Below are 56,224 nucleotides of genomic sequence, written 5' to 3'. Positions count from 1 at the left end.
TCTTGCCGCCAAGGGCCGCAGCTTTGGTCACCAGGGCGGTACGCTTAACACCATGGTCACCCGCTCCAAGGACATCCGCCAGATGGTTGTCTACGGCTATGCCCGGCTGGTGGGCTATAGCGAAGACTACCAGCTGCAACCCGATATCCTGCATAGTTTTGAGAATGTCGGCAACAGGCGCTTCACCCTGAGGCTGCGCCCGGGTCACCGCTGGTCCAGTGGCGATCCCTTTACCTCTGCCGATTTTGAATATTGGTGGAAGGATATCGCCAATAATCCGCTGCTCAGCCCCGCTGGCCCACCTGATTTTCTCTATGTAGATGGAAGCCTACCCCGGGTGAGCTTCCCGGATGAGACCACGGTGATCTATGAATGGGACCAGCCCAATCCGCAGTTCTTGCAAAACCTGGCCCAGGCACGCCCGCCCTTTATCTATCGCCCCTCGGCCTATCTGAAGCAGTTTCACGCCGACTACACCGATGCCAACAGCCTGGCCGCTGAAGTCGACTATGCCCGCGTCAAAAGCTGGGCAGCGCTGCACAACAAATATGACAACATGTACAAATACGATAATCACGAGCTGCCCACCCTGCAGCCCTGGATCAATGCCACCGCCGGCAAGCGGATCCGCCATCAGTTTGTGCGTAACCCCTACTACCATAGAGTGGACAGTAAGGGCGTGCAGCTGCCCTATATCGACACTGTCGAAATGGAAATCGTTGCAGGTGGGCTGGTGGCGGCAAAATCCAACGCGGGCCAGGCCGACCTGCAGGCGCGCGGGCTGGGCTTTCGGGACATCCCGATCCTGCGCAAGGGCGAAAAAGACGGCGGCAATTACCAGACCTATCTTTGGGGCACCGGCGCGGCTTCGCAGATTGCGATCTACCCCAACCTGAATATCAAGGACCCGGTCTGGCGCAGGGTGCTGCGCGATGTGCGGGTGCGCCGGGCGCTGTCGCTTTCGATCAACCGCGCGGCCATCAACAGGGCGCTCTATTTCAAACTGGCCAAGCCTGGCGCCATGACCGTGCTGGAACAAAGCCCGTTTTTTGACCCGGTGCTGCGTGAATCCTGGGCCTCATTCGACCCGGAACTGGCCAACCAGTTGCTGGATGAAGCCGGGCTTACGGAAAAAGACGGCTATGGCATCCGTATCCTCCCCGATGGCCGCCGGATGGAACTGGTGGTGGAAACCGCCGGCGAGCGGCAAGAGGTTGAAAATGCGCTGCAAATCATCACGGATGACTGGAACGATGTAGGCGTCAAACTGGTGATGCGTCCGCTGGATCGGGATATTTTGCGCAACCGGGTGTTTTCCGGCACCACCATGGCTTCGGTCTGGTACGGCTGGGACAACGGCCTGCCACAAAACCATACCTCTCCGGCCTATCTGGCGCCGACAGATCAGGTGTTTCTCGCCTGGCCCAAATGGGGTCAATATTACCAAACCAACGGGACCTCTGGTGAAGCGCCTGACATGGCCCCCCCCCAGCGTTTGCTGTCACTGTTGCACGACTGGGAAACCGCCGAGGATGACACCGACCGCGCAACCGCCTGGCGCCAGATGCTCAAGATCCATGCCGAACAGGTCTACGGCATCGGCATTATCTCGGCGGCACCGCAGCCGGTGGTCGTGTCAAACCGGTTACGAAATGTGCCAAAACGCGCCATCTGGGCCTGGGAACCCGGTGCCCATTTTGGCATCTACCGCCCTGATGAGTTCTTCTTTCAGGATGGTGAGAGCTGATGCCAATTCTGCGCTACGCCCTCTATCGCTTCGGCACCATGCTGCTGACGCTCTGGGTGGTTTCCATTCTGGTGTTTGCCATCATCAACCTGCCGCCGGGGGACTATCTGTCCAACCAGATTGCTGAACTGCGCGCCAGCGGCCAATCAGCCGGTGTGGCCAAGGCCGAATTTCTGCGCGGCGAATATGCCTTGGATAAACCTCTCTGGCAGCAATATTTCATCTGGGTTGGCTTTTTGCCGGGGCCACATGGGTTTTCCGGCTTGCTGCAGGGCAATTTTGGCTGGTCCTTTGAGTTTGACAGTCCCGTGGCCGAAATTGTCGGCGACAGTCTCTGGCTGACCGTATTGGTCAATCTGGCTGCCGTTGTCTTTGTCTACGTCGTGGCCCTGCCCCTGGGCGTGCTAGCGGCAGCACGGGCGCGCAGTTGGGTGGACTACACCTCGGCCTTTGTTGGCTATCTCGGCTTGGCCACACCCAACTTTCTGCTGGCGCTAATCCTGTTTTACTATGGCCACCGTTGGTTTGATCTGCCTATTGGCGGGCTTATGGACCCCACCTTTGAAGGTCTGCCGATGAGTTGGGAGAAGGTCAAATCCATCCTCATCCACCTGATTGTGCCAACCTTCGTGATTGGCACCTCTGGGGCATCGGCAATGATGCAGCGACTGCGGGCCAATATGCTGGACGAGCTGGGCAAACCCTATGTGGAAACGGCCGTGGCCAAGGGCATGTCACCAACCAGGATGCTGGCAAAATACCCGCTGCGGGTGGCCTTCAATCCCTTTGTTGCCGATATTGGCAACCTGCTGCCGGCAATGATTTCCGGCTCGGTGCTGGTTTCGGTTGTTCTGGGGCTGCAAACCATCGGCCCCACCCTGCTGACTGCACTCAAGACGCAGGACATGTTCCTGTCCGGATTTGTCCTGATGTTTGTGGCACTGCTGACCCTGATAGGAACGATGATTTCCGATGTCCTGCTGGTACTCTTGGATCCCCGCATTCGATATGAGGGGCGCAAAGCATGACCCAATTACCTGATGGACGCTTTGTAGACGACGCCCCCTATGATCCCGACGCCGCCCTGCAAGAGTTGGAGCGCAAGGATCTGGACGCCCCCAATTGGGTGCTGATCTGGCGCAAGTTCAAGACCCACCGGCTTGGCCTTATTTCCGGTGCCTTCTTGTTGATCTGCTATCTGCTGCTGCCGGTGATTGGCTTTATCGCGCCCTATGTCCCGAACCAGCGCCTAAGCGAGCATCTCTACGCACCACCGCAATCCATCAATCTGTTTCATGAGGGCGAATTCATTGGCCCCTTCATCTACCCGATGACATCCAAAGCCGATCTGGAGACATTTCAATGGGTGTTCAAACCGGATCTCGACACTCCGCGCAAATTGGATTTTTTCTGCGAGGGTAAGACCTATCACATTGCCGGGCTGATCGCCTCTGACACCCATCTGTTCTGCGCCCCCAAGGGGGCAACGGTGTTCCTCTGGGGTTCTGATCGCCTGGGCCGCGACATCTTCAGCCGCATCCTCTATGGCGCGCAACTGTCGCTGACGGTTGGCCTGATCGGGATTTCGGTCTCCTTTGTTCTGGGGATCTTCTTTGGGTCTGTGGCGGGGTATTTCGGCGGCAGGATCGACTGGGGGATCAACCGGGTAATCGAAGTCCTGCGCTCGCTGCCAGAGCTGCCTCTCTGGCTGGCGCTTTCGGCGGCGGTGCCGTCGAACTGGTCGCCAGTGGCGGTGTTCTTCATCATCTCCATAATCCTAGGGATCCTGGATTGGCCGGGGCTGGCGCGCTCGGTTCGGGCCAAGTTCCTATCCCTTCGCGAAGAAGAATATGTGCGGGCCGCCGAAATGATGGGGGCCTCTTCTGGGCGGGTCATCCGCAAGCACCTGATCCCTAATTTCATGTCGCATCTCATTGCTTCGGCGACCCTGTCGATCCCGGCGATGATCTTGGGTGAAACCGCGCTGTCCTTCCTCGGGCTGGGGCTGCGCGCCCCCGCAGTCAGCTGGGGGGTGATGCTCAATGACGCGCAGAACCTCGCCTCAATCGAGATCTACCCCTGGACTGCAATCCCGATGCTGCCGATTATCATCGTGGTGCTGGCCTTCAACTTCTTTGGCGATGGGCTGCGCGACAGTCTCGACCCGTATCAGCAGTGAGCCTATCGCACCTCCCGCCCCTGCTCCCCGCACCGGGCAGCTATCACGTCACCGGAACGGGACGCTACACCAGCGCCTTCGCAGTGAGCGAACTCGCCAATGCCTGCTTTGCTGCGGTAGGCCAGCAACTGGCAGAGTTGATGCAGGCTGGCGGGCTCAGCCACGATCAGCAGTCCGTCACGGTGAACCAGCGCCTTGCGTCGCTCTGGTTTGGCTATAGTTTTGCCGCCCAGGGCTGGGACCTGCCAAGCCTATGGGATCCCATTGCCGGGAACTATCCCTGTGGCAATGGCTGGATCCGCCTGCACACCAACCTGCCACACCACCGCGCCGCCGCCCTCAAAGTGCTCGACTGTGCCGCAGACCCCACTGCGGTCGCGGCGGCTGTTGCGGCCTGGGACGGCGAGACCCTGGAGCAAGAAGTAATCAAACAGCAGGGTGTCGCTGCCTATATGCGAAGCCGGGCCCAGTGGTTGGCCCATCCGCAGGGTCGCAGTGTTGCCCGGGAGCCTCTGGTTCACTGGGACGCGCCACGCCGCGTCACCCTGCGCCCGCGCCCCAAGGCCTCTGCCTCACGCCCTCTGGCAGGGCTGCGGGTGTTGGATCTGACACGGGTATTGGCCGGACCAATTGCCACTCGTACCCTGGCGGGTTTTGGTGCCGAGGTGTTGCGGATAGACCCTCCTGGCTGGGATGAACCCGGTGTCATACCCGACATTTCTCTGGGCAAGACAATGACCTGCCTTGATCTGCGAGACCAAACGGATAGGCACAGATTCGAAGAGCTACTGGCACAGGCCGATGTTCTTGTGCATGGCTACCGTCCCGGCGCGCTGGATAGCTTGGGCTATACAGGGACAACCCGCACAGCGCTGGCCCCAAACTGCATCGAGGTGTCCCTCAATGCCTATGGCTGGAGTGGCCCCTGGGCGCAGCGGCGCGGCTTTGACAGCCTAGTACAGATGAGTGCCGGGGTCGCAAAGGCAGGAGCGCAGTGGGCCGAAACGGACAGACCAACTCCACTGCCCGTCCAGGCGCTGGATCACGCCACCGGCTACATGATGGCGGCGGCCGTGCTGCGGGCGCTAAAATCTGCAGTGCTGGAAAATCGCGCCGCCAGCGCGCGTTTATCCCTGGCGCGAATGGCAGAGCAGCTGGCTCAAACGCCGCATCACCTCGACAGTCCAGCGCTTCATGCGGCAGAGGCAGACGACTATGCGCGCGAGATCGAAAACAGCACCTGGGGGCCCGCGCGGCGCTTGAAACCAGCCCTGCAGGTCGGTGGGACCCAGATGCATTGGGATCGCCCGGCCCAGGCCTGCGGCAGCGCCCCGGCCCGCTGGTCAACAGCCTAAAGCAGACCTCTCCTTAGATCCACCAGCCTTGCAGGCAGCGCCCGCCGGGCCTCTGGCCCGGCGCCCGGCCCAACGCCAAAACGAGGCGCGTCAGCGGATCGGATTGGGGGCGGGAGCCCCCTTGTTTCATCTCTCATATCAGGGCGACAGTGTTTCGCGTTTAATCGCGCCGCATCTCCCATCACCGAACGCAGGCCCCATCAACGCGCCTCCTGCGCTGTCTTGCGGTCCCGACCGGCCCTAGCGGTCGTCGCCAGCGCCATTGACATCCATGATGTCTTCATCAATTGCCGCCTGCACCCCACCTGCAATGGCTTCCCGCTTGTGCTGCGGGATGTCGTCCGCCTGATCCTCGGCCAGCCGTACCGTGACTTCGCGATGGGCAAATTTGATGCCTTCGCGGGCAAAGAGCTCGCGGATATCCTGGTAGACCCGCTTGCGTATCAACCACTGATCTCCCGGTTTGGTCATGAATTTGACCCGGATGATCATCGCGGAATCCTGCATTTCGATGACCCCCTGCGATTTCAGCGGCTGCATGAAGCTGTCGCCGATCACCGGATCGCTCAGCAAGTCGTTGCCCAGCTTCTTGATCATCTTGCGCACCTTGTCGACATCGGTGTCATAGGTCACCCGCAGCGGCAGTTTCATCATCACCCAATCGCGCGAATAGTTGCTCAGCACCTTGATTTCACCAAAGGGAATGGTGTGCAGCGCGCCCAGGTGATGGCGCAACTGGAACGAACGCACTGAGATTTTTTCCACCGTGCCTTTGACCTCGCCGATGTCGATATATTCCCCTTTGCGGAAGGCATCATCCATCAAAAAGAAGGCCCCCGAAAAGATATCACGCACCAGCGTCTGCGACCCAAAGCCAACCGCCAGACCAACCACACCAGCACCTGCAAACAGCGGGCTGACATTGATCCCAAGTTCCATCAGCACGATCAGCACAACCGCGACCACAACCACGGCCAAGATGACCCCACGAAACAGCGGCAACAGGGTCGCCAGACGGCTCGCCCCGCCATGGCCACCTTCGTCGCCCAGTTCGGCCTCTTGCACATCGCCGGTTTCTTCCTGGATCTTGCTATCGATCCAAATCCGCGCCGCGTGATAGACAATATAGCCCAGAAAGAAGATCACGATCACATCAAAGGCGCTTTCCGCCGCGCTTGTCTTCATCCATTTGGCTTCTGGGTTCCAGACCAGGACAAGCGCATAAGCCCCGACCAAAAAGGACAGGATCCCGGCGACTCGGCGGGCCAGATCTTCAATACTGGCAATCGGGTGGCGCTGCCCCTCGGACATCGCCTGGATTTCACCCTCTGAAATCTCCGCCTCTGCGTTCTCGGCCGCAACTTCTGGGTCGTGGGCCAGCTTCGCTTGACTGCGCCGCCCATAGGCCTCGATCCCGTAGTTGATAACGCCATAGACCACCAGAATGGAGGTCAGCACCATATAGGTCCCAGCCATCAACGGCATCGACATTTCGCGCTCTAGCACCAGATCGAATGCCAGGTTGAGCCAGCCAAAAATGACATAGATGACAAGAGCAGGTGCCCAGAGTATCGACAGCACGCGCAGCAACCAGGAGCAGTCCTCCTTGGGGCGACCCGCCCGGATCCCATTACTGATGGCGCGGGCGTTGACGGCAATCAGGACCAGGCTGCCCAGGGTGCCAACCAGGGCCAGGATGCCAGAGACTAGCGCATAAACATTATAGTTCAGGCCAAAATCGCCAACCCAGGTGGCAAAGACCAGCGAAAAGACATCATAGGTCGCCAGCAACGACGCCGAAATGTAAAGTCGCTTTGCATCGCGATCCGAGAAAACCGGCATTCGGTATTGGCTCAGATAGGGCGACAGGACCATGCGCCACAGGTCCGATACCGTGCGTGAAACGAAGAAGGCGGTATAGATCGCGGTCACGGTGAATTCGATCGAACTGTCGCCCGAGGCACCAAAGATCAGATAAGAAACCGCAAGGGCAAAAACCATTGCAAAGAGCGTGCCGCCAACCCCCATCAGGAATCGGAAGACCAGGAAGGGCATCTTTTCGTAGTAGCCTTCCGGTTGCGCCTTGATCCGAGCCTGGACATAGCGTTTGGCTATCCGCTTGCCGTAGATTTCCACCGACAGCCAGCGCCCGATCATCAAGAACAGCAGGCTCCAGCCCAGGACCTCTACATAGGTCATGATGCGGCCATCCGGGCTGGTCTGGCGCAGGATATAGTTCATCTCAAATATCGAATAGGGCAACGCCTCTAGCCGACTGCGCAACTCCTGCCGGAAGGATTGCAGCTCCGACTGCGCCTTCATCAAGGATGAGGCGCCCTCCATCGACGGTCTGCTCGCCCCGGTGCTGGGCGGTGTCTCGCCTGTTCCGGTCAGCCTGCCACTGCCATCGACGATGATCACCCCAAGGCCGCTTTCTGTTGCCAGTTCAACCGCGCGCGCCACCGGATCGGCTGGATCGCTCGCCGCCGCTGCGCCACCTTCTATTGCCGTGGCTGGCTGCTGTGCGTGCACGCCCTGCGCCCCCAAACTCGCTGCAGACCAAAGCAGCAGAAATAAACAAATAGCACGCAAAAGACGGTTAATCATGGCAGGCAAACTCCAAATACAAGGCCATCAGGCTAGCCTCTCCGCCGCGCCGTCGCAATCGGACAGATCTATTTCTCAACCAGAGGCACCAACGGTTGCAGGCAAGACACTCTGCCCTTTTGCGTCATGTACTGCCCCGCACTCTGTCCACAGCCGGGCCTGCCCCTAGGGCCGCTGTGAACTGCCGATTTGTCTTCTGCGGGCCATATCGCTGCAAAATCACACGGGAAACAGGGTAATGCCCTTGATCTTAGCACCTTCCTATTGCACCACCCCTAGGGAGTACACCTGCAGGCTGGCCCATGATTTCCACCAACGACAGCTCCTCTGAGCTAGATCATCTTCAACGCGGCCCCCGGGTTATGCTATATAGCCATGACACCTTTGGCCTGGGTCATCTGCGGCGCTCGCGCGCCCTGGCCGGGGCGATTACTGCGGCGGATCCTACCGCCTCGGCCTTGATCCTGACCGGGTCACCGGTGGCAGGGCGGTTTGCCTTTCCCAGCCGGGTCGACCATATGCGCCTTCCTGGGGTAATCAAACGATCCGACGGCAGCTATGCGTCGCGCACCATGGGGATGAGCATCGAGGAAACCACCGCCCTGCGCAGTGGGCTGATCCGTTCCATGGCCCAGCAATACGACCCCGATGTGCTGATCGTCGATAAAGAGCCCACGGGCTTTCGCGGTGAATTGCTGCCCGCGCTGGAGCTATTGTCGCAGAAGGGGCACAGCAAGCTGGTACTGGGGCTGCGTGATGTGCTGGACGAGCCAGAGGTGCTGGCCGAGGAATGGGCCCGCAAAGAGGCCATCGCCGCAACGGAGCAGTTTTACGACGAGATCTGGATCTATGGGCTGGCCTCGATCTATGACCCAACCAAGGGCTTGGCGCTCAGCCCTCTGGTGCGCGATCGGATGCATTGGACTGGCTATCTGCGCCGGGATCTTGGCCCGCTGGATACCCCGCCAGAACAGCCCTATGTGCTGATCACCCCCGGCGGTGGCGGCGATGGGGCAATGATGGTGGATCTGGTGCTGTCAGCCTATGAACAGGACCCCGACCTGGCGCCCCGTGCGGTGCTGGTCTACGGGCCGTTCCTGTCAGGCGAAACCCGAGAAGCATTTGAAACCCGTGTCGAGGCGCTGCAGGGTCGGGTGACCACGGTGGGGTTTGAATCCCGTATAGAAACCCTGTTTTCCGGCGCGCAGGGCGTGGTCTGCATGGGCGGCTACAACACCTTTTGCGAGGTGCTGTCCTTTGACAAGCCCGCCGTCATCGTGCCCCGCACCACACCGCGCCTGGAACAATGGATCCGCGCCAGCCGTGCCGAAGAACTGGGCCTGGTATCCATGCTGGATGAGCGCCGCGATGGCTGGACCCCTGCTGCCATGACCAAGGCCATTCGCGCACTGGCGACACAGAAGCAACCGTCACAGGCCTTTTCCAGCGGGTTGTTGGATGGGTTGGACTGCGTCACCAAGCGGGTCTCTGCCCTGTTGCAGGATCTGCCGCGAAAGGTTGCAGAATGACCGTAGCAAATCCCCCCCTTGCCGTGCTGGTTAAAGGCTGGCCGCGCCTCTCCGAGACCTTTATCGCCCAGGAACTGGTCGCGCTGGAAGAGGCAGGTCTGACCTTTGAAATCTGGTCCCTGCGCCACCCAACCGATGTAAAGCGCCACCCCCTGCATGACCGTTTGCAGGCGCGGGTACGCTATCTGCCCGAATATCTCTATCAGGAACCGACCCGCGTCTGGCAGGCCCGCACCGCTGCCCAGGCGCTGCCCGGCTACGCCGAGGCCTATCGCATCTGGCGGGCCGACCTGCGCCGCGATCCCAGCCGCAATCGCATCCGCCGCTTTGGCCAGGCCTGCGTCTTGGCCGCCGAAGCCCCCGCCGAGGTACTCGGGTTCTACGCGCATTTTCTGCACACCCCGGCCTCGGTGGCGCGCTATACCGCCATCATGTGCGGGCTGCCCTGGAGCTTCTCTGCCCATGCCAAGGACATCTGGACCTCCCCTGATTGGGAGATTTCGGAAAAGCTGTCCAGCCAGCATCACGGTGCCACCTTTGGCGCCACCTGCACCGCTTTTGGCGCCCGTCACTTGCAGCAGATGTCGGATGATCCGGCCCGGATTGATTTGATCTATCACGGGCTTGATCTGACCCGGTTCCCCAAACCACCGCAACGTCAGTGGCGGCAGGCGCAGGATCCGCTCAAACTGATGTCAGTGGGCCGCCTGGTCGAAAAAAAGGGCTTTGACCGCCTGATCGCTGCACTCGCGCTCCTCCCGGCAGAGCTGGACTGGCACTGGGTTCATATCGGTGGTGGCGATCTTGGCAATCAGTTGCAGGATATGGCCAGACAGGCCGGGATCGCGCAGCGTATTACCTGGCGCGGCGCCTGCGATCAGCCCGAAGTCATCGCCGAAATGCGCGCCAGTGATCTCTTTGTCCTGCCAAGCCGGGTCGCCGCCGATGGCGACCGCGACGGTTTGCCCAATGTACTGATGGAGGCGGCCTCGCAACTGCTGCCGATCCTATCGACGCCTGTTTCGGCCATTCCCGAATTCATCGTAAGCGGCACCCATGGGCTGCTCAGCAAGGATGACCCAGAGGCCCTGTCTGCCGCGATCCAGTCTTTGGCACAAGAACCGCAACAGGCCGCCACCATGGCCGAGGCAGCACTCCAGCGCCTGCGCCGCGACTTTGGCATGGATCCCGGCATTGCCCAGCTGGTGGCCCGCCTGGATGCCATGCTGCAGGGCTCATGACCGGCGCGGCGACAGCCACGCGGATTGCCTTTTATGCGCCGATGAAATCGCCGCGCCATCCGGTCCCTTCGGGTGATCGCGAAATGGCGCGCAATCTGATGGCCATCATCGCCGCCGTACCGCAGGCGGTTGTTGAGATTGATCTGGCCACCGAATTAAAGATCTTTGACAAACACGGCGATGCCGCGCTGCAGGCCAGGCTGCGCGCCAAGGCGACACAGGAAGTCTCCCGGCTGATCCAAGAGATGCCGCGCCTGGATCTCTGGGTGACCTACCATAACTATTACAAGGCCCCCGATCTGATTGGCCCGCAGGTCGCCCGTGCCCGTGGCATTCCCTATGTGCAGATCGAAAGCACCCGCGCCCTGCGGCGTCTCAAGGGCCCCTGGGCCGGCTTTGCCCAATCTGCCCATGACGCAGCCGATGCCGCCGACCTGATTTTCTATCTCACCGCCAATGATTTGATTACCCTGGAGCGCGAGCGCTATCACGATCAACAGCTGGAACTTCTGCCGCCCTTTTTGCCGATGGATCAACTGCCCGCCGCCAGCAGCCTGTCAGGGCCGATGCTCAGCGTCGGTATGATGCGCCCCGGCGATAAGCTCGCCTCTTACCAGATCATCGCGGACAGTCTGCGGGGCCTGGATGGCGACTGGCGGCTACAGATCGTCGGCGATGGTCCCGCCCGCGCCGATGTCGCGGCCCTGATGGCCCCCTTCGGCCACCGCGTCACCTTCCTCGGAGAGCTGTCTCGGGCGGATCTGGCGCAGGTCTACGCCGAGGCCAGCCTGTTTTTCTGGCCCGGCGTCAACGAGGCCTTTGGCATGGTCTACCTGGAAGCCCAGAGCCATGGTCTGCCAGTGGTGGCCCAGGATCGCCCCGGCATGCGCGATATTCTAGCCCCCGGAGTCTATCCCGACGTGGCCCAGGGGGCTGGGGCGCTGCGCCACCGATTGCAGACCCTGCTGCACAGTCAACAGCTACGCCTGGATCTTGGCACCCAAGCGCGCAAGATGATTGCCAAAACCCATCTGGCCCCCGCCGCCAGCCGCCGCTTTGGCGCAGCAACCGCCCGCCTTTTGAAGGAGCCGAGATGATCCGCCTTGCCCTTTTGCGCCATGGCCATACCGCCTGGAACCGCGCCGGACAGATCCAGGGCCGCAGCGATATTGCGCTGGACGATGCCGCCAGGGCCGAGCTGTCCAGCTTTGCCCTGCCCCCGCCTTGGGATCAGGCCGATCTCTGGTCCAGCCCGCTGTCGCGGGCGGTGGAAACCGCACAATTGATAACCGGGCAGATGCCGCAGACCTCCCCGGCCCTGACAGAAATGTTCTGGGGCGACTGGGAAGGCAAGAAAGGGCTGGAACTGAAGGCCGACCCGGACAGCGGCTTTCGTGATATCGAGCACTGGGGCTGGGACTATCGCCCCCCCGGTGGCGAAACCCCGGCAGAGGTCTGGAACCGACTGCAACCCTGGCTGGCCGGGCTGCAACGCGACACCGTCGCGGTCTGCCATATTGGTATCATGCGGATGATCCTGGCCCATGCCCATCACTGGGATTTCGACAGCCCAGCCCCCTTTCGAATAAAACGCAACCGGCTGTTTGTGGTTGAAATCGACGGCGCGCGCCTCACCCCTTGGGCAACGCCGGTGCGCCTGCTGAAGAGGCCCGCACCATGAAGGTGATGATTGTGGTCACCCACCTGCTGGGCACCGGCCATCTGGCGCGGGCGCTGACCCTAGGGCGGGCCTTTCAGGCCGCTGGTGATCAGGTGAAGATCGTCTCGGGCGGCTGCGCTGCGCCGCAGCTCGACACCTGCGAAATCCCCCTGCTGCAACTGCCGCCACTGCGCTCTGACGGGGTAAATTTCACCCGGTTGCTGACGCCGGAGAACGCCCTGGCCGATGACGACTATCACCTGATGCGCCAGGTGGCGCTCTGTGATGCGCTGCGCGCGATGCAACCTGATCTGCTGATCACCGAACTCTATCCCTTTGGCCGCCGCGCCCTGCGGGCTGAGTTCCGCGCCCTGCTCGCGGCAGCGCAACAGCTGCCCAAACGACCAAAGATCCTTGCCTCTATCCGCGACATCCTGGCACCGCCGTCAAAGCCGGAAAAGGCCATCAAGGCGGATGCGGTGATCGCAGAATTCTACGATGCCGTTCTGGTGCATTCCGATCCCCAGGCCACCCCGCTTGCGCTTAGCTGGCCGGTCTCGGGCATGCTGGCCGCCAAACTGCGCTACACCGGCTTTGTCGCCCCTGCGGCAGCTGGGCCACATCCAGAGGCAGCGGGGAGCGGCGAGGTTCTGGTCAGCGCAGGTGGAGGCAGTGTCGGAGACGAGATCTACCACTGTGCCCTGGCTGCTGCCCGGCTGATGCCGGACCAGCCCTGGCGCCTGCTGGTGGGTGGCAGTGACGCCGCCGAGCGAATCAAGGCCCTGTCCAGTTTGGGCTCACCCGCCCGGATCGAAGCCGCCCGCCCTGATTTTCGCCAGATGCTTTCACATGTGGCCGCCTCGGTCAGCATGTGCGGCTACAACACCGCGCTGGATCTGTTGCAGGCCAATACCCCTGCCGTAGTGATCCCCTTTGATGCAGGGCGCGAGGTCGAACAGGGGCTGCGCGCCCAGAGCCTGGAACCGCTGCCGGGCTTTGCCAGCCTGCGCACCGCCGATCTGACACCAGACCGCCTGGTTGCTGCGGTGCAAGCCGTGCAACAGGCGCCCCGCCGCGCGGCGGCTCAGTTTCAGTTTGACGGGGCGGCGCGCAGCGTCGAAATTGCCCATGACATAGTCCAGGATCAGACCCAGGATCATGCAGGAGCAAAGCCATGAGCCCGACACAGACCCCTGGTGCCACCCCTGACGGGACCCCGGATTGGACCCTAGACTGGGCCCCGCTCGACCAAGAGCTGCGCCACTGGCAGGCCGCCGGTCTGAAACTTCCGCTGTGGTGGCGCGACGATGATGCGATCGAACCAACGCCCCAGCTCGACCAGCTAAGCGCGCTGGCACAAAAGCTGACCCTGCCGGTGCATCTGGCCGTGATCCCGCGCGACGCCCAGCCCGCGCTTGCGGCCTATGTCGAGGCGCATCCCGAAGTGATCCCCCTGGTGCATGGCTGGGCCCATATCAGCCGGGCTGCCCCTGGAGACAAGAAGTGCGAATTCCCGCCGCAGCATCCGCTTGCGGGGTCTCTTGCCGAGATGGCCGAGGGGCTGGCGCGGCTAGAGGCGCTGTTTGGCCCCCGATTGCAGCCCATCTTTGTGCCCCCCTGGAACCGCATCGCGCCGGAGCTGCTGCCCTTGATGGCAGACCTCGGTTTCGCCGCAGTGTCGCGTTTCACCCCGCGCGCGCAGGCCTGGGCCGCCGCCGGGTTGGCACAGATCAACACCCACCTTGATCCGATCGACTGGAAGGGCAGCCGGTCTCTGGTTGCACCAGAACGCCTGATCAACCAGGTCAGCGACCAGTTGCGCGCCCGGCGATTGGATCAGGCGGACAACCGCGAACCCTATGGCATCCTCACCCACCATCTGGTGCATGACGCGGCCGTCTGGGATTTCACCGAGGCGCTGATCACGCGCCTGATGCAGGGGCCGGGGCAGATCTGGACCTTTGACAAAAAGGAAGATGAGAGATGAGCCGATTGGATTCCATGCTGCGCCGCTTTACCGCCCAGCGCGACGGGCTGAACTGGGCCGCCAGTGCAATTTCCGAGGTCGACGGTGATGTGCTGGACATGGGGCTTGGCAATGGCCGCACCTATGACCACCTGCGCGAGACCCTACCAGACCGCCGGGTCTGGGTCATCGACCGGGTGCTGCAATGCCATCCGTCCTGTGTGCCGCCCGAGGCGGATTTTCTGCAGGGCGAGGCGGTGCCGATGCTGGAGCGCCTCAAGGCTGAGGGCCACAAGATCGTGCTGGCCCATTATGATTTTGGCTTTGGCGTCAAGGAACAGGACGTGGCCGAGGCCGCAGCCATGTCACCAGTGATTGCCAGCGTCATGGCCAGGGGCGGCATTGTGGTCTCGGGACAGCCTCTGGTGGGATTTGAAGAGCTCAAAGGTCCAGAGGGCATTCCCGAAGGCCGCTACCTGTTTTACCGCGCCTGACACTGCGGCGGCCCCTACCAGAACATATTGCAGGGGGCCGCAGTTGCATGTGCCACGGGCACAAAGGTACTGGCTAGGCCACGCGCTGCCCACGCGCCCAGACGCCCCGCAGCGCCGGGGTGCCATCAATCAACTTGAAACGGATCATATCGGCGCGTTTGCCGATCTCCAGCCGCCCACGATCCGACAGCTCAACCGCGTCTGCCGGGGCCAGGGTCACAGTTGACAGACCGCGCGCCATATCGCCCCAGATTTGGCCCAGTTTCACGGCAGACATCAGCAGTGCCCCCGGAACATAGTCCGAGGAGATGATATCCAGCAGCTCCAGCTCTGCCAGCTCCTGCGCGGCGACATTGCCCGAATGAGATCCGCCGCGGATCAGATTGGGTGCCCCCATCATCACCTTGATGCCATGGGCATGGCAGGCGCGTGCGGCCTCTACCGTGGTTGGAAATTCAGCCAGATGAATGCCGTGCGCGGCTGAAGTTGCAACTTGGCTCGCCGTGGTGTCGTCGTGGCTGGCCAGCACTGCGCCAAAGCGGCGCGCGGCCTTGACGGCCTCCACCTCATGCAGGTCGCCGTATTGGTCCCGCAGGGCCTTCAGGTGGGTAACATGGGCCTGAAACCCAGCATCATCCAGCCCGTGTTTGCCTTTGACATAGGCCTCCAGTTTGGAGATGTCGCGAAACTGTCGCTGCCCCGGCGTATGATCCATAAGTGAGACCAGACCAACGCGATCCGCCTCATCAAACTCTGCCAGTTCTTCGACCAATGTATCCGAACAGACCTCGGCGCGCAGATGCAGGAAATGCGAAATCTTCAGGGCATCAGCTGACCGCAGGTCCAACAGCTCGGTTGCCAATCCACGCGCATAAGAGCCATAGCGGCTTTCTTTACGGCTGACCGAGCCCACCCGCATGGCATCAAACACGGTGGTGATCCCGGTGCCGACCAGCTCTGCGTCATGGGCCATGATGGCGGCGGCATGCGGCCAGTCCACCGAGGGGCGGGGCTGAATGTGGCGCTCCAGATTGTCGGTATGCAATTCAACCAAGCCTGGGCTCAGATAGTCGCCATCGCAGTCAATCGCGCCTGTCAGTACCGATGCGCCCGCACTGATATCGGCAATCTCTCCGCCATGGATTTTAACCTGTCCTCGCAGTGTTTCACTGGGCAGGACAAGGGTGGCATTGGCAAGGATCAGTTCATCTGTCATCTGAGCTTCACAACTTTCGGACTATAGGAACGGCCACGTATAGGAGGCCAATGTGACATTCACGCGATATGCGATTTACTACACCCCCCCGGCGGGGGCCGATTGGGCTGAGTTTGCAACCCAGTGGCTGGGTTGGGACATGGGTGCTAGCACCTCCATCCCACAGCCCCAGATTGCCGATCTGGATCTGGCCAGCATTACGCAGGTGCCGCGCAAGTACGGGCTGCACGCGACGCTGAAGCCACCGATGCGTCTGGCCAAGGGGCGCAGCCTTGCGGATCTGCAACGGGCCTGCACCAGCCTGGCGGCCCGGCAGGCCCCGGTGGTGCTTGAGGGGCTGCATCTGGCGCGGCTGGGACGGTTTCTGGCCCTGCGCGTCAGCGGCGATGAGACCGCGCTTGGCCAATTTGCGGCCGCCTGCGTGCAGGGTCTTGATGCCTTTCGTGCGCCCAGCTCCGAGGCCGAACAGGCCAAGCGCCGCGCGACAGGGCTCACCCCGGCGCAGGATGCAAACCTCGTGACCTGGGGCTATCCTTTTGTACTGGATCAGTTCCGCTTCCACGTTACGCTCACCGGCAAACTGCCCAAGGCGGATCTGCCCGCTGTCGAGGCCACGCTTGAGGCCCATCTGATCCCCTTGCTGCCCAGACCTCTGGTAATCCGGGATTTTGCCTTGGTGGGCGAAGACAGCGCCGGACGATTTCATTTGCTGCATCGCTATCCCCTCACCGGCAGCGGGGCATCAGCGGAGTAAATCGCTGCCTTGGCCTGGGCGACGGCCAGCCCCAGATCGCCACTGTTGTCAATCTCGTGCAGCCGCAGCAGCCCCGCAGGCAGCGGCTGGCCTGCGCGGGCCAGGCGACGTTGAACCTCGGCGCTGTCTTCGCGCCCGCGCTTGGTCAACCGCTCGGCCAGAATCTCCGGGCGGGCGGTCACCGAGAGCACGATGAGATCACCAAAAACCTCTTGCGCCGTTGCCAAGACGGCGCGCGACAGGTTCACCAAAACGCCATGACCCTGGGCGCGCAGATCTTCGATTGCCAGCGGAATGCCATAGTGCAATCCATGGGCGTGCCAGTGCAGGGCAAAATGCCCGGCTTTCACCAGTTCGCAAAACGCATCTTCGCTAACCGCATCATAGTCTTCGCCGCCGGCCTCTGGCGCGCGGGTCACCACCCGGCGCATAAGGCACAGCCTAGGGTCGCGTGCCGCCAGCGCCTCCATGAGACTGTCCTTGCCCACCCCCGAGGCGCCGACCACTGCAATCACCGGTCCCACTGATGCGCCGACCTTCATGCCGCCACCTGCGGCGAAAAGACCGAAACATCAACAAAGCGGTCGCAGACCTGATCGCGGGTGGCCTCGTCATGGAAAATGCCGATGATCGCTGCACCGCGCGCCTTGGCACCTTCCACCAGGCGCAGCACCGTGGCGCGGTTCTTGGCATCCAGACTGGCGGTGGGCTCGTCCAGCAGCAGTGCCGGGTAGTCATAGGCAAAGCCGCGCGCGATATTCACCCGCTGCTGTTCGCCGCCGGAAAAGGTCGTCGGGCTCAACGACCAGAGCCGCTCGGGGATGTTCAGCTCTGCCAGTAGGCTGGCCGCCTTGTCCCGCGCTACCGCCTGCGAGGTGCCAACAGCCAGCAGTGGCTCTGCCACCACATCCAGTGCCGCCACACGCGGCACCACCCGCAGGAACTGGCTGACATAGCCCAGGGTCTCGCGGCGCAGGGCGATGATCTGACGCGGCGCGGCCTGGGCCACATCCAGATCCCCCACCATGACCCGACCTGCTGCCGCAAGATAGTTGCCATAGATTAACCGCATCAGGGTGGATTTCCCGGCCCCCGAGGCCCCGACCAAACCGACACATTCGCCCGGAGCCACTGTCAGGTTGACCCGCTCCATCACCGGGATTACCGCACCACCCTGATTGTGCAGGGTGAAACTCTTGCTCACGTTTTCAAGTTCAATCATTGTCTTTGTCCTTCAAACCTGCAGCACGCTGGAAACCAGCAGCTGGGTATAGGCGTGTTGCGGGTCATCCAGCACCTGATCGGTCAAACCGCTTTCGACCACATAGCCGTCCTTCATCACCATGAGACGATCCGCCAGCAGGCGCACAACAGCCAGGTCATGGGTGACAATAATGGCACTGAGGCCCATTTCACGCACCAGACTGCGCAGCAGATCCAGCAGGCGGGCCTGTACCGAAACATCCAACCCCCCGGTGGGTTCATCCATGAACACCAGTCGCGGCCCCGTCACCAGATTGCGGGCGATTTGCAGGCGCTGCTGCATCCCGCCGGAAAAATCCGAGGGGCGATCATCAATGCGGCTGTCGCTTATCTCCACCCGGCCCAGCCAATCGGCAGCCTGATCGCGGATCTCGCCATAGTGACGCCCCCCCACGGCCATCAGCCGCTCGCCGATATTGCCGCCAGCCGAGACCGACATGCGCAGGCCATCACGGGCATGCTGATGCACAAAGGCCCAGTCGGTACGCCCCAGCATCCGGCGCGCCGGTTCTGACATGGTGCAGGTATCTACCGGCCCATCGGCGCGGGTATCAAACACCACTTCGCCGCAATCCGGCGCATGATGGCCTGCCATGGCGTTCAGCAGTGTCGACTTGCCAGATCCGCTCTCACCGACGATGCCCATGACCTCTCCGGGGTAGAGATCAAAACTAACATTCTTGCAGCCAATTCGGTGCCCATACATTTTTGTCAGGGCCTTCACCTGCATCAGCGGTGTCATATCCTGTTCTCCAGTTGAGGCACTCATCACGCGGCCTCCTCACCCAATCGGCCCACATGGCCCTCGGCACGTCGGCTGCGGCAATAATCGGTGTCTGAACAGACAAACATCCGGCTGCCCGCATCATCCAGAATTACCTCATCCAGATAGCTGTCCTCGGCGGCACATAGGTCGCAGGGATAATCAGCCTTTGTGGCCTCAAACGGGTAGTCCTCAAAATCGAGGCTCACCACACGTGTATAGGGCGGCAGCGCATAAATGCGCTGTTCGCGACCGGCGCCAAACAGCTGGATCGCTGCCATCTCAAGCTTGGGGTTGTCGAATTTGGGGATCGGCGAAGGGTCCATCACATAGCGCTCCTCCACCTTCACCGGATAGGCATAGGCGGTGGCAATATCGCCGTGCTGACTGATATCTTCATAGAGCTTCACATGCATCAAACCGTATTCCTCAAGACTGTGCATCTTGCGTGTTTCCGTCTCGCGCGGTTCCAGAAAGCGCAGCGGCTCAGGGATTGGCACTTGATACACAAGAATCTGATCCTCGCTCAATTCGGCCTCGGGGATCCGGTGGCGGGTCTGAATGACGCTGGCCTTTGTCGTTTCCTCGGTGGTGGCAACCCCGGCGGTGCGCTCAAAGAATTTTCGAATTGAAACGGCGTTGGTGGTGTCATCCGCGCCCTGGTCGATCACTTTCAGGCTGTCCTCCGGAACCAGCGTTGCTGCCGTCACCTGCACGCCCCCCGTGCCCCAACCATAGGGCATCGGCATCTCGCGGCTGGCAAAGGGTACCTGATAGCCCGGCACGGCCAGACCTTTGAGGATGGCGCGACGGATCATCCGCTTGGTTTGTTCGTCCAGATAGGCAAAGTTGTAATCAGACATTCCGGGCATCCTTTTTCCCTATGGGCCTGTGGTGTTTGCACGTCATTCCGCTGCCTCCTGCGTGGCCATCTGTTCGGCCAATTCCTGCGCTTCGCGGCGCAGTTTGCGCACCAGTTCCAGTTCAGACTGGAAGTCGACGTAATGCGGCAATTTGATGTGTTCCAAGAAACCCGTCGCCTGAATATTGTCGCAATGGCTCAGGACAAATTCTTCATCCTGGGCGGCAGCACCTAGGTTGTCCTCGCCCAGTTCTTCCCAGCGCAGGGCCCGGTCGACCAGCGCCATGGCGATGCTCTTGCGTTCTGACTGACCAAAGACCAGACCATAGCCACGGGTGAACTGTGGCGGCACGGTTTTGGACCCTTTGAACTGGTTCACCGTTTCACATTCGGTCAGTTCCACCTCGCCAATCTCAATGGCAAAGCCCAGCTCCGGGATTTCCATTTCGACCGGCACTTTACCGATGCGCAATTCCCCCACAAAGGCGTGGTTGCGCGCATAGCCACGTTGGGTCGAATAGGCCATGCCAAGGATAAACCCTTCATCCCCACGCGCCAGAGACTGCAGCCGCACCGCGCGCCCGGCAGGAAAGCTCATCGGCTCGCGGGTCAGATCGCCCGGTGTAGCATCCGAAGCGGGCTCGCGCTCGATGATGTCCTCGCCCTGCAGGAACTCGGTGATATGCGGTGTTGCCTCCATGCGCGGCTCTGCGATCGGAGCCTGCGGCACCTCGCCATCCGCCGCCAGTTTGAAATCGAGCAACCGATGGGTGTAGTCAAAGGTTGGCCCCAACACCTGCCCGCCTGGCGCATCTTTGAAGGTGGCTGAGATACGGCGATCACAGGTCATCGCGCCAGTATCCACCGCCGCGCTATAGCCAAAGCGTGGCAGCGTGGTGCGATAGGCGCGGATCAAGAAGATAGCTTCGATCAGATCACCACGCGACTGCTTGATCGCCAGGGCCGCCAGATCAGGATCATAAAGAGAACCCTCGGCCATCACCCGGTTCACCGCTAGGCTCATCTGTTCACGGATCTGCGCCAGGCTCAGCTCGGCGACGTTGGTATCCCCCCGGCGCTCTTCGGCCAGCCAGGCATGGGCATTGTCGATGGCGCGTTCACCACCCTTTACAGCGACATACATCGGGTCACTCCTTTGGCAAAATCGTGGTGGACCGGGGAAGCGCCGTCAGTTGCCCACCACAGGTAAAGAAGAAATCTACCCCCAGCGGGAACTGCTTTGCATTGGCCTGGCAGGCCGCGACATCCGGCAGGCGCAGTTCTGCCCGCTCCTTTATGCCCGGCCCGGTCAGGGTTGCAGTGGCAGGTATCAGCTGCGCCATCTCGACAATTAGGGTGGCAGATCTGTCCGGGTATTCCGAGGTGCCGACGCGGTATTGCCCAACGGGCATCAAGGCCGCCCAGCTGCCAAGGGCAAAATCTGCCTGATCCGCCGCAACAATCGGCGCGCCGGTATGAAAGGCCAGCCAGGCGCGCAGTTCAGGACTGTCCACATCCGGGGCCAGATAGACGCCGGTTTCTGGGTCGCACAGCGTCAGCAGCAGGCCCCCCGCCGCAGGGGAAATCCCCGCGGGGGGGCTGCCGCCGGCAATATCCTGCAGGGTTCCGGGCCGCGCCAAGGCCGTCATCGCCGCGCGAAATGCCTGCGCAGCCTGCTGCGCGGGGGCGGAAAATCCGCCGCCATATGCGGTGGTCTCGGTCAGTTGGGGCATCAGTCCTCTCCTCGCACCATGGTGAAAAATTCAACCTTGGTGGCCGCTGCTTTGGCCGCGCGGGCCTGACGCTGCGCCGCCAGGCGGTTTTGCAACGGTTGCAGCACCGCCTGGCGCAGATCAGTCGCCACATCTGTTTGCATAAGGGCATCTACCTTGGCGGCGATCTCTGCCTTGGGTTTTGATCGTCCCTGAACATAGGCATGACCAACAGTGCCGTTGGCCAGGGTCAGTGCACAGCGGGTCACTGTCATCTCGCCCAGATTAAACGGCGCGCCCGCGCCCCCCATGCGGCCGCGCACCATGACTCCACCTGCTTCGGGGGGGCGCAGCCAATCAAACGCCGGATCGTGATCAAAGCCGCGCCACAGGCTGGCAAGCTCGGCCTCATCGGCCTGGGCCAGCAGGCTCATCCAAGCCTTGCGCGCGGTTGCGGAAATATCTGTTTTCATCAGTGAAAGCCTCTTGGCCGGGTTGTCTACATGAACTATACAACTAGACAAATACTAGCGAGTCCAACCACCCCAGCGCAATCGAAACCTTGTGAAAGTTTAGTGACATGTCCGATGCCCCTTCAGCAGTCAGCCGCACGCCTGTGTGGAAATCCATTTCAATCTCGCTGACGGATGACATCGCCCAGGGGCGCTATGGCACAGCGGACAAATTGCCCTCGGAGGCGCAGTTGGCGGCGCGCTTTGGGGTCAATCGCCATACGGTGCGCCGGGCCTTGGCCGCCATGGCAGAGCAAGGCCTGGTGCATGCGCGACGCGGTGCCGGCGTCTTTGTCGCCGCCGCCCCTACCGATTACCCAATTCGCAAACGTGTACGGTTTCACCAGAACATCCAACAGGGCGGGCAGACCCCGGCCAAGCAGATCCTGATGCTGGAAACCCGCATTGCCTCGTTGATCGAGGCCGAAGCCCTGGCGCTGGAGCCCGGCTCATCTGTGCATGTCTATGACGGGATATCCCTGGCCAACAACCATCCAATCGCCCTGTTTCAAAGTGTTTTTCCCGCCAAAAACTTGCCCGGCATGCTGACCGCGCTGGAGCAAAGACAATCGGTAACAGAGGCCCTGAAGGACTGTGGGGTTGCCGATTATACCCGCGCAGAAACCCGTATCACCGCCAAGCTGGCCACCGCGACCCAGGCGCTGCATCTGCGCATTTCGGAAGGCGCGCCAATCCTGCGCACCACCGGGGTCAACATCGACCCCAGGGGCCAACCGGTAGAATTTGGCCGCACCTGGTTTGCCGGCGATCGGGTGACCCTGACGGTGGATGGACGCTGAAGGCCCTGCCGCCAAGAAAACAGGCCCCCACCACTGGGCGGGGGCCTGTCGCAGGTCAGCTTATTTGATTTCGCATGTTTTGACGCCCAAAACCGGGCCCAATTTTTGCGCGACGTACTATAGGCGCCGGTCAGGCCCTACTGTTTGGCATTAAAGACGAACAGGGTTTCGCCATTGATCTTGTAGGCATTGATCAATTCCTTGGCCCGATCCGAGGTCAGCCAGCCTTCTAGCTGCATCGCCAGATCATTCTTGGCATGCGGGTGCTTTTCCGGGTTCACTGGCAGATAGGCATATTGGTTGAACAAAACCGGGTCACCGGAAAACAGCAGCTCCAGATCGCCCTTGTTGCCAAAGTTCAGCCAGCTTGCCCGGTCCGCCATGATATAGGCCCCCATGCCAGAGGCCGTGTTCAGTGCCGCGCCCATGCCCGCACCAACGGCGCGATACCAGGCGTCAAATTCCGCCGGGTCCAGATCCGCTGCCTGCCACAGGCTCAGCTCTTTCTTGTGGGTGCCACTGTCATCGCCGCGGCTGACAAAGGGGGCAGCAGCAGTTGCAACCCGCTGCAGCGCCGAGGCCGCATCCGACGCGCCGCGCAGGTCTGCGGCATCGGTCTTTGGGCCGATAAAGACAAAATCATTATACATGATTTCGCGGCGATGGGTGCCATTGCCACCCGCCAGGAATTTTTCTTCGGCCTTTTGCGAATGCACCAGAATGGCGTCAACATCGCCGGCCTCGCCCAGACGGATCGCCTGACCGGTGCCCACCACCAAAAGCTGCACATCAAGATCCAGATCGCTCTTGATTTCGGGCAGCAAGATCTCTGCCAGTCCCGAATTGTGGAAGGAAGTGGTCACCGCCAGTTTCATCTCTTCGGCCATGGCTGTGCCAGTCAGCAACAGGCTGGTAAATGTTCCGAAAATTATCTGCTTCATTCTACAATGTCTCCTCTTAGAAATGCACTTGCTTGCGGGGTTTTCGGCCCGGCAAAAAATGCCTTGGCCGGGCCGAATTCATGGATGCGCCCATGCAGGACAAACAGCACCTCATCGGCCAATCGCTGCGCCTGCCCCATGTTATGGGTCGACATGATCAGCCGGGTGCCTGCAGCGGCGACCTCTTGCAGGATATCTTCGATTTCGCGGGTCGCGCGCCCATCCAAAGAGGCGCAGGGCTCATCCAGAAATAGCACATCCGGTTCGCGGATCAGGGCACGGGCCAGCGCCAGTTTCTGCCGCTCCCCCCCGGACAGAAGCATCGCCTGCCGATCCAGCGCATCACCCAGATTGATCCGTTCGGCCCACTGGGCTGCACGCATCCGTGCCTCTTTGCGCGGGACGCCAATCAACTGCAAAGGATAGGCAATGTTTTCCACCACCGGGCGCCGCATCATGATCGGCGTCTGAAACACGAAGGCCTGTCGCTGCTGCGCCTGTTCCATCGGGCAGGCCCAGTCCAGGCTGCCTCCGCCCATCCGCGCGATCCCGTGCAGCATCTTCAACAGGGTGGTTTTGCCCGCCCCATTGGGCCCCACCACAATGCTGGTGCCCTGACCCGCAAGCGTCAGATCAATTGGGCCGACCAGCACCTTGCCCCGACGCCGGACTAGGGCCTGTTTGGCAACCAGAGGAAACATCTGTTGCGTCATCACCAACGCCCCTCGCTCTCGGTATGGCCCAACCAGTGGATTGCCAGGTTGACCGCAACCGCCATGGCGATCAGCACAAAGCCAAGCCCCAATGCCATGGCAAATTCGCCCTTGCCGGTTTCCAGGGCAATCGCCGTGGTCAGAACCCGAGTGGCATGGTCGATATTGCCGCCAACCACCATGATGGCGCCGACTTCTCCGATGGCGCGGCCAAATCCTGCCAGCGCCGCCGTCAGCAGCGCTCGGCGACCATCCCACAGCAGGGCCTTGATGCGTTGCACCTGGCTGGCATTCATCGAGATTAGCAAATCGTGGTAATCGCTCCAGAGTTCGCGCAGCGATTGATGCGCGATAGAGGCGACCAATGGCACAATGATCACCACCTGTGCGATGATCATCGCCGTGGGGGTAAACAACAGCCCCAAGACCCCAAGAGGCCCCGCCCTCGACAGCAGAACATAGACGAGCAGACCCACCACAACCGGCGGCAGCCCCATCAGCGCATTCAGTACGGCAATGGTGACACGGCGCAGACGAAACCGCCGCACCGCGAGCAGAGCCGCCAGCGGCAGCGCAATCATCGAGGCAATCGCCAGCGCCGTCAGCGTAACCCTGAGAGAGCGCAAAGTGATCTCGACCAGATCTCGGTCCAGGGTCACCAATAGCCAAAAGGCCTGGGCTATGCCGTCCCACAGATCAGCCATTGCGCGTGTCTTCTCCTCAGTGCGCGCGAAATCACCCGTGGCGCCGCGTTCTTATGGTGTTCAAAATCATAGCTTTGGCACCAGAAACAGTGTAAAAATCATCACAAATGAAAAAGGGTCAATTTGTCTACCCCACCAAGAGCCAAGCCTGACGACTGGGCCATATCCGGCACCTTTTCCTAGCTGGTTTTTGCCCCCTCTCGCAGCCAAAACGGACGCGATATCCAAAAAATGCGACCCGCCCGCCGCCTTGCCTGTTTCCTTTCGCCGCCACAATGCGCTCATGGGCCCCAAATGCGCCGGGTTCCGCGCGCTAAATCATCGCAGCACGGCAGCTATTGTACCGGCTTCTCTTGCGTGCGGGAATCGAACGTGAAACAAGCCTCTGCCATAGTTTCAATGCGAAACACCACTTTGAGGATTAGCCATGTTTGATCTGCAAACTATGCGCGATCAGCTCGCCGCTCATTACGATCTGGCACCCAATCCTGCCCTGGCGCAGGAAATGTCAGACACCTATGCCACCATGCAGCGCGTGGTCACACCAATGGATTGGGCCGTTCACGCCCCCTATGTGGCCGCCATCAACGCCCTGAAGAAAGAACGCAACGCCGTCATTCTTGCCCATAACTACATGACCCCCGAAATCTATCACGGTGTGGCGGATGTGGTGGGTGACAGCCTGCAACTGGCGATCGAAGCCACCCGCGTCGAGGCCGATGTCATCGTGCAATGCGGCGTGCATTTCATGGCCGAGACCTCAAAGATCCTCAGCCCGGACAAGATCGTGCTGATCCCCGACCTGGAGGCAGGCTGTTCACTGGCGGAATCGATCACCGCCGAGGGCATCGCCGAAATGCGTCGACGCTACCCTGGGGCCCCCGTGGTCACCTATGTGAACACCACCGCCGAGGTCAAAGCCGCCTCAGATATCTGCTGTACCTCTTCCAATGCGGCGCAGATCGTCAGCGCGATGGAAAGCGACACGGTGATCATGACCCCCGATCAGTATCTGGCGCAGAACGTGGCCAAGGATGTGCCGCATAAAAATGTCGTCTGGTGGGAAGGGTCCTGCATCGTGCACGAGCAATACAGCGCCAAGGACCTGCGAGAGTTCCGCGAATGGAACCCAGGCACCCGGCTGATTGCCCATCCTGAATGCCCGCCAGATGTGGTCGCCGAGGCGGATTTTTCCGGCTCCACCAGCGGCATTATCAAATATGTCACCGATGAAAAGCCCGAAAAAGCACTGCTGATCACCGAATGTTCGATGGCCTCGAATATCGCGGACAGCCTGCCCGAGGTGGATTTTGTCGGCCCCTGCAATATGTGCCCCTATATGAAGATGATCTCGCTTGAGAAAATCCTGTGGTCGCTGCACACCATGTCAGAGCCGGTCGAAGTTGATCCCTCCGTGGCTGAAGGCGCCCGCCAAGCGGTGCAAAAGATGATCGATCTATCGCAAAAGCTGGGTATCTGACCCCAGGACCCCGCGCAGCGACACTGACCGGAGAGTACAGCATGGCCCGCGCCCTATGAGCAGCCCCCCCAGCAGCCCCTTGACGACGGACCGCATCGTGATCGTCGGGGCAGGCCTTGCCGCGCTCTATGCCGCGTTGGAACTTGCACCGCGCCCCGTGCTGATGATCTCACCCGAGCCTTTGGGCCTGGGGGCTAGCTCTGCCTGGGCGCAGGGCGGTGTGGCGGCGGCCATGGCCAAGACCGACAGTGCCGCAGCCCATGCGCAGGACACCGAAGCCGCCGGTGCGGGCACCGTCGATCCCGAGGTTGCAGCCATGGTCACCCGCATGGCACGAGATCACATTCTGGACCTGACGGCCCTTGGCGCGCCCTTTGATCGCGATCCGCAAGGCCACTATGTCATGAGCCGCGAAGCCGCCCATTCCGCCGCCCGTGTAGTCCGGGTTAAGGGCGATCAGGCGGGCCATCAGATCATGGAAACCCTGATCCAGACGGTACGCGCCACCCCGTCGATCCAGATCATTGAAAACACCGAGGCCCTGCGGCTGCAAACCGAAGGCGACACCGTCACCGGCCTGTGGATCCGCCGGGCTGATCGCCCTTCGGCGCCGGTGCAGATCAGCTGCCCCGGTGTGCTTCTGGCGGGGGGCGGTTCTGGCGGGCTATTTGCCCATACCACCAATCCACCGCGCATCCGCGGCCAGGTGATTGGCCTGGCCGCCCGCGCAGGTGCCATGATTGCCGATGCGGAATTTGTCCAGTTTCACCCCACAGCGGTGGATTGCGGCGAGGATCCCGCGCCGCTGGCAACCGAAGCCCTGCGCGGTGAGGGAGCCATCCTGATCAATGCGCAGGGCCACCGCTTCATGCAGGATCTGCACCCGCAAGCAGAACTGGCCCCGCGCGATGTGGTGGCCCGTGGCATCTTTGCCGAAACCCAGGCCGGACGCCGACCAATGCTGGACACCCGTACAGCCCTGGGGGCTGAGGTGCTCAGCCGCTTTCCTGCCCTAGCCGAAACCTGCGCCCGTGCAGGCATCGACCCGGTGAAAGATCCCATTCCGGTGGCCGTCGCCGCGCATTACCACATGGGCGGCATCCAGACCGACCTGCAGGGCCGCGCCAGTCTGGAGCGTCTTTGGGTCAGCGGCGAAGCGGCCTCTACCGGGCTGCACGGGGCCAATCGCCTGGCCTCCAACGGGCTGCTTGAAGCGTTGGTCTATGCGCGCCGGGCCGCTGCCGACATTGCCGCCAGTATCGCCCCGCCGCCAGCCGCCGATACGGTGCCACTGTTGCATCCCGCATTCCCGCCCGCGACAGGCGAGGCCGGTATGGATCTTGCCGCGCTGCAATGCCTGCGCCAGACCATGACGGCCCATGTGGGCATGCGCCGCGACGCCGCCGGGCTGACCACCGCACTGCGGATTCTGGCGCAGCTCGAGGTCGATCAGGCAGAGGATGAGGCCTTTCTCAATATGTGCGCCACCGCGACGCTGGTCGCCACCAGCGCCCTGCAACGGCGCGAAAGCCGGGGCGGCCATTTCCGCAGCGATTATCCCAATGCCGACCCCGCCTTTGCCCGGCGCAGCCGTATCACACTGGATGCGGCCCATGCGATCCGCGACCAGGTGCTCTCGACCTCTTGAAAGGACAGCCCATGCTCCGCCAATCTCCCCTGCCCGATCTGCTGATAGAGCCGCTGGTGCGCGCCGCCCTGCTGGAAGATCTGGGACAAAACGGCGATATCACCACCCGCGCGGTGATCCCGCCTGCCACCCGGTACAAGGCGCGACTAAACGCCCGCCAGCCGGGCGTGGTCTCGGGCATGCAGATCGCCCGCCTCGCCTTTCAACTGGTGGATCCTACACTGCAGATTGTCACGCGGATTGAGGATGGCAGCCCCTGCGCGCCGGGCGACCTGCTGATGACCATCGAAGGTGCCGCCGCATCCATCCTGTCGGGGGAACGGGTCGCGCTGAACTTTGCTGGCCGTCTGTCGGGCATTGCCAGCCTCACCGCCAGCTTCGTCGCCGAAACCAAGGGCACCCAGACCCGCATCACCTGCACCCGCAAGACCACACCGGGGCTGCGAATGGTGGAAAAGCAGGCCGTGGTGCATGGCGGTGGCGCCAACCACCGCTTTGGCCTGTCGGATGCCATCCTGATCAAGGACAACCACATCGCTGCTGCCGGTGGCATCACGGCAGTCCTGAACGCCGCCAAAGCCAGCGTCAGCCACATGATGAAGGTGGAAATCGAGGTCGACACGCTGGCGCAGCTGGAAGAGGTTCTGCAGACTGGTGGCGCAGATGTGGTGCTGTTGGACAACATGACCACCGAAGATCTGCGCCGCGCCGTTGCCCTGACCCGAGGCACACTGGTGAGCGAAGCCTCAGGCAATATGACCCTGGGCCGCATTGCCGAGGTCGCCGCGACGGGGGTTGATTACATATCATCCGGCGCGCTGACCCATTCGGCGCAGACGCTAGATCTGGGGCTCGACTTTTAACGACGCGCCCATCCCCGGAATGCAGGTGAAAAGGGCGGGGCCGAGGCAGAGTGCTTTGCCCCCGCCCCCGGCCCCGCCGTGGATCATAAAAAGCCGCGCGGGATGGTTTCTTGCCATTCCTTGACCAGAACCTCTGTGCCCTCGGCCCCTTCGCGGGCGGTCACCCGTCGCCATAGGTGAAAGTTTTCGGTGTCGCAGGTCATCTTGTTTTCGGTATCAATCGAGACCTGCCAGCCCTCGCGCTCGAAGGTAAAATTCCAATCACTGGCAAAGACGGCCGAGGCCGGATCATCGGGGTGGATCGCATAGTGCATTGTCACATGGCTGCCCACCACCATGCCATGATAGGGATCGCGGGCCTTGCCATAGTCATCAAAGGTATCCAGCATCAAGGTGCCATCTGCACGGGTTGTGCGCTCTGATGTGCCGCTGGCGGCCCGCAGCACCTCGCTTTGCAGGGTGGGATAGGCGCGGGGCGCGCCAGGGTTTTGCGGCGCGATTTCTGCAGCGACTTGGCGCTGCGGCAGGGTGAGGGCGCAGCCCTCCAGATGTAACGTGATCTCTGCCGCCTGTGGTGCGGGCCAGACAATCGGCCAGTAGGATGTCGACAGGGCCAGCCGCAGCTGATGCCCGGTGCGCAGGTGATGGGCGCATTCGTTCAGCTCGATCTCGGCACTGTAGCGCTGCCCCGGCACCAGCATCTGTGGCGCGGAATGGCTGTCACGATGGGTCAGGTTCAGGGGGCGAAAGCTGATCCGCTGGGACACTCCTTCGGGGGAAACATCACACAAGCGCGCCACCAGCTGCGCCACCGGCCGGTCAACGCTGAACTCCACCCGCAACCGTGGCCGCCCAAGGATTTCCAAAGGTGCCGCGAGCGGCGCTGTGTCAAAGCAGGCCGACAGTGCATCATCACTTGATTGATCCCCCGGCAGTTCGTTGTCAAACCGCATCCCGGCGCAGAAATAGCCACTCTCCTGCCCGAGGGTCGCCGGATTGCTGATCCGCTGTTCCCCGCTGGCCGGTTCAGCCTGCAACCCCTGTGGGCCAAGGTGCATCACCCGATCCGTCATATTGGGCGAGGGCCACCGCGCCTCGGCCACCCAGCGGCCCTGGCGCGGCTTGTTCTGCTGGCTCGGGTTGAAATGTTCCTGCATGTAGACTCGATAGTCCGGCAGGGCAGCTGCGCCGCTGTCCTGACCGCGCAGGTACTGATCAAACCAGGTCAGCACCTCGCCATGGAAATCCGCCGGGGCGATCTTGGCGATATGGGCATAGCGGTGTTCCCAGGGGCCAACCAGCGCCTTGGTCGGTGCAGTCAGGTTGGCGGCCAGCGCCGAGGGCGTGTTGACATAGGCATCCGCCCAGCCGGTGATCGCCAGAACCGGCGCAGTGATCGCCGCCCAATCCTCGCAGACCGATCCGTGCTGCCACTGGCTGTCGCGAGTCTGATGGCGCAGCCAGTCTGCAGCCATAAAGGGCATATCCCGCATCCGCGCGATCCAGTCTGCACGCCAATTCGCACGGTTCAGCGGGTCAGCCGGACGCGATTGATAGGCAAACATCTGGGCACCCCAGTTGGCATTATCGCTCAGCAGGCAGCCCCCCATATAGTGGATATCATCCGCATACCGATCTGCGGTCGAAGCTACCGAGACCACCGCCTTCAGCGCCTCTGGCCGCCGATAAGCCAGCTGCAAGCCGTTGAAGCCACCCCAGGAAATGCCGATCATGCCAATATTGCCATCGCACCAGTCCTGGGCCGCGATCCAGGCCAGGATCGCCTCTCCGTCGCTCAGCTCTTGTTCCGAATATTCATCGTCAAAACTGCCTTCGCTATCGCCGGACCCGGCAATATCAACGCGGATACAGGCATAGCCTTCGCTGGCAAAGACCGTATGTGTCGTCTCATCACGCGGCGCGGTGCCGTCGCGCCTGCGGTAGGGCAGATATTCCAGAATGGCCGGCACGGGCTCGACGGCCTGCGGCAACCAGAGCCGCGCCGCCAAGCGGCGCCCGTCAGGCAGAGGGATCCAGGCGGTCTCGGTCACGTCATAGGCACAGGGCATTGGGGTCTCGCTTTCTTCTCAAATATTGCAGCGCAGTTTGCTCAGCCTGACCTCTGGCAGCCGCAGATGCCACACCAAACACGACATCCGCTGGATCTCTGCCCGAGCCCCGCGCACCGCAAGGCCACAGGCGGGCCTATCCGATCACGCCTTTGTCTTGGGCAGTACCGGCGCCGATTTATCCAGCGCCAGTTCAGCATCAGAAAACCGCCAGGGGCCGCGCACACCGGGAATTCCCTCGGGCGAGATCTGCATCTCGCGGTGCTTGATCTGCGCATCATCAAAGGCCTGGCCAATGGTATTGATCGGGCCTGCGGGTACGGTTGCCGCCTCCAGCGCTGCCAACAGATCCACCTGCCGCCAGCTGGCGACCACGCCTTCCAGCAGGCTGGTCAGCGCCTCGCGGTTGGCCACCCGCTGCTGATTACAGGTAAAGCGCACATCATCCTTGATCCCCGGCAGGCCCAGCACATCGCAAAGCCGGTGAAATTGGCCATCATTGCCCACCGCCAGGATCACATGCCCATCCTGTACCGCCATGACCTGATAGGGGGCGATATTGGGATGACTGTTGCCGCGCCGGGTTGGGCTCTCACCCGTCGCCAGATAGTTCATCGCCTGATTGCCCAGGATTGCAGTGGCGCAGTCCAGCAACGACATATCAACATGCTGCCCACGGCCGGTTGTGTGGCGCTGTTCCACGGCGGCGAGAATGCCAATGGTGCCATAAAGCCCGGTCACCACATCGGTAATCGCCATACCAACCTTTTGTGGTTCGCGGTCAGGTTCACCGGTGATCGACATCAGACCCGACATGCCCTGCAACAGGAAATCATAGCCCGCGCGTTTGGCATAGGGGCCATCCTGGCCAAAGCCCGTGACGGAACAATAGATCAGCCGCGGGTTGACCTTGGCCAGGCTGGCATAGTCGAGCCCGTATTTCGCCAGCCCCCCCACCTTGAAGTTTTCCACCAGGATGTCGGCATCGCGTACCAGTTCCAGCACGGTGGCGCGGCCTTCCTCGGTGCGGAAATCGGCAATCACGCAGCTCTTGCCGCGATTGGCCGAGTAATAATAGGCCGCCGATTTGTCGGTGCCGCGTTCAATGAAGGGAGGCCCCCAATGACGGGTATCATCGCCGTCAGGGCTTTCGACCTTGGTTACCTCGGCACCAAGGTCCGCCAGTGACTGGCCTATCCAGGGGCCTGCCAAGATACGTGCCAGTTCAACAACTTTGAGGCCAGAAAGCGGGGTCATGGGCATCTCTCCTATTGCACGGGCCGGGTGACCCGCGCGCGTGATCCTGCCTGCTGTTTAGCCCAGAGAGTCGGGGGGCTGCAACGATTTGATCAAATACGGGCTGCACCCCTTTGCCACCTCACTTGCCTTTGATCCGCACGGTGAAGCTGGTGCGCGCGCCGACAGGCGGTGGCGGAAAGGGGGCCGCGCGGCGAACCTGATCCAGGGCAATCCGGTCCAGCTTGTCCGAGCCGGAACTGCGCGCCAGGCTCAGGCCTGCCAATCCGCCACCTGCCCCGATGCGAAACCGCACCATTGCAACACCGCGTACAGTGGCACGCCGCTTGGCCCGCTGGATCCGGCGCATGACCAGACCTGGGTAATTGCTGGCTGCCGCATTGCCCTGAACCTGCGCCGTACCGTCCGTTTTGGCGGCCTGACCTCCAGCGGGGCGGCTGTTGGATGTTTCCGCCCCCTGTTTGGCGCTGGCTGTGCTATTGCCGCGCGGCTGCTGGGCCTCTGGGGCGGCTGTTGCGCCAGACGTTGTGGCGGGATCGCGGGGGGGGACCTGTGGGGCTATGCGCTGCTGTGGCGCCTGTTCTGCTAGACGTTGCGGTGGGCGCAGCGAGTCTGTCACCGCCGGGCTTTGCGGCTCTGACAGCTGCGGCTGTTGCCTTGACAGCCTGGTCGGCCGGGGCGTGACCGTCGGGGTGGCGACCTCATCAGCCGCTGCATCGGGCGTCACGGCAACCAGAGGCACCCCGCCCCGGACCGGCTTGATTGGCAGGGCCGCAGCCGCCTTGACGGATGTCGCAGGCGATGTTGCGGCGACTGTAGAGGGGACCGCTTGCTGCGGCACCGAAGCCGCAACCGGAGGGATCGTCGCGGTATGATCCGGGGCTGGGACCGGAGTTTCGATCCCGGCGGCCAAATTGACAAAACTATTGCCCTGCGCCGCAAGCGCCGCCCGCCCGCCCGCCCGCTGCACGGTCGCGCCAGTATCGTGCAGGGCAAAGGCCGCATGCAGGCCAAAGGCCAGAACCAGGGCCACCAACGCCGCCAGGAAAGAGCGCGGTACCGCATGCCCCAAGGGAGGCACCATCTGCGCCACCCTGCTCACAACGCCCGCTCTGAGATCAGCACCACCCGCTGGGCTCCCGCGGCGCGCAGGGTGTTGCCGACCTGCACCAGTTCCCTGGCTGGCAGCGCCTGATCCGGCACAATTCTGACCACCGCGCGGGCCTCGGGCGACAAACCAGCGACATAGCCACCAGCATCCGCGATGGGTGCGCCCCGCAGCGTGAGCCGCCCATCCGCATGCACCACCAGCGTATCCGGGGGCTCACGCCCCTCCAGATCGGCAGTTTTTATCAGCGTCAGATCCCTGTCCAGCGGCGGCGCCAGAGTGCCTGCAATCATAAAGAAGATCAGCATCAGAAAGACGATGTTGATCAGGGCAATTGTTGGCTCTTTTGGCATCGGGATGCGCGGTTTCAACTGCATCAGCCCAGCACCACGGTCTGCAGGTTTTTCACCTGGCGCAGCGCCGCCAACAGATCGACCAACTGCTGCGCCGTGGCAGCCGCATCCGGGCTGATCAACACCAGATGGCCACGACTGTCTTGCGGCTGGCTGCGCACCAGATCCGCGATCCGCCCCAGATCAACCGGTTGCCCATTCAGCGCCAAACCATCACCGCCGAGACTGACAAACAGCCGATTGCGGTCTTCCGCCGCGCCGGTTTCTCCGGTAGCCGCGCCTGCCGCCATCAGCTCTACCTCACCGTATTTGGAAAAGGTCGAGGTCAGCATGAAAAACAGCAACAACAGGAAGATGACATCTATCAGCGATGTCATAGACAGGCGCGCACGACGGGGACCCGAGAGCTTAACCGACATAGGCCAGCACATCCGCCGCAGACTGACCGGGCGCATCTGCGCTGGTATTTTGCGGCGCAAAGACCCGGCGCAGCGCTTGATTGGCAAAGACCCTCTCGCGCTGCATCCGCGCCGTCAGCCAGCTGAGCACAAGCGAGGTCGGCATGGCCACCGCCAGCCCAGCCGCCGTGGTCAGCAGCGCCACCCAGATGCCACCCGCCAGCAAAGACGGATCCACCGAAGACCCCGCTGACTGCAATTTCTGAAAAGCTTCAATCATGCCAATCACGGTGCCAAACAGCCCCATCAAAGGCGCCAACTGCGCCACCATATCCAAGGCCCCGAGCCCGCGCTCCAGTTCGGCAAAGCGCGCTTCGGCTTCGGCATCAACCCGGGCTGACAGTTCAGGGGTCTGCGGTGCTGCCAGCGCCATGCGCAACACCGGGGCAAGGTAGGATCGGCTTTCGCCCAGCGCCATCAGCGCCGCCTTGTGGTGGCCCTGGTCCCAAGCGGCGACAGCTATTGCCAGCTGCCGGTGGCGCCCCACCCGCGCCGCTTGATATTGCCACAGCTTGTAGATCACCAGCGCTGAGGCCAGCACCGAGACACAAAGCAACAGCAAAACCACTGGGCCGCCCAAATCCAGAATCCTGGTGATGGCATCTTGGATCAGGCTCATCCCAGAAGCTCCACCTTGACGCGGCTGGTCAGGCTGAGCCCCTGACTACAGGCACCTTTGGGCAATGCGGGGGCAGAACAGGTCTGCGCCCCATTGATCAGAACCCGGCTGATATCAGCGCAGGCCTGCGGGAATTGAAACTGCCGCACACGCAGGCGCCCGGCAGGAAGATCCTGGAAATCCAACAGGGTCAGACGCGACACCTGGCCCGCGGCGTCGAACAGCACGGTTTCATATACCGCCTGTTCCACATCGCTTTTATGGCCATTGGTCACCACAAACGACAGCTTACACTGCGCATCCAGGTCTTCGGCCGCGCTCAGCTCCATCGCGATAGCAGGCGCTGCCATCTGCGCCGCCTCTTGGGCGGTGGCGACAGTGCCAAATCCTACCATAAAGCAAAACGCTAGGGTCGAAGATTTCAGAACGAGATGTCCCATTGGTATCCTCTCGGTTGGATCAGTGATCAGAAGGTTTTGGCCAGCGTCAGCTTGAAGTTCCGCCCTGCAGCGACGCGGGTCGACAGCTGAGTCTGATACTGTTTGTCAAAAACATTTTCGACGCCAAAGCGGATTTCCGTCCCCTTCAAGACCCCGTTCTGCGGCTGATAGGTGGCGCGCAGATTGTTGACCCCATAGCCACTGATCGGACCGCTGCCATTGACGGCCATTGTGCCTTCGGCTGCGACAAGTTCCCAGCTGAGATCCAGGCTTTCATTGAAGCGTTTGCCAACGGTAAGTGCCGCCGACCCCACCGGCGCAAAGATGTAGTCAGAGACGGTTCCGTCCGGGCGGCGTCGCTCTCCCTCGGAAGAGGTCCCGTTTAGATCAACATAAAAGCCGTTTTCCATCCCGTAGGAGGCTTCGATCTCGACACCACTGGTGTCGACCTCTGTCAGGACGTCACCGGCAACACGCACGTCTTCCAGGGTGGTGTCATAGTAATTGACCTTGACGGAAAAGCGATCTCCTGCCGAAAGCAGGCTCTGACGCTGGAACGAGAAACCAACCTCGTAGGTTGTACCCTGTTCCGGCACCCAGACCGAAGGACCCTTGTCCAAGCGGTCGATGATCGGAAAGACTTCGGTATAGGCGGCACCAGCAAAGAGCGCCAAGCCGCTGTCAAATTCATAGCGCGCGGACAGACCGCCCATCAGGGCGTCATTTTTGATTGTGCCATTATAAGGGTCGGTGTCACCCGGAGACACAATATCCGTGCCTTTTAAATCCTGGGTTTCATAGCGCAGCGCCGGAGTCAGCGTGAAGCGCTGGCCAAACTGGATGTCATCCACCGCAAACAGCGCAATGCGGCGATCCGTACCGCCAGGGGCCGAATGCGCATCCAGGCGTTCGCGGTTAACAAACTCCAGCCCAAGGCGCAGATCATGCGCGGCCAGGCCGGTATCAAAGTAGCTGGTGTTCTTCAGGGTCAGCTTGGTGGTTTGATAGTTGTGATCCGCATTCAGCAGATCAGATACCCGAGCATCACAGCCGGGGAAGCCCGCGCAGCTGCCGAGAAGATAGGTGCTGTCGATATCCTGTTCGGCATAGGTCAGGGTAGCGTCCAGATGGATCAGGTCATTGCCCACCGGATCAAACTGATAGCGTAGCCCAGCCATGCGGCTATCGACAATTCGGTCCACATTGCCAAAATAGAACCCGCCGCCACCAGAGGCACCCAAAGCATCATAGGGCACGTCCCTCTCGTTTGAGTGGGTCACATTGTACCAGGCGGTCAGCATGCGTTCGCGGTTGTCACCAAAGGTAAAGCGCCCCTTGGCCAGATAGGAATAATCCCGGAAATCCGTGCCTGAAACCTGGGTGCCCTCACCAGCGTCATAGGCGTCATTGTCGCGCACCGTATAGTTCAGCAGGAACTCGGCATTCTCGGTTGGCTGGAACGCCAGAATTGAGGAGGACGCCCAACCCGAACCATTGGACTGCGCTTCTAGCGTTTGGCGGAACCGGGTGCCAATTTCGCCCCCGGTGATATCCGAGGCATCCTTGGTTTCCAGTTTGACAACCCCGCCGACAACACCAGAGCCAAATTCAAAACTGCCAACAGTCCCCCGGATAACCGAAACCTCTTTGTAAAGCGCCGGGTCGGTGAACAGCTGGTTGCCAATGCGGTAAATTTCCTCGCCGCCGGTCGTTGCCCCGTCGATTGAGACCAGCACTCGCGGGCTGGTGCCATAAGTAGCATCCGCGCCAAAGCCACGGATCGAAATCCCCGAAGACTGGGGGGTCGTGCCGTTCACCAGGGTCACGCCCGGTACGGAATCCACCAACTGCGCAACTGTTGCCGCCTGGCGATCGTCAATTTCTTCCTGGTTTATTACTGTCAGGGGCACTGCGGTATCCACCTGCACCGCCCGCTTGCTCTGCCCCAGCTCAATCGTGCCAAGGAAGGTTTCATCCTGCATATCAAGTGCTAGATCGTCAGAAAGATCCTGCGCCATGGCAGCCGATCCCAACGTCAAACCCAAAATGGAAACGGTCTCCAGCAAATGCTGTGCCAGCCGAATTCTTCCCATCACATGTCCCTTTGCATCTTTGGTCTTTGAACCGATGCTTGCAGTAGGGGCTGGCGCGGTGTTTTTTGCATTTTCAGTGGAAAACCCAGTTTCCACTTGAGCCTGATAGTAAAGGTGATAAAAACAGTCAACATAAATAAACACTGTTCCAACAACAGCTGCCAGCCCTGCCTTGCGCCTAAAGACGCAGGTAAAGCCCAGAGCCAGCCCTTTCCGTAAACACGTCTACTACTGAAAGGGCCCTAGAATGGACCTCTCTTCCCCGCTTGATCCCCAGACTATTCGCCAATTGCGCCAAGACCACGACACACTGCGCGACCGCGATTTTGCTGCCCAATTCCAGATCACCGAAGCCCAGTTGGTCGCAGCCTATGTCGGGCACGGCGTGACGCCCATCGCGGCGGAAATCGACGCGATTTTTCCCCGACTCGCAGATCTGGGAGAGGTCATGGCGCTGACCCGCAATGACGCCTGCGTAATTGAAAAGATTGGCCACTATAGCGGCTATCACCCTGGCAAACATGCAGCGATGGTCCTGAACCCGGATATCGACCTGCGGCTTTTCCCACGCCATTTCATCTCTGCCTTTGCGGTTGAGCGCAGCTATGACGGCGGCGGCATCCGGCGCTCCTTGCAGTTCTTTGATGCCGCTGGGGATGCAGTGCACAAGGTGCATCTGCGCCCCGCCTCGGATCTTGCGGCCTGGGATAGCCTGCTTGCGGATCTGGCACTGAGCGATCCCAGCGACCAGCTAGAGGTCGCCCCGCGCCAAGCCCCAGAACCGGCCCGCGCCGACCCTGACAAGGCCGCACTGCTGCGGACCGGCTGGGCCAAGATGACCGACACCCACCAGTTTCGCAAACTGACAGGTGATCTCAAGATGAACCGGCTGGGCGCTTACCGGCTTGCCGGTGCGCCGCTAGCCTGCCCACTGGCCCCCAGCGCGGTGGATACAGCCCTGCAGGCCATCCAGGACACCGGCACCGAAGTGATGATCTTTGTGGGCAATCCCGGCTGCATTCAGATCCACACCGGTCCGGTAAAAAACCTGCGCCGCATGGGACCCTGGCAGAATATCCTCGACCCCGGCTTTGATCTGCACCTGCGCCTGGATTACCTGACCGAGGTCTGGGCCGTGAACAAGCCAACCAAACGCGGTGCCGCAGTTTCTCTAGAGGCCTTTGACGCCGAGGGCCGGGTCATTTTACAGATCTTTGGCCATCGCGACGAAACCGGTGATCACCGCCACGCCTGGGAAGAAATTGTCGCCGCCCTGCCCGCCCCCGACGAGGCGACATGCGCGCAAGTAGTACCGGCGGCGGAGGTCACGCAATGACCCCTGTCTTTGGCAAACTGAAATCCCCTGGCTTTGGCGCCAAATGTCAGCCCGCACTATTGGGGGCTGTCGCTGCCACCCTGCTGTTGCTATCGCCAATCGCCCGCGCCGACACCCCACAGCGGATCCTGTCTGTCGGCGGGGCTGTCACCGAAATCATCTATGCGCTGGACCAACAGGCGCGGCTGGTGGCGCGTGACAGCACCTCTACCTTTCCGCCCGAGGCTGGTGATCTTCCCAATGTCGGCTATGCCCGTGCGCTCTCTCCCGAAGGGGTGCTTTCGGTGGACCCCGACATGATCCTGGCCACGCAAAGCTCTGGCCCGCCGGAAACCATCGAAGTGCTGAAACAGGCAAATCTGCGCTATGTCGAAGTGCCCGAGGCCTATTCGGCGGCAGGGATCATCAGCAAGATTACCACCATCGCAGCAGCGCTGGACCAAAAAGAAGCCGGCTCTGCCCTGGCAGAGCAGGTTCGCGCAGATCTGCAATCGGCCCAGGATTTGGCCCGCGCAGCAGCCGGTGACCGCCGCAAGCGGGTGCTTTTCATCCTGTCGACACAAAGCGGGCGGATCACCGTGGGCGGTAAGAGAACCGGCGCGGATGGCATCATTACGATGGCAGGGGCGGTGAATGCGATCAGCGAATTTGAAGGCTACAAGCAAATGACCGACGAAGCGATTAGCGCCGCTGCGCCGGACATTATCCTGACGATGGATCGCGGCGGCGACCATGGGTTGACGCTTGACAGCATAACCAGCCTGCCAGCCCTGATGCTGACTCCGGCGGCACAAAATGGCCAACTTGTGCGCATGGATGGGCTGCGCCTGCTCGGCTTTGGCCCGCGCACTGCAACTGCAGTGAAAGATCTGTCGCAGGCCTTTTACGGAGCGGACAAGTGAGCACGCTTTCAACCGTGATAGACCCTGATGCCCTCACCGATCTGGGGGCGGTGCCGGATCGACGGCACCGGGCGCGACGCCTGACGTTGGCCTTGCTGCTTTTGCTCGCCCTGACTTGCATTTTATCTCTGACCACCGGGGCTTCGCAGGCTTCTTTATGGCGGGCGCTGGCCCATCTCTATGGCGGGCAAGATCTGGCCACCATGGACCGGATCGTGCTCCTGGATATTCGCCTGCCCCGGCTGTGCATGGGGATTCTTGTCGGCGCGGCCCTAGCGGTGTCTGGCGCGGTGATGCAGGGGCTGTTTCGCAATCCGTTGGCGGATCCTGGCATTGTCGGCGTCAGCGCTGGTGCCGGACTGGCCGCCATCTGCGCCATTGTTCTGGGGGCATTTCTGCCACTGTCGCTGCAACAAATCCTTGGCTCTGCCCTTGTGCCAGTGGCGGCCTTTCTGGGCGGGTGGGGTTCAACGCTCTTGCTGTACCGGGTGTCAACCCAAGGCGGGCAGACCTCGGTGGCGACCATGCTGCTGGCCGGGATCGCGCTTGGGGCACTGGCCGGGGCGGTCTCTGGGGTGCTGGTCTATTACAGCGATGACAACCAGCTGCGCGATCTGACCTTCTGGGGCATGGGATCCCTCGCGGGGGCCACCTGGACCAAGGTGCTGGTAGCGCTTCCCATCATTGGCCTTGCCCTGGCGGCGGCCCCTTTTCTGGCGCGCGGCCTCAACGGTATGGCCCTGGGCGAAGCCGCTGCGGGCCATATCGGCATCCCGGTGCAACGGGTGAAGAACAGCGCCATTCTGGCGGTGGCGGGGGCCACCGGCGCGGCGGTGGCGGTGTCTGGTGGCATTGGTTTCATCGGGATTGTCGTGCCGCATCTATTGCGCCTGGCCACTGGCCCGGATCACCACAGCCTGCTGCCCAATGCGGCCCTTTTGGGGGCGGCGCTCCTGCTGGCTGCGGATATGATCGCCCGGGTGGTTGTCGCCCCGGCAGAACTGCCCATTGGCATCATCACCGCCATTCTGGGCGCGCCGGTGTTCCTGTGGATCCTGCTGCGCCGCCGCGGGGAGCTGTCGATATGACACAGGTAAGCCCCCCCGCGACGGCCCAGTTACAGGCCACCGATATTACCGTCCAACTGGGACGGCGTCAGGTCCTTCGGCAGGTAAATTTCTCTGCCACCGCAGGCCGCGTCACCGCCATTGTCGGCCCCAACGGGTCTGGCAAGACCACGCTGTTGCGGGCGATGACCGGCGAAGTAGTCCACAGCGGCCAGGTCTATCTGAACGGAGCCGATACCGCCCGGCTCACCCCCTGGGAACTGGCAGCCGTGCGGGCGGTACAGCCGCAAAGCTGTACCATTTCCTTTCCCTTTACCGTGCTTGAAATCGTTCGCCTTGGCCTCAGTGCCGGCCTTAGCGCGGCGGACAGCCATGTGCCGCTACAGGCACTCGCGGCCGTTGGACTGCACGGTTTTGCCGGACGGATGTATCAGGATCTGTCGGGGGGGGAACAGCAGCGAGTGCAGCTGGCCCGCGTCATTACCCAGGTCTGGGAACCGATGGTCGATGGCACCCCGCACTGGCTGATTCTAGATGAACCTGTCGCCAGCCTCGATATTGGCCACCAGTTCACCGTGATGGATCTGACCCGCAGCTATGCGGCCCGTGGCGGCGGCGTTGTTGCGGTGATGCATGACCTCAACCTCACCGCGATGTTTGCCGATCATGTGGTGCTGATGGAGGCGGGCAAGGTCGCAGCCACGGGCACGCCGCAAGAGGTTCTGACAGATGAAACCCTGACGCGCACCTATAACTGCCCTGTCCCGGTCAATACCACCCCGCCCGGCAAGATACCCTTTCTGCTGCCACAGGCCCGCAGGGAATCGACTACGGTATCGACCTAGCGGGGGTGCTGACAAAGGTCAGGCCCCGGCTTTTCAATCGGGGCCTGACCAATGACCTATGGCCGCTTATGCCTGCGGTCCCTACGTTGGCCTGTCGCCCCTTATTCAAACCAACGCGCCCAGCCCTTTAGGTAATAGCCCACCAGCGCATGCGACTGCAGCGAATTCACCGCGACGGTCAGCTTGGCGCTTTGCCGATCGAACACCTGCGCCGCCTGCCAGACTTCGGGGGTAAGGTATTTCAACTGTTGTGCCAGTGCCGGTGGCAATGCCAAGTGGTCCGCCGCTGCCCGCGCGTGCTGACTGGCCAGGACAAACCCCCAATCGCCAAAACTGGGCAAATAGGCGTGATAAGGCCGCGTCACCAGGCCGGTGCCGGGCTGTTGCGGATTGCGGCTGGCCTGAAGCGTCGCATCGATCGACCAAAAGGCCTCACGCGCAAACAAGGGAGAGCCGGCCTGGGTAACCAGGCTGCCATAGGCGCTCAACCGCTCCACCAGGGCGCCATAGAACTGACGACTATAGAGTTTTGACAGAGCCAGGTTTTTAGGATCCGGCAGGTCGATGATGATCACGTCATAGATCGCGCTGGTGCTCTCCACATACCGCCAGGCATCGGCGTTATGGATCTCGACCCGCAGATCAGACAAGGCACCCGCATTAAGCTGCGACAAGTCAGGATGATCGCGAAACAGCGTGGTCACACGGGGGTCCAGATCCACCAGCGTTACCGCTTCGACATCGGGCCAGCGCAGCACCTCTCGGGCTGCCATGCCATCACCGCCGCCCAGAATCAGCACCCGGTTCCGCCGCTGCGCCTGCGCCATCGCCGGATGGACCAGGCTTTCGTGGTAGCGGTATTCATCCAGGCTGTCGAACTGAATTGAATAGTCCAGAAACAGCCGGGTGCGGTCGCGATAGCGGGTGACGGTAATCTGCTGGTAGGGCGTTGTTTCGCTAAGGATGATGTCATCCTCAAACAGATTGGTCTCGGTAATCGACACCAGCCGTTCGGCCTGCCACACCCCCAGCAGGGTGACGCTTAATGCAATGGCCCAAACCCCCAGCTGCAAGCGGCTTGCTTCGCTACGAAAAACCCACAGCGACAGCCCCGCCACCGCTAGGTTCAGTGCACCAAAGGCCAGGCTGCCCGCCATGAGGCCCAGATGCGGAATGACAAGCACCGGAAAGGCCAGCGAGGCCACAAGCGCGCCGATGTAATCCACGCTGAGGACGTTTTCAAACCGGAACTCTGGCGCGCCAATGCTCTTCAGCACCCGCGCAATCAACGGAATCTCCATCCCCGACAGCAGCCCGACGGTGATTAACAACCCATAGAGCGGCAGGCTCACGCTCTCCATCCAGGCAAAGGCAAAGAACACCGCAGGCGCCATAAAGCCCCCGGCGATACCCAGCAGGATCTGCGCCCAGACAAAGCCGGACATGGCGCTCTCCACATAGCGCGAAAGCCAGGCGCCCAGCCCCATGGCCGACAGGAAAATCCCGATGACATAAGAAAACTGGCGCACGGAATCGCCCAAGAGATAGCTCGACAAGGTCGCCGCGATCAGCTCGTAGATAAGGCCGGCCACAGCCACCAGAAAGGTCGCCACCAAGAGCCAGGTTTCGCGCAGGCGCAGATCTGCCTCCGCAGCACGCAGATCTGCTGGCGCGCCTGCCTCCGCTGTCTCTGCAGTCCTGGCGCGCGGATCAGGAGACAATGACAGCCGCGATGATGATCGCAATAGAGATGAACAGCATACCGATCAGCACCGCCAGAGCCATGTTCTGATCCTGCTCAATCTCTTTCATGATCGGAAAGGGCGTGATCCAGTCGATCACCTTCCAGACCAGCCCCATCAGCCCCACCCCGAGGATGGTATAGACGATGGTGCTGATCATCTCAGTCAGTTGAACTGCGGCTAGATACTCCATGAGAATCCTCTCTATTTGATACTTCCATTCAATCCACGCCCGGCGCTGACGGCGCGAATAGAGCGATCCAGATCACGGCTTTCACCGCCATGGCCCAGATAGGCGACATAGCTGGTACCGGCGATGGCACTTGCAGACAGCAAAACAAAGACCACGCGAAACACTATCATCTCAATCGTCGTCCTCTTCGGTCCAATCACTGCCCTGCCAGCGGGCCCTGTTGTGCAACATGCGGCGCAGCGCCGGATACCCGGCGACCCCGCCAAAGCCAAGCGCCAGTATCAGCAGCCAAAAGCCGCTGGAAACACCGGTGCGAATGCGCAGGCCTATCTGTGTCGTCCGATGTTGGTCGGAGGCAGCAGCATTCTGGTGGGGGGCCCATAGTCCGGTCTCTTCCAGATCCAGGGTCAGCGTATAGGTGCCAGGCGCAGGCGGAAAGAAGGCCAAGCTGGCCCGGTTGCTGCCTTCGCTCCAGCTGCCGTCTTGATCGCGACCGTTGTAATATTCAACGGTGCGACCGGATTCGAACAACAGCTCCCCTTCGGGATCTTCCAGTTCGACCGCGAGATAGCTCCAGCTATTGCGGCCGTTTCCCTCTAGGTCGATGCGGGTCAGGCGCCCCGGCTCGCTGACGTCAAACGGCACCGAGACCGGCAATTCCAGCACGCTGTGGACCTGGGGTTCTACTGCCCGCGCCCCCCCCTGCAGCGTCATAAAACCGCTCAAAACCAGGCAGATCAGCATGGCCCCCAGTCCCGCCTTCATCAAGAACCTACCGTGGGGGTTGGCCTTTCGACCCTGCAAAGGGTGCCCGCCGCTGGGCGCCACCGCATCATAGGCGGCGACAAACCCGCCGCCCAGGCTGTCTCTCTCCAGGTAGGTCGTATGATAGATCTCGCGCTCGCGGGCGGTGGTGGAAAAGGACAGCATCGCGGTTTCTGACAGTGCGGTTACCGTGGTGGTCCGCTTGCCCTGGCGCGGCGTCCAGGTGAATTCCCCCTCGGCAAAGATCACCTCGCTGGTCGAGGTGTCATAGTATTTATAGATCTCCCCTGCGACGCGCAGCTGCGGCCGGGTCTCGGCGCGGTTGACCTGTTCGGGCGACATCCAGCCCGCCGGTTTGCGGTAGCGGCGCGAAAAGGTCAGATGCCCCTCTTCCAGCGTGATCCAGGCGTAGCCATGAGTCGGGGAAAACACCTGATGATCCACCCAGCGCCAGATCCGGTCGTGCCAGACCTCTTGATGCAGCAGCAGGCCGATCACGGTGAAATCCACGTCAAAAATCTGCCCCGTAGTGCCAATCTTGAAACTGGTTTCGGGGCGTTGCAGCAGGTCGAACTTTTGCAGCGCGCGATAATTGTCCAATGTATCCAGCGCCGAACCGCAATAGGCACAGATATGGATAGTGACACGCCCACCGCCCAGCACATCCAGCCCAGCACCGCAGGCGGTACAGTTGATTGCCTTCAGATCAGGATTGAGGCTCATGCAACCGTCACCTTGACCTCAAAGGGATCAACCCAGGTGCCGATGAACCATTCATATTGGTCTCCGGTAATCTCTGCCGAGAGCACGCTGCCGGCATCGCCCTGCAGGTTGAGAAAGCGATAGCTCTCTCCCACCATCAGCGGATGGCCAAAGCTGCCCTTGACCCCGATACAGGTGCCAGTGCCATCTTCATCCACCCGAAACCCTTCGCTTTTGTAGCGCAGAATCCGCCCCAATCGCAGTTTGCCACCATAGGTGGGCCAAGCTTCAGGCGGCAGGCTGCGTTGCAGGATCAAATCGCCCTCGTCCACCGAAATCCACACGGGCTTGTCCCCGGCATCAACCGCCCAGAATTCATCCCAAGTGCCACGCCCATAGGAAAACCGAGCATGGCCCAGGATCTGATAACGCCCGGTGCCGATCTGCAGCTGATCCCCCAGCCCGCAAAGCATCGGCACCTCATGCAGCACCCCCTGTTGGCCAGCAAGACGCAGCCCCGCATCTTCCAGAAGCAGGGTGGTTTTGCAGGACTCGCAAGTGATCATCTTGACGCTTTTGATCGCCGGGTTAACCAGATCGCCGCAATTGGGACAGTGTAATTCGCTCATAGCTGCCAGTGTCATCACACGCGCCAAGAGCGCAAGCGGGAAAAACCGCTAACGCCGCTCAGAGTTGCGTCATTACCGTGGAGGGACGCGCAGCCTGCCTGCATCCTGGCTGTGCCCAGCCTGTACGCGGCCTGTACGCTCTAAGGTGTCTTTGAAACCCGGCGGCCTTGGGCAAGACCTTATTAAACCGCAACAATTTTAACAGGCACGCCCAGTTTTTGAGCAATCCTACCACCTGCGTCGCATGCATGGCGGCTATACCACCGCGACGGCTGGTCCTACCGCCTGTTGCGGCCTATGTCCTGAGCATGGGAGATGTTTATATTCAGGAGTGACCTGCAATGGCACATGCCGCCCACTACACTGCACCAACCGCCCTTGGCGTTCTAAGCCTGCTGGCAAAACCCTTTATCGCCCTGGGCAATGGCCTGGTTGCCATCGGAGAGGCAAACACCCGTTATCAGACCCTGAACAAGCTGATGGAGCTGAGCGACGCAGAGCTGGCCAAACGCGGCTTGAAACGGGACGAGCTGGTGCATCAGGTCTATTCCGACAGCTACTACCTGTAAGCGCCGCCGCTGCGGCCCTACATCCGAGCAGAGAAGTTTCGACCCTCGCAGCGCCTAGTGCCTGCGCGGGTGGATGGCAAAAACCGGGCAGGCATCCTCGCAGACACTAGGCGCTAACTGCGCTAATCGCCGCCTTCTTGCGGCACTGCTGGCCCAGCCTGCATCAACTTTTGCGAAACGCAGATCAAATGGTCGCGCATCGCCTCTGTCGCGGCCTCGGCCTCTCCATTCAAGATCGCCTTTGCCAGCCTTTGGTGTTGCTGCCCCAAGACTTTGGTGACCTGCGCAGAATGGGTCTCGGCCCGTGCCCGGGTCCAGATCGCCTGTTGGCGCACGGATCGAATCGACTCGTAGACCGTTAGAAACAGAGGGTTTTGCGCCATCTCTGCAATCTTGTAGTGAAAGATGTCATCTGCGACCTCATAGCTTTGCTGATCTGGCGCATCCAACGTGGCCTGGGTGACCTCGGCAAACACCGCGCGGGCCTTGTCATTGGCGCGCAGGGCCGCCAGCCCGGCCAGGGCAGGTTCGATCTCGAGGCGCACCTCCATCACATCCTGCGGGCGCAGCCGCCGTGCCAGCCGATGCAAAGCCGCCGCATCGGTCGCAGGAGGGGGCTGCACAAAGGTGCCCTGCCCACGGCGACGGAACAGCGCGCCCTCACCTTCCAGCTGATCCAGCGCCTGACGCAGCCTGGCCCGGCTGACGCCAAAATACTGTGCCATTTCGCGCTCGGGCGGCAGGCGGTCGCCGCGCTGTAACTCTCCGGCGGCGATTTCCCGGCGCAACCACGCAACCAGCGCCGCCTCTGCAGCTTTCAAGACCGGCTCGGGCATCGTGCTCACCCGCCCAGCAGGTCGCTGAACATCCGGGCCGATGTCAGCATCAGGAACAGCCCAAAAACCAGCCGCAGCGCCCGTCGCGGGATGTTATGGGCCAAGCTCACTCCGACACGGGCAAAGACCGTGCTCAAGGGAATGATGGCCGCAGCACAAAGCAGATTCACATAGCCAAGCGAAAATGGCGGCAATCCTTCGGCAGCAAACCCGGTGCCCATGTAGATCAGCGCCCCCGGCAACCCAATCACAAAGCCAATCGCCGCAGAGGTGCCCACCGCCTTCCGGATATCATAGCCCAGAAAGTTGAGCAGAGGCACGCAGACCGTGCCGCCACCGATGCCCATCATCGCAGAGACCGCCCCGGCAAAGACGCCAAATCCCGCCCAGACAAGCCTGGAAAAACCACGCGGGGTAGCACTGTCGGCACCAGTACGCAGGATCATGTCCAGCGCCACAATCGCAGCCACGCTGGCAAAGACCCCGATCAGCACCTTTCCGGATACCACGCCGCCCAGAATACCGCCAATCACCACCCCGATCAGGATCGACGGCGCCCAGAGCTTGAGCAGCCCCATATCAATGGCACCTTTGCGATAATGGCCATAGCCGGACGACAAAGAGGTAAAAACAATCGTCGCAAGCGAGGTGCCCACCGCCACCTGCATGGTCAGGGCGCTTTCCATCCCGGTCAGCGTCAGCGCCAGATAGAGCGCAGGCACAATGACGATGCCGCCCCCCACGCCAAGCAACCCAGCCAGCACTCCGCCCACGATCCCAGATCCGGCGGCCACAGCTGCCAGGGTCACCAGAGTTTCGGTTTCAAACATCCACGTGCTTCCTTCTTGTCGCAGCGCAGCGCCCGAGGGCACCGCAAGAGACAAGCCCCCTAGCGCCACCGCTCTAACAGCGCACTGTCAAACAGTTAAACCAATGCCAGATTGGTTCAAAGGCACTAAAAAGTCACGGCAAGTCAAGCAGTCAATCCACGACGATACAGGTTACCCCTTGGCGAGATCACCGCCATCATCCAGGCCAAACACGGTCGCCCCCTGATCGGCAGAGGTCACCGAACGGCGGAATACGCCAAACATTTCACGCCCAGTACCCTGTTGATAGGCGCTCAGATCAGCTGTTGCACTGTCGCGCTCCAACACTTCCGGAGTGCAGATCTCCAGCGTACCTCTGGTGGCATCAAGCCGGATCAGATCACCATCGCGAATTTTGGCAATCGGGCCACCGTCCAGGGCTTCGGGAACCACATGGATGGCCGAGGGCACCTTGCCAGAGGCACCCGACATGCGCCCATCCGTCACCAGGGCAACCCGATGCCCCTGCCCCTGAAGGATACCCAGCATCGGCGTCAGACTATGCAATTCGGGCATACCATTGGCCTTGGGGCCCTGAAAGCGCACCACAACGATGACATCGCCGGTGAATTCCCCAGCCTTAAAGGCCGCCTTGGCGTCCTCTTGATCGTGAAAGACCCGCGCCGGTGCTTCGATCACGTGGTGTTTTTCATCCACCGCCGAAACCTTGATAACCGCCGTGCCCAGAGACCCGGTCAGCCGTTTCAACCCGCCCGTTGCCTGAAACGGCGCGCTGGCCGGGCGGACAATGGCCGCGTTCAGCGTCTCTTGCGGTGTGGGGCGGAAGGTCAGCCCATCCTCGTCCGACAGAAAAGGTTCCTGTGCGTAGGTCTCAAGGCCAGCGCCCGCGATGGTTTTGGTATCAGCGTGAAGAAAGCCCGCGTTGAGCAGCTCCTTAATCATGAAGCCCAAGCCGCCAGCCGCATGGAAATGATTTACATCCGCCAGCCCGTTTGGATAGACACGCGCCAGCAGTGGCACCACGTCGGACAGATCCGAGAAATCCTGCCAATCCAGAATGATACCCCCCGCTCGCGCCATGGCAATCAGGTGGATCAACAGATTGGTAGAGCCCCCGGTCGCCATCAGGCCCGTGATGCCATTGGCATAAGTCTTTTCATCCAGGATCTGGCAGACCGGCGTATAGTTGTTGCCCAGCGCGCTCAGCGATAGCGCCCGTTTGGCCCCCTCAACGGTCAAGGCCTCGCGCAGAGGGGTGCCCGGATTGACAAAGCTGGAGCCCGGCAGATGCAGCCCCATGAACTCCATCAGCATCTGATTGGAATTGGCAGTGCCGTAAAAGGTGCAGGTGCCGGGGCCGTGATAGGCAGCCATTTCGGCCTGCAACAACGTGGCACGGTCAACCTCGCCCGAGGCGTATTTCTGGCGGATCTGCGCCTTTTCATCATTGGCAAGACCACTGGTCATCGGCCCGGCAGGCAGGAAAACCGCAGGCAAATGGCCAAAGGCCTGGGCACCGATCACCAGCCCCGGCACGATCTTGTCACAGACGCCAAGATAGACCGCCGCATCAAAGACATTGTGGCTGAGCGCGATGCCCGTTGCCATGGCAATGGTATCGCGGGAAAACAGGCTCAGCTCCATGCCTGCCTCGCCCTGGGTGACGCCATCACACATGGCCGGCACCCCACCCGCCACCTGCGCCGTGCCCCCGGCGGCGCGCAGTGCGTCGCGGATCAGGGCTGGATAGCTCTCGAACGGCTGATGCGCCGAAAGCATATCGTTATAGGCGGTGACAATCCCCAGATGCCCGCTGCTGGCCTGCGCCAGACTGGCCTGATCCGCCCCCGCCGCAGCATAGGCATGCGCCTGGCCAGAGCAGCTCAGATGGGCCCGCGCCGGGCCCTTACCAGCGGCAGCGGACATCCGGTCCAGATAGGCACGGCGGGTTGGCGCAGAGCGGGCAATGATCCGGTCGGTGACCTCGGCGAGTGTTTTATTTAAACGCATATGAGAGACCTTTCGGGTGTCTGACAGGGGGCATTAAAGCAGGCATTAACAGCGTCATATCATCTGGAGCACCAGCAATATCAGGAACCGATACCGCGCCAGCGACGGTTGTCGCGGTGCATCAGCAACAGGGAATCATCCGGCCCAGAGCTGCCCGGATCATAGAGCTGCGGCTTCGCGCCGGACTGGCTCCAGTCGGCAATGATCGGATCAGCCCAGGCCCAGGCGGCCTCTACCTCGTCGCCGCGCATGAACAGGGTCTGATTGCCCCGGACCACATCCATGATCAGCCTCTCATAGGCATCCTGTGGACGGCCTGCTTCTGGCAGGGAATCCGCAAAGGTCATATCCAAATTGGCCACGGTTAGGCGCATGCCCCCAGGCCCCGGATCCTTGATTGTGGTCCGCAGGGTGATGCCTTCGTCCGGTTGCAGCCGGATCACCAGAACATTGCCATGCACCCCGGCAGCACCTTCAAAAATGTTATGCGGCGGATCACGGAAGTAGACCGCGATTTCGCTTTCACGGGCACGCAGGCATTTTCCCGTACGCAGATAAAACGGCGTGCCCGCCCAGCGCCAATTGGCCACATGTACCTTCAGCGCAATAAAGCTCTCTGTTGTGCTATCGGCATTGCCTGCGTGGTCATGATAGCTGTCCGCCTCGGCGGTGGCGGCATTGCTACGATACTGGCCCCGCGCCAGATCATTCTCAGACACCGGCTCCAGCGACTCTATCACCTTTACCTTTTCATCACGAACCGCGTTGGGGGTAAAGCGCGAAGGTGGTTCCATCGCGGTGAGACACAAGAGCTGCATCAGGTGGTTTTGCACCATATCCCGCATGGCACCAGAGCGGTCATAATACTCCCCTCGCCCGGCAACGCCAATACGTTCGGCAACGGTGATCTGCACATGGTCGACATGGGTAGAATTCCACAGCGGTTCAAACAGCGAATTGGCAAAGCGCAGCGCCATCAGGTTCTGCACCGTTTCCTTGCCCAGATAGTGATCAATCCGGTAGATCTGGCTCTCGCTGAAATGCTGGCTCAGCGCGGCATTCAGCGCCTGTGCCGAGACCAGATCATGGCCAAAGGGTTTTTCAAGCACAATCCGGCTTTCGGGGGTGGCGATTCCGTTACTGTTCAGCCGACTGGCGATTTCGGGAAACAGGCTGGGCCCCACCGAGAGGTAGAACACCCGGATAACATCGGCGCGCAGATGGGTCTTCAGCTCCTGCCAGCCGGTATCGCCCTTGGCATCCACCGGCACATAATCCAGCAGATCAACAAAAGCCGCGATATCGTCCTCTCCGGTTTCACCCTCTTGGCCAAATTCGCGGATTGCAGCGGCAACAAAATCCTGAAATCCGGCGCGATCCAGTTTGCTGCGCGAGGTGCCAATGATGCGGCTCTTGGGGCAGAACTGGGCGATCTGAAACCGATGGAACAGACTGGGAAGGATCTTGCGCCGGGCCAAATCGCCAGTGGCGCCGAACAGCACCAGATCAAAGGGGTCAACGGGGATAACGCGAGAAACCATGTCGATATCAGATCCAGAAAGAAGCAGCGCCGCAGCGGGCGCGTCAGATTGCGGGTTTAGGCACAGAGAGCTTGGCCACAAGCCCAAGGGTAGAGCTGTCTTTGCTGGGGTCTTTGCCGCCCTGAACAAGAGGCAGCAGACTCTCAGCGAGTTCCTTGCCCAGTTCCACCCCCCATTGATCAAAGGAGTTGATGCCCCAGATGGCGCCCTCGGTGAACACCCGGTGTTCATACAGAGCAATGATCTGCCCCAGCACAAAGGGGGTTAGCCGCGGATAGGCCAGTGTAACCGAAGGGCGGTTGCCCGGGAAGGTCAGATGCGCGGTCATGCGCTCCAGATCGGTGCCAGTATGGCCACGGCTTTCGGCCAGCGCGCGCGCCTGCTCGGGCAACCGCCCGGCCATCAGTGCCTTTGATTGCGCCAGGCAATTGGCCTTCAGCAGGTCATGCTGATGCGACAGCTCTGGCTCATGGCCGGTTGCTGCAATCAAGAATTCAGTCGGCACCACATGGGTGCCCTGATGCAACAGTTGATAAAAGGCATGCTGGCCATTGGTGCCGGGTTCGCCCCAGACAATGGGACCAGAGGCCCGGCTAACCTTTGCGCCCTCCAGCGTGACGCCCTTGCCGTTACTTTCCATATCCAACTGTTGCAGATAGGCCGGCAGACGGGCCAGACGTTGATCATAGGGCAAAATCGCCCGAGTGGCGTAGCCGCAGATATTGCTGTGCCAGATGCCAATCAGCCCCAACAGAACCGGCAGGTTCTGACGCAGATCCGCAGTTTGGAAATGACAGTCCATCGCCGCCGCACCGCTCAGCATGGCACGAAAGTTATCCCGCCCGACCGCCAGCAGCACCGGCAGGCCCACGGGCCCCCAAAGCGAATACCGCCCCCCGACCCAATCCGCGAAACCAAAGACCCGCTCTGGCGGGATGCCAAACGCGGCCGTCCTGTCCTGCGCGCTTGAAACAGCCACAAGATGCTGGCTGGCTTGCTCTCCCAGGGTGCCGCGCAGCCAGGTAATCGCCGTTGCCGCATTGGTCATGGTTTCGATGGTGCCAAAGGATTTGGAGGCAATGATAATCAGCGTGGTCTGCGGATCCAGCCCCTTCAGGCAGTCGGTAATGTCTGCCCCATCCACGTTGGAAACATAATGGCAGCGCGGCCCATCATGATAGGGTGCCAGTGCCAGCGTGGCCATCACCGGCCCCAGATCAGAACCACCAATGCCAATGTTCACAACATCGGTAAAGCGTGCACCGGTTGCGCTCTTGTGGGCACCACTGCGCACCGCACCGGCAAACCCTTCCATCCGCTCTAACGTGTGGCGAACGCCAGGCATCACGTCCTCGCCATCGACTTCAACCACTGCACCGCCCGGCGCGCGCAGGGCCGTATGCAGGGCCGGCCGCTTTTCGGTCACATTGATCGCATCACCCCGAAACATCTCGGCGATGCGGTCAGCAAGCCCGGCCTGCTCTGCCAGTTCTATCAGTCCGGCAAGCGCAGTCTCATCCAGCGCGGTCTTGGAATAGTCCAGCAACATACCGTCCGCTTCGGCGGAAAACGCCTGAAACCGCTGCGGGTCATCTTGAAAAAGCTTTGAGATCGCAATCTCAGAGGTGCGCCGACGATGATCCGTCAACCCTGCCCAATATTTGTCCATTTCAAAAACCCTTACCAAAGCCAGTTGGCCGAATCATGCCTTTCGCTCTTATGCAATACAGTTAGCGCTAACAAGAAGCAAAGAGAAGTCGAAGCACAGCCGCTGTCTAGCATCTGTGTGCCACTCAGGAGAATGGGGCTATTTCCCAGGTGGAGAATACGGAACTGTTTGGGGTGACCACACAGGCCAAAGCTGCTAGCCTACCGCCAAGACCCAGAAAGACCCGCCCTGGGGGGGGCCGCACAAGTTTGGCCCCCGCGCCCGTTTTCCGGACGCAGAAATGAAGGTGGAAACGCATAAAACACCTCTGGCTGCCTGAATACAGCCTGATAATAATTGATATTGGATTGGTGATCTACGGAGGCAACACTCTGTTACAAGACCCCAAAACCCAGGACAGCCAGGAGGGTACCGCCCAGCCGGAGTTGAAACTGTACGACTATTTCACAAAAATTATTCCCCCTGCCAATATCACAATCCTCTTGGCCTTTCTTGCACTGGTTCTTGTCTTTGCCTCGGTTTTTTTAAAGATCCTTTCCGCTGAAAAGGATGCCTTCAAACGCGAAATTGTTGCCGTCTCGAACGTGTTTGAAAGCCACAAGCAGAAGCTGAACTTCCAGCTGGAGCGCTACGCCGCTTCAAACGCCGCCTATCTCAAGATTGACACCCAGTTTTCACGGCCTTGGATCGAGGAACGGTTTGCAACCGATCTGGCCACCGTCTCGGACTACGATGCCCTGTTCCTGATCACCCCGGATCGCGAGATTGCCTACCGAAACTTCGTAGAACAGAATAGCACCGCCCCCCCAGCGCGGAATTTTCAACAGATCCTGTCAGACGAAAGCATTCCGCGCATACAGCAAAACTATCTTGATATCCTGACGCAGAACTCCACGCAGAGCGGAAATTTCTCACCATATGTTTCCAAGCTGTCGCAGGTTAAGCTTTACCAGTTTGGTAAAGACTTTGCCCTGGCCACCTATTTTGCCATTGTCCCCGATCCAGGCGGTATCCCGGTTGCCCAACGCGCGCCTTATGTTCTGATCACCCTACATGTTCTGGACGCTGCGCATTTGGAAACTCTGCTGGCAGCCTTGCCGCTAGAAGATCTGGTGCTGGCGCCAGAGATCCCCTCTGGAATGATCGGCCTGCCGCTAACCCCCGACACCTCCGATCCAGATGCAGACCCGGCCTATCTGGCCTGGCACCCAATGGCCAAAGGGACCTCGATCCTGCTGTCCTCGGCCCCGGTACTTGGCATCAGTATCGGGTTCATTTTTCTGCTGGCGCTGTTTTCCATCCGGCGCAGCCAACGCGACCGGGCAGGCCTGAAGGTCAGCGAACGCCAGCTGCATGATGCGCATCGCATCGCCAAAATGGGCAGGTTTTCCATTTCGTCAGATAATCTCTTCAACTGCGACGAAGAAATCTTGCAGCTTCTGGGCGCTCCGATCAGCGAAAAGATATCATCATTTGATGATTTCTGCGCCCGGCACGCCCATCCCGACGACCAGGCCCCGCTACAATCTGCGGTGCGTAAATGCTGGCAGAACGGCTGGCCCTTTGGCTGCGAATTCAGGGTCAGTTCCACCGCTGACAAGGAAATCACACTACGCATGCAGGGACAGGTGCATATCGGAGGCACCAAAGACGAACTCCAGGTGGTGGGTATGATCCAGGATATTTCCGAATTCATACTTCTGGGTGAAAAGCTGCGCCAGTCACAAAAAATGGAAGCAATCGGCAACCTGACCGGTGGCATTGCCCATGACTTCAACAACCTTCTGGCCGTCATTCTTGGCAACCTTGAACTAATTCAGGACTGCGAAACCTCCAAGATCACCCAGTCCCACGTGGAGGATGCGATCCGTGCCACCTTGCGGGCAGCAGATCTGACCCAGAACATGCTGACCTTTGCGCGCCGCGCGCCGCTTGCGCCAAAACAGCTGGAGCTGAACCAGATCATCAAGGACACCCGGAATTGGGCTGGCCGGATCTTGCCCGAGACCATAGAAATCACGACCCGGTTGGAAAACGAAGCCTGGCTCATTGCCGCAGACCCAAGCACCACAGAAAGCACCCTGCTCAACCTGATGCTGAATGCCCGCGATGCGATGCCCAACGGCGGCAGCCTGTTGATCGAAACCTCCAACGTCTTGCTGGATGAGGATTTTCTCAAGACGGTCAAGGAAGACCAGCCCCCCGGTTTCTATCTCATGCTGTCCGTCGTCGATAGCGGGCAAGGCATCCCCGAGGCGGCGCTGAAGGACATCTTTGATCCGTTTTATACCACCAAGGGCCCTACCCAGGGCAGCGGACTTGGGCTTTCGGTGGTGCAGGGGTTCATGGAACAAACGGGGGGGCTGGTTCTGGTCCAGTCAGAACTTGGCGCAGGCACCAAGTTTGATCTTTATTTTCCCGCCCAAACGACCCGCACCGCAAAAGGAGAACTGCCCTTTGACCCAGCCATTGCCGTCCTGCCGCGCAAGGGAAGAAAAGCGCGTATTCTCCTTGTAGAGGATTCCCCCAGCCTGCTGGTAATGCTGGAAACAACTCTCAGCCAGGCTGGTCATAGTGTCATTTCCGCCACCTCTGGAGATCACGCGCTGTCGGCCTTTGAAAGCGCTGACCGATTTGATCTTTTGCTCAGCGACATTGTGATGCCCGGCCAGATGCAAGGAACAACCCTTGCCCATAAATTGCGGGCGAAACAGCCCTCTTTGCGCATCATTCTAATGACAGGTCATTCCCAGGCCCTATCCGATATCACCAGGGATCTGCCTGCGGGGAGACATGTTCTGACAAAACCGATACGCACAAAAGACCTGCTCTTGGCGGTTGAAACCGTACTCTCCCAGCCGCCTCTTGAAACTGCGCCAAGCTTTGTATCCGTTGACTGACCCTAGATCGCAGCGGCGGTTGGCGGCCGCGGCCTCCACTGGGCCGAAGATAGGTCCGACAGGATCACGCCGATTGCCCTGATCTGGGCAAGGTGACCTTATTCACGATCCGCCGCATCTCCTCGCGGTTCATCGGGGTGCCAAAATAGAATCCCTGAACAGAATTGCACTTCTCCTGCTGCAGAAAGAGCAACTCTTCTTCACCCTCGACCCCCTCGGCCAGGACAGGAATATTCAACGCAGAGCCCAGCAACAGAGTAGAGCGCACAATGGCTGCACTTT

53 protein-coding genes (2 of these 53 cut by a window edge) are annotated in these 56,224 nt (G+C 61.0%); 22 read left to right on the top strand and 31 right to left on the bottom strand.

Translation table 11 applies throughout. The features are described 5' to 3' along the window. The 4 genes from LRK71_RS15145 to LRK71_RS15130 all read left to right on the top strand — a co-directional run. On the top strand, nt 1–1,747 hold the 3' portion of the coding sequence (locus tag LRK71_RS15145; protein WP_232404664.1) for an ABC transporter substrate-binding protein. Its footprint begins 203 nt before the window's first position; only the last 1,747 of its 1,950 coding nucleotides appear in the window; the start codon falls outside the window, past its left edge; it ends in the stop codon at nt 1,745–1,747. Next, nucleotides 1,747–2,775, top strand: a complete 1,029-nt coding sequence (locus LRK71_RS15140) for an ABC transporter permease (RefSeq protein ID WP_232404663.1) — start codon at nt 1,747–1,749, stop codon at nt 2,773–2,775. The genes LRK71_RS15145 and LRK71_RS15140 overlap by 1 nt, the downstream gene beginning before the upstream one ends. Then, nucleotides 2,772–3,926 carry an ABC transporter permease gene (locus tag LRK71_RS15135; protein WP_232404662.1) on the top strand — a complete coding sequence of 385 codons (1,155 nt, stop codon included), beginning with the start codon at nt 2,772–2,774 and terminating at the stop codon, nt 3,924–3,926. Before LRK71_RS15140 ends, LRK71_RS15135 begins: the two co-directional genes overlap by 4 nt. An 83-nt stretch (nt 3,927–4,009) precedes the next feature. After that, on the top strand, nt 4,010–5,281 hold the full coding sequence (locus LRK71_RS15130) for a CoA transferase (protein WP_232404661.1): 1,272 nt from the start codon (nt 4,010–4,012) through the stop codon (nt 5,279–5,281). Nucleotides 5,282–5,521: 240 nt separating this feature from the next. Here LRK71_RS15130 and LRK71_RS15125 read toward each other — a convergent pair whose 3' ends face one another. Further along, a complete protein-coding gene (locus tag LRK71_RS15125) occupies nt 5,522–7,888 on the bottom strand; it encodes a mechanosensitive ion channel family protein (RefSeq protein WP_232404660.1) in 2,367 nt (788 codons plus the stop codon). Nucleotides 7,889–8,190: 302 nt separating this feature from the next. On the opposite strand from LRK71_RS15125, the gene LRK71_RS15120 reads away from it, so the two are divergent. From LRK71_RS15120 to LRK71_RS15090, 7 genes are read left to right on the top strand one after another with little or no spacing between them, the layout of a single operon-like run. Beyond that, nucleotides 8,191–9,417, top strand: a complete 1,227-nt coding sequence (locus LRK71_RS15120; RefSeq protein ID WP_232404659.1) for a glycosyltransferase family protein — start codon at nt 8,191–8,193, stop codon at nt 9,415–9,417. Further along, complete coding sequence (locus tag LRK71_RS15115; RefSeq protein ID WP_232404658.1) at nt 9,414–10,658, top strand: glycosyltransferase family 4 protein; 1,245 nt, start codon at nt 9,414–9,416, stop codon at nt 10,656–10,658. The genes LRK71_RS15120 and LRK71_RS15115 overlap by 4 nt, the downstream gene beginning before the upstream one ends. Continuing rightward, nucleotides 10,655–11,755 (top strand): glycosyltransferase family 4 protein, encoded by a 1,101-nt coding sequence (locus LRK71_RS15110; RefSeq protein ID WP_232404657.1) that lies wholly within the window; start codon nt 10,655–10,657, stop codon nt 11,753–11,755. The genes LRK71_RS15115 and LRK71_RS15110 overlap by 4 nt, the downstream gene beginning before the upstream one ends. Next, nucleotides 11,752–12,339, top strand: a complete 588-nt coding sequence (locus tag LRK71_RS15105) for a histidine phosphatase family protein (protein ID WP_232404656.1) — start codon at nt 11,752–11,754, stop codon at nt 12,337–12,339. The genes LRK71_RS15110 and LRK71_RS15105 overlap by 4 nt, the downstream gene beginning before the upstream one ends. Beyond that, nucleotides 12,336–13,496, top strand: coding sequence for a glycosyltransferase family protein (locus LRK71_RS15100; protein ID WP_232404655.1), 1,161 nt, complete (start codon nt 12,336–12,338; stop codon nt 13,494–13,496). The genes LRK71_RS15105 and LRK71_RS15100 overlap by 4 nt, the downstream gene beginning before the upstream one ends. Continuing rightward, nucleotides 13,493–14,305: a polysaccharide deacetylase family protein gene (locus tag LRK71_RS15095; RefSeq protein ID WP_232404654.1), complete on the top strand. Its 813-nt coding sequence runs from the start codon at nt 13,493–13,495 to the stop codon at nt 14,303–14,305. Before LRK71_RS15100 ends, LRK71_RS15095 begins: the two co-directional genes overlap by 4 nt. Beyond that, nucleotides 14,302–14,778: a class I SAM-dependent methyltransferase gene (locus LRK71_RS15090; RefSeq protein WP_232404653.1), complete on the top strand. Its 477-nt coding sequence runs from the start codon at nt 14,302–14,304 to the stop codon at nt 14,776–14,778. The genes LRK71_RS15095 and LRK71_RS15090 overlap by 4 nt, the downstream gene beginning before the upstream one ends. Nucleotides 14,779–14,851: 73 nt before the next feature. Here LRK71_RS15090 and LRK71_RS15085 read toward each other — a convergent pair whose 3' ends face one another. Then, complete coding sequence (locus LRK71_RS15085) at nt 14,852–15,994, bottom strand: alpha-D-ribose 1-methylphosphonate 5-triphosphate diphosphatase (RefSeq protein ID WP_232404652.1); 1,143 nt, start codon at nt 15,992–15,994, stop codon at nt 14,852–14,854. Between the two features lie 52 nt (nt 15,995–16,046). Here LRK71_RS15085 and LRK71_RS15080 point away from each other — a divergent pair, with 52 nt between their 5' ends. Further along, the gene (locus LRK71_RS15080) at nt 16,047–16,748 is read left to right on the top strand and encodes a DUF1045 domain-containing protein (RefSeq protein ID WP_232404651.1); all 702 of its coding nucleotides are present in this window, start codon (nt 16,047–16,049) and stop codon (nt 16,746–16,748) included. Here the strand turns inward: LRK71_RS15080 and phnN are convergent. From phnN to phnG, 7 genes are read right to left on the bottom strand one after another with little or no spacing between them, the layout of a single operon-like run. Beyond that, complete coding sequence (gene phnN / locus LRK71_RS15075) at nt 16,712–17,290, bottom strand: phosphonate metabolism protein/1,5-bisphosphokinase (PRPP-forming) PhnN (protein ID WP_232404650.1); 579 nt, start codon at nt 17,288–17,290, stop codon at nt 16,712–16,714. The genes LRK71_RS15080 and phnN overlap by 37 nt on opposite strands. Next, nucleotides 17,287–17,970 (bottom strand): phosphonate C-P lyase system protein PhnL, encoded by a 684-nt coding sequence (gene phnL, locus LRK71_RS15070; RefSeq protein WP_232404649.1) that lies wholly within the window; start codon nt 17,968–17,970, stop codon nt 17,287–17,289. Before phnL ends, phnN begins: the two co-directional genes overlap by 4 nt. Before the next feature lie 12 nt (nt 17,971–17,982). After that, the gene (phnK, locus tag LRK71_RS15065) at nt 17,983–18,753 is read right to left on the bottom strand and encodes a phosphonate C-P lyase system protein PhnK (protein WP_232404757.1); all 771 of its coding nucleotides are present in this window, start codon (nt 18,751–18,753) and stop codon (nt 17,983–17,985) included. A 26-nt stretch (nt 18,754–18,779) separates the two neighbouring features. Continuing rightward, nucleotides 18,780–19,637, bottom strand: a complete 858-nt coding sequence (locus LRK71_RS15060; RefSeq protein ID WP_269751769.1) for an alpha-D-ribose 1-methylphosphonate 5-phosphate C-P-lyase PhnJ — start codon at nt 19,635–19,637, stop codon at nt 18,780–18,782. Between the two features lie 42 nt (nt 19,638–19,679). After that, nucleotides 19,680–20,780, bottom strand: coding sequence for a carbon-phosphorus lyase complex subunit (locus LRK71_RS15055; RefSeq protein WP_232404647.1), 1,101 nt, complete (start codon nt 20,778–20,780; stop codon nt 19,680–19,682). Nucleotides 20,781–20,784: 4 nt separating this feature from the next. Further along, nucleotides 20,785–21,369 (bottom strand): phosphonate C-P lyase system protein PhnH, encoded by a 585-nt coding sequence (phnH, locus tag LRK71_RS15050; RefSeq protein WP_232404646.1) that lies wholly within the window; start codon nt 21,367–21,369, stop codon nt 20,785–20,787. After that, complete coding sequence (phnG, locus tag LRK71_RS15045; protein ID WP_232404645.1) at nt 21,369–21,821, bottom strand: phosphonate C-P lyase system protein PhnG; 453 nt, start codon at nt 21,819–21,821, stop codon at nt 21,369–21,371. The genes phnH and phnG overlap by 1 nt, the downstream gene beginning before the upstream one ends. Before the next feature lie 107 nt (nt 21,822–21,928). Between phnG and phnF the strand changes: the two genes are divergently transcribed. After that, nucleotides 21,929–22,660, top strand: a complete 732-nt coding sequence (gene phnF / locus LRK71_RS15040; RefSeq protein WP_232404644.1) for a phosphonate metabolism transcriptional regulator PhnF — start codon at nt 21,929–21,931, stop codon at nt 22,658–22,660. 137 nt (nt 22,661–22,797) lie between these two features. On the opposite strand, the gene LRK71_RS15035 is transcribed toward phnF, so the two are convergent. From LRK71_RS15035 to LRK71_RS15025, 3 genes are read right to left on the bottom strand one after another with little or no spacing between them, the layout of a single operon-like run. Continuing rightward, nucleotides 22,798–23,601: an ABC transporter substrate-binding protein gene (locus LRK71_RS15035; protein WP_232404643.1), complete on the bottom strand. Its 804-nt coding sequence runs from the start codon at nt 23,599–23,601 to the stop codon at nt 22,798–22,800. After that, nucleotides 23,598–24,314, bottom strand: a complete 717-nt coding sequence (locus LRK71_RS15030; protein ID WP_232404642.1) for an ATP-binding cassette domain-containing protein — start codon at nt 24,312–24,314, stop codon at nt 23,598–23,600. The genes LRK71_RS15035 and LRK71_RS15030 overlap by 4 nt, the downstream gene beginning before the upstream one ends. Further along, the gene (locus LRK71_RS15025) at nt 24,314–25,018 is read right to left on the bottom strand and encodes an ABC transporter permease (RefSeq protein WP_232404641.1); all 705 of its coding nucleotides are present in this window, start codon (nt 25,016–25,018) and stop codon (nt 24,314–24,316) included. The genes LRK71_RS15030 and LRK71_RS15025 overlap by 1 nt, the downstream gene beginning before the upstream one ends. Before the next feature lie 427 nt (nt 25,019–25,445). Here LRK71_RS15025 and nadA point away from each other — a divergent pair, with 427 nt between their 5' ends. From nadA to nadC, 3 genes are read left to right on the top strand one after another with little or no spacing between them, the layout of a single operon-like run. Further along, nucleotides 25,446–26,498, top strand: a complete 1,053-nt coding sequence (nadA, locus tag LRK71_RS15020; protein WP_232404640.1) for a quinolinate synthase NadA — start codon at nt 25,446–25,448, stop codon at nt 26,496–26,498. A gap of 55 nt (nt 26,499–26,553) precedes the next feature. After that, complete coding sequence (locus tag LRK71_RS15015; RefSeq protein ID WP_232404639.1) at nt 26,554–28,146, top strand: L-aspartate oxidase; 1,593 nt, start codon at nt 26,554–26,556, stop codon at nt 28,144–28,146. A gap of 11 nt (nt 28,147–28,157) precedes the next feature. Next, nucleotides 28,158–29,009 carry a carboxylating nicotinate-nucleotide diphosphorylase gene (gene nadC / locus LRK71_RS15010; protein WP_232404638.1) on the top strand — a complete coding sequence of 284 codons (852 nt, stop codon included), beginning with the start codon at nt 28,158–28,160 and terminating at the stop codon, nt 29,007–29,009. An 83-nt stretch (nt 29,010–29,092) separates the two neighbouring features. Here nadC and LRK71_RS15005 read toward each other — a convergent pair whose 3' ends face one another. The 8 genes from LRK71_RS15005 to LRK71_RS14970 form a co-directional block, all read right to left on the bottom strand. Next, nucleotides 29,093–31,078 carry a CocE/NonD family hydrolase gene (locus tag LRK71_RS15005; protein WP_232404637.1) on the bottom strand — a complete coding sequence of 662 codons (1,986 nt, stop codon included), beginning with the start codon at nt 31,076–31,078 and terminating at the stop codon, nt 29,093–29,095. Between the two features lie 144 nt (nt 31,079–31,222). After that, nucleotides 31,223–32,335, bottom strand: a complete 1,113-nt coding sequence (locus LRK71_RS15000; protein WP_232404636.1) for a CaiB/BaiF CoA transferase family protein — start codon at nt 32,333–32,335, stop codon at nt 31,223–31,225. Between the two features lie 121 nt (nt 32,336–32,456). Next, nucleotides 32,457–33,419: a TonB family protein gene (locus LRK71_RS14995; RefSeq protein ID WP_232404635.1), complete on the bottom strand. Its 963-nt coding sequence runs from the start codon at nt 33,417–33,419 to the stop codon at nt 32,457–32,459. Nucleotides 33,420–33,433: 14 nt separating this feature from the next. After that, nucleotides 33,434–33,820 (bottom strand): ExbD/TolR family protein, encoded by a 387-nt coding sequence (locus LRK71_RS14990; RefSeq protein ID WP_232404634.1) that lies wholly within the window; start codon nt 33,818–33,820, stop codon nt 33,434–33,436. Further along, on the bottom strand, nt 33,820–34,215 hold the full coding sequence (locus tag LRK71_RS14985) for an ExbD/TolR family protein (protein ID WP_269751768.1): 396 nt from the start codon (nt 34,213–34,215) through the stop codon (nt 33,820–33,822). Before LRK71_RS14985 ends, LRK71_RS14990 begins: the two co-directional genes overlap by 1 nt. After that, nucleotides 34,205–34,873: a MotA/TolQ/ExbB proton channel family protein gene (locus LRK71_RS14980; RefSeq protein ID WP_232404632.1), complete on the bottom strand. Its 669-nt coding sequence runs from the start codon at nt 34,871–34,873 to the stop codon at nt 34,205–34,207. The genes LRK71_RS14985 and LRK71_RS14980 overlap by 11 nt, the downstream gene beginning before the upstream one ends. Then, nucleotides 34,870–35,313, bottom strand: coding sequence for a hypothetical protein (locus LRK71_RS14975; protein ID WP_232404631.1), 444 nt, complete (start codon nt 35,311–35,313; stop codon nt 34,870–34,872). Before LRK71_RS14975 ends, LRK71_RS14980 begins: the two co-directional genes overlap by 4 nt. 26 nt (nt 35,314–35,339) lie before the next feature. Then, nucleotides 35,340–37,406: a TonB-dependent receptor domain-containing protein gene (locus LRK71_RS14970; protein ID WP_232404630.1), complete on the bottom strand. Its 2,067-nt coding sequence runs from the start codon at nt 37,404–37,406 to the stop codon at nt 35,340–35,342. 247 nt (nt 37,407–37,653) lie between these two features. Here LRK71_RS14970 and LRK71_RS14965 point away from each other — a divergent pair, with 247 nt between their 5' ends. The 4 genes from LRK71_RS14965 to LRK71_RS14950 are packed head-to-tail and all read left to right on the top strand — an operon-like array spanning nt 37,654 to nt 41,556. After that, nucleotides 37,654–38,742 carry a hemin-degrading factor gene (locus tag LRK71_RS14965; RefSeq protein ID WP_232404629.1) on the top strand — a complete coding sequence of 363 codons (1,089 nt, stop codon included), beginning with the start codon at nt 37,654–37,656 and terminating at the stop codon, nt 38,740–38,742. After that, a complete protein-coding gene (locus tag LRK71_RS14960) occupies nt 38,739–39,644 on the top strand; it encodes a heme/hemin ABC transporter substrate-binding protein (protein WP_232404628.1) in 906 nt (301 codons plus the stop codon). The genes LRK71_RS14965 and LRK71_RS14960 overlap by 4 nt, the downstream gene beginning before the upstream one ends. Then, nucleotides 39,641–40,732 (top strand): FecCD family ABC transporter permease, encoded by a 1,092-nt coding sequence (locus LRK71_RS14955; RefSeq protein ID WP_232404627.1) that lies wholly within the window; start codon nt 39,641–39,643, stop codon nt 40,730–40,732. Before LRK71_RS14960 ends, LRK71_RS14955 begins: the two co-directional genes overlap by 4 nt. Continuing rightward, nucleotides 40,729–41,556, top strand: a complete 828-nt coding sequence (locus tag LRK71_RS14950) for a heme ABC transporter ATP-binding protein (protein ID WP_232404626.1) — start codon at nt 40,729–40,731, stop codon at nt 41,554–41,556. Before LRK71_RS14955 ends, LRK71_RS14950 begins: the two co-directional genes overlap by 4 nt. Nucleotides 41,557–41,657: 101 nt before the next feature. On the opposite strand, the gene LRK71_RS14945 is transcribed toward LRK71_RS14950, so the two are convergent. From LRK71_RS14945 to LRK71_RS14925, 5 genes are read right to left on the bottom strand one after another with little or no spacing between them, the layout of a single operon-like run. Further along, the gene (locus LRK71_RS14945) at nt 41,658–43,217 is read right to left on the bottom strand and encodes a polyamine aminopropyltransferase (RefSeq protein ID WP_408636016.1); all 1,560 of its coding nucleotides are present in this window, start codon (nt 43,215–43,217) and stop codon (nt 41,658–41,660) included. A gap of 49 nt (nt 43,218–43,266) precedes the next feature. Beyond that, nucleotides 43,267–43,491, bottom strand: a complete 225-nt coding sequence (locus tag LRK71_RS14940) for a DUF350 domain-containing protein (RefSeq protein ID WP_232404625.1) — start codon at nt 43,489–43,491, stop codon at nt 43,267–43,269. Nucleotides 43,492–43,502: 11 nt separating this feature from the next. Continuing rightward, nucleotides 43,503–43,661: a hypothetical protein gene (locus tag LRK71_RS14935; RefSeq protein ID WP_232404624.1), complete on the bottom strand. Its 159-nt coding sequence runs from the start codon at nt 43,659–43,661 to the stop codon at nt 43,503–43,505. Nucleotide 43,662: 1 nt separating this feature from the next. Then, nucleotides 43,663–44,979, bottom strand: a complete 1,317-nt coding sequence (locus LRK71_RS14930) for a DUF4178 domain-containing protein (protein WP_232404623.1) — start codon at nt 44,977–44,979, stop codon at nt 43,663–43,665. Next, nucleotides 44,976–45,602: a DUF4178 domain-containing protein gene (locus LRK71_RS14925; RefSeq protein ID WP_232404622.1), complete on the bottom strand. Its 627-nt coding sequence runs from the start codon at nt 45,600–45,602 to the stop codon at nt 44,976–44,978. Before LRK71_RS14925 ends, LRK71_RS14930 begins: the two co-directional genes overlap by 4 nt. 326 nt (nt 45,603–45,928) lie before the next feature. On the opposite strand from LRK71_RS14925, the gene LRK71_RS14920 reads away from it, so the two are divergent. Then, nucleotides 45,929–46,156: a hypothetical protein gene (locus LRK71_RS14920; RefSeq protein ID WP_232404621.1), complete on the top strand. Its 228-nt coding sequence runs from the start codon at nt 45,929–45,931 to the stop codon at nt 46,154–46,156. Nucleotides 46,157–46,278: 122 nt separating this feature from the next. Here LRK71_RS14920 and LRK71_RS14915 read toward each other — a convergent pair whose 3' ends face one another. The 5 genes from LRK71_RS14915 to pgi form a co-directional block, all read right to left on the bottom strand. Then, nucleotides 46,279–46,992, bottom strand: coding sequence for a FadR/GntR family transcriptional regulator (locus tag LRK71_RS14915; RefSeq protein WP_232404620.1), 714 nt, complete (start codon nt 46,990–46,992; stop codon nt 46,279–46,281). Nucleotides 46,993–46,997: 5 nt separating this feature from the next. Then, nucleotides 46,998–47,822, bottom strand: coding sequence for a sulfite exporter TauE/SafE family protein (locus tag LRK71_RS14910; protein ID WP_232404619.1), 825 nt, complete (start codon nt 47,820–47,822; stop codon nt 46,998–47,000). A 171-nt stretch (nt 47,823–47,993) separates the two neighbouring features. Continuing rightward, entirely contained in the window at nt 47,994–49,832 is a 1,839-nt protein-coding gene (edd, locus tag LRK71_RS14905; protein WP_232404618.1) for a phosphogluconate dehydratase, read from the bottom strand. A gap of 80 nt (nt 49,833–49,912) precedes the next feature. Next, nucleotides 49,913–51,373: a glucose-6-phosphate dehydrogenase gene (zwf, locus tag LRK71_RS14900; protein WP_232404617.1), complete on the bottom strand. Its 1,461-nt coding sequence runs from the start codon at nt 51,371–51,373 to the stop codon at nt 49,913–49,915. 43 nt (nt 51,374–51,416) lie between these two features. Beyond that, nucleotides 51,417–53,042 (bottom strand): glucose-6-phosphate isomerase, encoded by a 1,626-nt coding sequence (pgi, locus tag LRK71_RS14895; RefSeq protein ID WP_232404616.1) that lies wholly within the window; start codon nt 53,040–53,042, stop codon nt 51,417–51,419. A gap of 350 nt (nt 53,043–53,392) precedes the next feature. On the opposite strand from pgi, the gene LRK71_RS14890 reads away from it, so the two are divergent. Next, on the top strand, nt 53,393–55,942 hold the full coding sequence (locus LRK71_RS14890) for a response regulator (RefSeq protein ID WP_232404755.1): 2,550 nt from the start codon (nt 53,393–53,395) through the stop codon (nt 55,940–55,942). A gap of 64 nt (nt 55,943–56,006) precedes the next feature. Here LRK71_RS14890 and LRK71_RS14885 read toward each other — a convergent pair whose 3' ends face one another. Beyond that, nucleotides 56,007–56,224, bottom strand: the end of a protein-coding gene (locus tag LRK71_RS14885) for a bifunctional diguanylate cyclase/phosphodiesterase (RefSeq protein WP_232404615.1). 1,843 nt of this gene lie beyond the right edge of the window; only the last 218 of its 2,061 coding nucleotides appear in the window; its start codon lies beyond the right edge, outside the window; the stop codon is at nt 56,007–56,009.

It is taken from the genome of Pseudophaeobacter flagellatus, from assembly GCF_021228235.1.
GTDB classification, from domain to species: Bacteria; Pseudomonadota; Alphaproteobacteria; order Rhodobacterales; family Rhodobacteraceae; genus Pseudophaeobacter; species Pseudophaeobacter flagellatus.
Note: the sequence above shows the minus strand (reverse complement) of the source record. Positions and strands in the feature narration are given on the sequence as shown.

What these genes read in the sequence shown, in the direction of transcription:
- LRK71_RS15140 (WP_232404663.1), top strand. Translation starts at nt 1,747, where the DNA reads ATGCCAATTCTGCGCTACGCCCTCTATCGCTTCGGCACCATGCTGCTG.
- LRK71_RS15135 (WP_232404662.1), top strand. Translation starts at nt 2,772, where the DNA reads ATGACCCAATTACCTGATGGACGCTTTGTAGACGACGCCCCCTATGAT.
- LRK71_RS15125 (WP_232404660.1), bottom strand. Translation starts at nt 7,888, where the DNA reads ATGATTAACCGTCTTTTGCGTGCTATTTGTTTATTTCTGCTGCTTTGG.
- LRK71_RS15120 (WP_232404659.1), top strand. Translation starts at nt 8,191, where the DNA reads ATGATTTCCACCAACGACAGCTCCTCTGAGCTAGATCATCTTCAACGC.
- LRK71_RS15115 (WP_232404658.1), top strand. Translation starts at nt 9,414, where the DNA reads ATGACCGTAGCAAATCCCCCCCTTGCCGTGCTGGTTAAAGGCTGGCCG.
- LRK71_RS15110 (WP_232404657.1), top strand. Translation starts at nt 10,655, where the DNA reads ATGACCGGCGCGGCGACAGCCACGCGGATTGCCTTTTATGCGCCGATG.
- LRK71_RS15105 (WP_232404656.1), top strand. Translation starts at nt 11,752, where the DNA reads ATGATCCGCCTTGCCCTTTTGCGCCATGGCCATACCGCCTGGAACCGC.
- LRK71_RS15100 (WP_232404655.1), top strand. Translation starts at nt 12,336, where the DNA reads ATGAAGGTGATGATTGTGGTCACCCACCTGCTGGGCACCGGCCATCTG.
- LRK71_RS15095 (WP_232404654.1), top strand. Translation starts at nt 13,493, where the DNA reads ATGAGCCCGACACAGACCCCTGGTGCCACCCCTGACGGGACCCCGGAT.
- LRK71_RS15090 (WP_232404653.1), top strand. Translation starts at nt 14,302, where the DNA reads ATGAGCCGATTGGATTCCATGCTGCGCCGCTTTACCGCCCAGCGCGAC.
- LRK71_RS15085 (WP_232404652.1), bottom strand. Translation starts at nt 15,994, where the DNA reads ATGACAGATGAACTGATCCTTGCCAATGCCACCCTTGTCCTGCCCAGT.
- phnN (WP_232404650.1), bottom strand. Translation starts at nt 17,290, where the DNA reads ATGAAGGTCGGCGCATCAGTGGGACCGGTGATTGCAGTGGTCGGCGCC.
- phnL (WP_232404649.1), bottom strand. Translation starts at nt 17,970, where the DNA reads ATGATTGAACTTGAAAACGTGAGCAAGAGTTTCACCCTGCACAATCAG.
- phnK (WP_232404757.1), bottom strand. Translation starts at nt 18,753, where the DNA reads ATGACACCGCTGATGCAGGTGAAGGCCCTGACAAAAATGTATGGGCAC.
- LRK71_RS15060 (WP_269751769.1), bottom strand. Translation starts at nt 19,637, where the DNA reads ATGTCTGATTACAACTTTGCCTATCTGGACGAACAAACCAAGCGGATG.
- LRK71_RS15055 (WP_232404647.1), bottom strand. Translation starts at nt 20,780, where the DNA reads ATGTATGTCGCTGTAAAGGGTGGTGAACGCGCCATCGACAATGCCCAT.
- phnH (WP_232404646.1), bottom strand. Translation starts at nt 21,369, where the DNA reads ATGCCCCAACTGACCGAGACCACCGCATATGGCGGCGGATTTTCCGCC.
- phnG (WP_232404645.1), bottom strand. Translation starts at nt 21,821, where the DNA reads ATGAAAACAGATATTTCCGCAACCGCGCGCAAGGCTTGGATGAGCCTG.
- phnF (WP_232404644.1), top strand. Translation starts at nt 21,929, where the DNA reads ATGTCCGATGCCCCTTCAGCAGTCAGCCGCACGCCTGTGTGGAAATCC.
- LRK71_RS15035 (WP_232404643.1), bottom strand. Translation starts at nt 23,601, where the DNA reads ATGAAGCAGATAATTTTCGGAACATTTACCAGCCTGTTGCTGACTGGC.
- LRK71_RS15030 (WP_232404642.1), bottom strand. Translation starts at nt 24,314, where the DNA reads ATGACGCAACAGATGTTTCCTCTGGTTGCCAAACAGGCCCTAGTCCGG.
- LRK71_RS15025 (WP_232404641.1), bottom strand. Translation starts at nt 25,018, where the DNA reads ATGGCTGATCTGTGGGACGGCATAGCCCAGGCCTTTTGGCTATTGGTG.
- nadA (WP_232404640.1), top strand. Translation starts at nt 25,446, where the DNA reads ATGTTTGATCTGCAAACTATGCGCGATCAGCTCGCCGCTCATTACGAT.
- LRK71_RS15015 (WP_232404639.1), top strand. Translation starts at nt 26,554, where the DNA reads ATGAGCAGCCCCCCCAGCAGCCCCTTGACGACGGACCGCATCGTGATC.
- nadC (WP_232404638.1), top strand. Translation starts at nt 28,158, where the DNA reads ATGCTCCGCCAATCTCCCCTGCCCGATCTGCTGATAGAGCCGCTGGTG.
- LRK71_RS15005 (WP_232404637.1), bottom strand. Translation starts at nt 31,078, where the DNA reads ATGCCCTGTGCCTATGACGTGACCGAGACCGCCTGGATCCCTCTGCCT.
- LRK71_RS15000 (WP_232404636.1), bottom strand. Translation starts at nt 32,335, where the DNA reads ATGACCCCGCTTTCTGGCCTCAAAGTTGTTGAACTGGCACGTATCTTG.
- LRK71_RS14995 (WP_232404635.1), bottom strand. Translation starts at nt 33,419, where the DNA reads ATGGTGCCTCCCTTGGGGCATGCGGTACCGCGCTCTTTCCTGGCGGCG.
- LRK71_RS14990 (WP_232404634.1), bottom strand. Translation starts at nt 33,820, where the DNA reads ATGCAGTTGAAACCGCGCATCCCGATGCCAAAAGAGCCAACAATTGCC.
- LRK71_RS14985 (WP_269751768.1), bottom strand. Translation starts at nt 34,215, where the DNA reads ATGTCGGTTAAGCTCTCGGGTCCCCGTCGTGCGCGCCTGTCTATGACA.
- LRK71_RS14980 (WP_232404632.1), bottom strand. Translation starts at nt 34,873, where the DNA reads ATGAGCCTGATCCAAGATGCCATCACCAGGATTCTGGATTTGGGCGGC.
- LRK71_RS14975 (WP_232404631.1), bottom strand. Translation starts at nt 35,313, where the DNA reads ATGGGACATCTCGTTCTGAAATCTTCGACCCTAGCGTTTTGCTTTATG.
- LRK71_RS14970 (WP_232404630.1), bottom strand. Translation starts at nt 37,406, where the DNA reads ATGGGAAGAATTCGGCTGGCACAGCATTTGCTGGAGACCGTTTCCATT.
- LRK71_RS14965 (WP_232404629.1), top strand. Translation starts at nt 37,654, where the DNA reads ATGGACCTCTCTTCCCCGCTTGATCCCCAGACTATTCGCCAATTGCGC.
- LRK71_RS14960 (WP_232404628.1), top strand. Translation starts at nt 38,739, where the DNA reads ATGACCCCTGTCTTTGGCAAACTGAAATCCCCTGGCTTTGGCGCCAAA.
- LRK71_RS14950 (WP_232404626.1), top strand. Translation starts at nt 40,729, where the DNA reads ATGACACAGGTAAGCCCCCCCGCGACGGCCCAGTTACAGGCCACCGAT.
- LRK71_RS14940 (WP_232404625.1), bottom strand. Translation starts at nt 43,491, where the DNA reads ATGGAGTATCTAGCCGCAGTTCAACTGACTGAGATGATCAGCACCATC.
- LRK71_RS14935 (WP_232404624.1), bottom strand. Translation starts at nt 43,661, where the DNA reads ATGATAGTGTTTCGCGTGGTCTTTGTTTTGCTGTCTGCAAGTGCCATC.
- LRK71_RS14930 (WP_232404623.1), bottom strand. Translation starts at nt 44,979, where the DNA reads ATGAGCCTCAATCCTGATCTGAAGGCAATCAACTGTACCGCCTGCGGT.
- LRK71_RS14925 (WP_232404622.1), bottom strand. Translation starts at nt 45,602, where the DNA reads ATGACACTGGCAGCTATGAGCGAATTACACTGTCCCAATTGCGGCGAT.
- LRK71_RS14920 (WP_232404621.1), top strand. Translation starts at nt 45,929, where the DNA reads ATGGCACATGCCGCCCACTACACTGCACCAACCGCCCTTGGCGTTCTA.
- LRK71_RS14915 (WP_232404620.1), bottom strand. Translation starts at nt 46,992, where the DNA reads ATGCCCGAGCCGGTCTTGAAAGCTGCAGAGGCGGCGCTGGTTGCGTGG.
- LRK71_RS14910 (WP_232404619.1), bottom strand. Translation starts at nt 47,822, where the DNA reads ATGTTTGAAACCGAAACTCTGGTGACCCTGGCAGCTGTGGCCGCCGGA.
- edd (WP_232404618.1), bottom strand. Translation starts at nt 49,832, where the DNA reads ATGCGTTTAAATAAAACACTCGCCGAGGTCACCGACCGGATCATTGCC.
- zwf (WP_232404617.1), bottom strand. Translation starts at nt 51,373, where the DNA reads ATGGTTTCTCGCGTTATCCCCGTTGACCCCTTTGATCTGGTGCTGTTC.
- pgi (WP_232404616.1), bottom strand. Translation starts at nt 53,042, where the DNA reads ATGGACAAATATTGGGCAGGGTTGACGGATCATCGTCGGCGCACCTCT.